Origin of the sequence: Rhodococcus sp. SBT000017, assembly GCF_003688915.1 — a bacterium.
Classification (GTDB): domain Bacteria; phylum Actinomycetota; class Actinomycetes; order Mycobacteriales; family Mycobacteriaceae; genus Rhodococcoides.
In genome coordinates this window covers 1,726,068-1,783,345 of sequence record NZ_REFU01000001.1, presented here as the reverse complement: position 1 = coordinate 1,783,345, position 57,278 = coordinate 1,726,068, and the positions used below count along the sequence as shown (strand labels likewise).

At 66.0% G+C, this 57,278-nt stretch carries 57 protein-coding genes and 1 pseudogene (2 of these 58 cut by a window edge); 46 read left to right on the top strand and 12 right to left on the bottom strand.

What is annotated here, in order from left to right:
* The 8 genes from rplF to map all read left to right on the top strand — a co-directional run.
* Positions 1–21: the 3' portion of a 50S ribosomal protein L6 gene (gene rplF / locus AYK61_RS08135; RefSeq protein ID WP_032397535.1), read on the top strand. The gene continues 519 nt to the left of window position 1, outside the view; only the last 21 of its 540 coding nucleotides appear in the window; its start codon lies beyond the left edge, outside the window; the stop codon is at positions 19–21.
* A 1-nt stretch (position 22) separates the two neighbouring features.
* Entirely contained in the window at positions 23–439 is a 417-nt protein-coding gene (rplR, locus tag AYK61_RS08130; protein ID WP_032365631.1) for a 50S ribosomal protein L18, read from the top strand.
* 34 nt (positions 440–473) lie between these two features.
* The gene (rpsE, locus tag AYK61_RS08125; protein ID WP_032397534.1) at positions 474–1,145 is read left to right on the top strand and encodes a 30S ribosomal protein S5; all 672 of its coding nucleotides are present in this window, start codon (positions 474–476) and stop codon (positions 1,143–1,145) included.
* Positions 1,145–1,324 (top strand): 50S ribosomal protein L30, encoded by a 180-nt coding sequence (gene rpmD / locus AYK61_RS08120; RefSeq protein ID WP_008718256.1) that lies wholly within the window; start codon positions 1,145–1,147, stop codon positions 1,322–1,324. The genes rpsE and rpmD overlap by 1 nt, the downstream gene beginning before the upstream one ends.
* Before the next feature lie 2 nt (positions 1,325–1,326).
* Entirely contained in the window at positions 1,327–1,770 is a 444-nt protein-coding gene (gene rplO / locus AYK61_RS08115) for a 50S ribosomal protein L15 (RefSeq protein ID WP_032397532.1), read from the top strand.
* A gap of 315 nt (positions 1,771–2,085) precedes the next feature.
* On the top strand, positions 2,086–3,408 hold the full coding sequence (gene secY, locus AYK61_RS08110; protein ID WP_032397531.1) for a preprotein translocase subunit SecY: 1,323 nt from the start codon (positions 2,086–2,088) through the stop codon (positions 3,406–3,408).
* Positions 3,405–3,959: an adenylate kinase gene (locus tag AYK61_RS08105; RefSeq protein ID WP_094739494.1), complete on the top strand. Its 555-nt coding sequence runs from the start codon at positions 3,405–3,407 to the stop codon at positions 3,957–3,959. The genes secY and AYK61_RS08105 overlap by 4 nt, the downstream gene beginning before the upstream one ends.
* The gene (gene map, locus AYK61_RS08100; protein ID WP_121870433.1) at positions 3,959–4,756 is read left to right on the top strand and encodes a type I methionyl aminopeptidase; all 798 of its coding nucleotides are present in this window, start codon (positions 3,959–3,961) and stop codon (positions 4,754–4,756) included. Before AYK61_RS08105 ends, map begins: the two co-directional genes overlap by 1 nt.
* A 2-nt stretch (positions 4,757–4,758) precedes the next feature.
* Here map and AYK61_RS08095 read toward each other — a convergent pair whose 3' ends face one another.
* Positions 4,759–5,652 carry a glycosyltransferase family 2 protein gene (locus tag AYK61_RS08095; protein WP_183130209.1) on the bottom strand — a complete coding sequence of 298 codons (894 nt, stop codon included), beginning with the start codon at positions 5,650–5,652 and terminating at the stop codon, positions 4,759–4,761.
* 346 nt (positions 5,653–5,998) lie between these two features.
* Here AYK61_RS08095 and infA point away from each other — a divergent pair, with 346 nt between their 5' ends.
* The 9 genes from infA to AYK61_RS08050 all read left to right on the top strand — a co-directional run bounded on the left by infA (position 5,999) and on the right by AYK61_RS08050 (position 11,315).
* Entirely contained in the window at positions 5,999–6,220 is a 222-nt protein-coding gene (infA, locus tag AYK61_RS08090; RefSeq protein ID WP_005140011.1) for a translation initiation factor IF-1, read from the top strand.
* Positions 6,221–6,309: 89 nt separating this feature from the next.
* On the top strand, positions 6,310–6,423 hold the full coding sequence (gene rpmJ, locus AYK61_RS08085; protein WP_025347279.1) for a 50S ribosomal protein L36: 114 nt from the start codon (positions 6,310–6,312) through the stop codon (positions 6,421–6,423).
* Positions 6,424–6,627: 204 nt separating this feature from the next.
* Complete coding sequence (gene rpsM, locus AYK61_RS08080) at positions 6,628–7,002, top strand: 30S ribosomal protein S13 (protein ID WP_008718227.1); 375 nt, start codon at positions 6,628–6,630, stop codon at positions 7,000–7,002.
* A complete protein-coding gene (gene rpsK, locus AYK61_RS08075; RefSeq protein WP_027496331.1) occupies positions 7,002–7,415 on the top strand; it encodes a 30S ribosomal protein S11 in 414 nt (137 codons plus the stop codon). The genes rpsM and rpsK overlap by 1 nt, the downstream gene beginning before the upstream one ends.
* Before the next feature lie 21 nt (positions 7,416–7,436).
* Complete coding sequence (gene rpsD, locus AYK61_RS08070; RefSeq protein ID WP_032397528.1) at positions 7,437–8,042, top strand: 30S ribosomal protein S4; 606 nt, start codon at positions 7,437–7,439, stop codon at positions 8,040–8,042.
* Positions 8,043–8,141: 99 nt separating this feature from the next.
* The gene (locus tag AYK61_RS08065; RefSeq protein WP_008718222.1) at positions 8,142–9,206 is read left to right on the top strand and encodes a DNA-directed RNA polymerase subunit alpha; all 1,065 of its coding nucleotides are present in this window, start codon (positions 8,142–8,144) and stop codon (positions 9,204–9,206) included.
* Positions 9,207–9,240: 34 nt separating this feature from the next.
* Positions 9,241–9,828 carry a 50S ribosomal protein L17 gene (gene rplQ / locus AYK61_RS08060; protein ID WP_032397527.1) on the top strand — a complete coding sequence of 196 codons (588 nt, stop codon included), beginning with the start codon at positions 9,241–9,243 and terminating at the stop codon, positions 9,826–9,828.
* A 5-nt stretch (positions 9,829–9,833) separates the two neighbouring features.
* On the top strand, positions 9,834–10,727 hold the full coding sequence (gene truA, locus AYK61_RS08055; protein WP_121870431.1) for a tRNA pseudouridine(38-40) synthase TruA: 894 nt from the start codon (positions 9,834–9,836) through the stop codon (positions 10,725–10,727).
* Positions 10,728–10,757: 30 nt separating this feature from the next.
* Entirely contained in the window at positions 10,758–11,315 is a 558-nt protein-coding gene (locus tag AYK61_RS08050) for an NADPH-dependent FMN reductase (RefSeq protein WP_121870430.1), read from the top strand.
* Between the two features lie 7 nt (positions 11,316–11,322).
* Here AYK61_RS08050 and eccE read toward each other — a convergent pair whose 3' ends face one another.
* Positions 11,323–13,017: a type VII secretion protein EccE gene (gene eccE, locus AYK61_RS08045; protein ID WP_183130208.1), complete on the bottom strand. Its 1,695-nt coding sequence runs from the start codon at positions 13,015–13,017 to the stop codon at positions 11,323–11,325.
* 132 nt (positions 13,018–13,149) lie between these two features.
* On the opposite strand from eccE, the gene eccB reads away from it, so the two are divergent.
* On the top strand, positions 13,150–14,604 hold the full coding sequence (gene eccB, locus AYK61_RS08040; protein WP_121872562.1) for a type VII secretion protein EccB: 1,455 nt from the start codon (positions 13,150–13,152) through the stop codon (positions 14,602–14,604).
* A 7-nt stretch (positions 14,605–14,611) separates the two neighbouring features.
* Here the strand turns inward: eccB and mycP are convergent, their stop codons facing one another.
* The 3 genes from mycP to AYK61_RS08025 all read right to left on the bottom strand — a co-directional run bounded on the left by mycP (position 14,612) and on the right by AYK61_RS08025 (position 18,677).
* Complete coding sequence (gene mycP / locus AYK61_RS08035; protein WP_397484775.1) at positions 14,612–16,033, bottom strand: type VII secretion-associated serine protease mycosin; 1,422 nt, start codon at positions 16,031–16,033, stop codon at positions 14,612–14,614.
* On the bottom strand, positions 16,000–17,562 hold the full coding sequence (gene eccD / locus AYK61_RS08030) for a type VII secretion integral membrane protein EccD (protein WP_121870429.1): 1,563 nt from the start codon (positions 17,560–17,562) through the stop codon (positions 16,000–16,002). The genes mycP and eccD overlap by 34 nt, the downstream gene beginning before the upstream one ends.
* A gap of 125 nt (positions 17,563–17,687) precedes the next feature.
* Positions 17,688–18,677: an LLM class flavin-dependent oxidoreductase gene (locus AYK61_RS08025; RefSeq protein WP_121870428.1), complete on the bottom strand. Its 990-nt coding sequence runs from the start codon at positions 18,675–18,677 to the stop codon at positions 17,688–17,690.
* A gap of 232 nt (positions 18,678–18,909) precedes the next feature.
* Here AYK61_RS08025 and eccCa point away from each other — a divergent pair, with 232 nt between their 5' ends.
* The 8 genes and pseudogenes from eccCa (at position 18,910) to glmM (ending at position 28,311) form a co-directional block, all read left to right on the top strand.
* Complete coding sequence (eccCa, locus tag AYK61_RS08020) at positions 18,910–22,908, top strand: type VII secretion protein EccCa (RefSeq protein WP_121870427.1); 3,999 nt, start codon at positions 18,910–18,912, stop codon at positions 22,906–22,908.
* The gene (locus tag AYK61_RS08015) at positions 22,905–24,359 is read left to right on the top strand and encodes a type VII secretion-associated protein (protein WP_147458298.1); all 1,455 of its coding nucleotides are present in this window, start codon (positions 22,905–22,907) and stop codon (positions 24,357–24,359) included. Before eccCa ends, AYK61_RS08015 begins: the two co-directional genes overlap by 4 nt.
* A gap of 159 nt (positions 24,360–24,518) precedes the next feature.
* Positions 24,519–24,884, top strand: coding sequence for a WXG100 family type VII secretion target (locus AYK61_RS08010; protein WP_179273621.1), 366 nt, complete (start codon positions 24,519–24,521; stop codon positions 24,882–24,884).
* A 65-nt stretch (positions 24,885–24,949) separates the two neighbouring features.
* The gene (locus AYK61_RS08005; RefSeq protein WP_128645625.1) at positions 24,950–25,231 is read left to right on the top strand and encodes a WXG100 family type VII secretion target; all 282 of its coding nucleotides are present in this window, start codon (positions 24,950–24,952) and stop codon (positions 25,229–25,231) included.
* A gap of 126 nt (positions 25,232–25,357) precedes the next feature.
* Complete coding sequence (locus tag AYK61_RS08000; RefSeq protein WP_121870424.1) at positions 25,358–25,699, top strand: TraR/DksA C4-type zinc finger protein; 342 nt, start codon at positions 25,358–25,360, stop codon at positions 25,697–25,699.
* A gap of 183 nt (positions 25,700–25,882) precedes the next feature.
* On the top strand, positions 25,883–26,326 hold the full coding sequence (gene rplM / locus AYK61_RS07995; RefSeq protein WP_037188282.1) for a 50S ribosomal protein L13: 444 nt from the start codon (positions 25,883–25,885) through the stop codon (positions 26,324–26,326).
* Entirely contained in the window at positions 26,323–26,847 is a 525-nt protein-coding gene (gene rpsI, locus AYK61_RS07990) for a 30S ribosomal protein S9 (protein ID WP_032397516.1), read from the top strand. Before rplM ends, rpsI begins: the two co-directional genes overlap by 4 nt.
* A gap of 109 nt (positions 26,848–26,956) precedes the next feature.
* Positions 26,957–28,311 (top strand): annotated as a pseudogene (gene glmM / locus AYK61_RS07985) (phosphoglucosamine mutase).
* A 4-nt stretch (positions 28,312–28,315) separates the two neighbouring features.
* On the opposite strand, the gene AYK61_RS07980 reads toward glmM, so the two are convergent.
* Positions 28,316–29,356, bottom strand: coding sequence for an LLM class F420-dependent oxidoreductase (locus AYK61_RS07980; protein WP_094611794.1), 1,041 nt, complete (start codon positions 29,354–29,356; stop codon positions 28,316–28,318).
* 152 nt (positions 29,357–29,508) lie between these two features.
* Between AYK61_RS07980 and AYK61_RS07975 the strand changes: the two genes are divergently transcribed.
* Genes AYK61_RS07975 through AYK61_RS07965 form a run of 3 tightly spaced genes read left to right on the top strand, consistent with a single transcriptional unit; the run spans position 29,509 to position 31,903 of the window.
* Complete coding sequence (locus AYK61_RS07975) at positions 29,509–29,814, top strand: type VII secretion target (RefSeq protein ID WP_121870423.1); 306 nt, start codon at positions 29,509–29,511, stop codon at positions 29,812–29,814.
* Entirely contained in the window at positions 29,811–31,637 is a 1,827-nt protein-coding gene (locus AYK61_RS07970) for a hypothetical protein (protein WP_121870422.1), read from the top strand. Before AYK61_RS07975 ends, AYK61_RS07970 begins: the two co-directional genes overlap by 4 nt.
* The gene (locus tag AYK61_RS07965) at positions 31,634–31,903 is read left to right on the top strand and encodes a hypothetical protein (RefSeq protein ID WP_121870421.1); all 270 of its coding nucleotides are present in this window, start codon (positions 31,634–31,636) and stop codon (positions 31,901–31,903) included. The genes AYK61_RS07970 and AYK61_RS07965 overlap by 4 nt, the downstream gene beginning before the upstream one ends.
* 22 nt (positions 31,904–31,925) lie before the next feature.
* Here the strand turns inward: AYK61_RS07965 and AYK61_RS07960 are convergent, their stop codons facing one another.
* Positions 31,926–32,816: a dienelactone hydrolase family protein gene (locus tag AYK61_RS07960; protein ID WP_237669595.1), complete on the bottom strand. Its 891-nt coding sequence runs from the start codon at positions 32,814–32,816 to the stop codon at positions 31,926–31,928.
* Between the two features lie 70 nt (positions 32,817–32,886).
* Between AYK61_RS07960 and glmS the strand changes: the two genes are divergently transcribed.
* From glmS to tsaD, 8 genes are all read left to right on the top strand, one after another.
* Positions 32,887–34,749 carry a glutamine--fructose-6-phosphate transaminase (isomerizing) gene (gene glmS, locus AYK61_RS07955; protein ID WP_121870420.1) on the top strand — a complete coding sequence of 621 codons (1,863 nt, stop codon included), beginning with the start codon at positions 32,887–32,889 and terminating at the stop codon, positions 34,747–34,749.
* Between the two features lie 8 nt (positions 34,750–34,757).
* A complete protein-coding gene (locus tag AYK61_RS07950) occupies positions 34,758–36,191 on the top strand; it encodes an NAD(P)H-hydrate dehydratase (RefSeq protein WP_121870419.1) in 1,434 nt (477 codons plus the stop codon).
* Positions 36,192–36,271: 80 nt separating this feature from the next.
* Positions 36,272–37,474 (top strand): alanine racemase, encoded by a 1,203-nt coding sequence (gene alr, locus AYK61_RS07945; RefSeq protein WP_183130207.1) that lies wholly within the window; start codon positions 36,272–36,274, stop codon positions 37,472–37,474.
* A gap of 3 nt (positions 37,475–37,477) precedes the next feature.
* Entirely contained in the window at positions 37,478–38,497 is a 1,020-nt protein-coding gene (locus tag AYK61_RS07940) for an alpha/beta fold hydrolase (RefSeq protein WP_121870417.1), read from the top strand.
* Complete coding sequence (gene tsaE, locus AYK61_RS07935) at positions 38,490–38,999, top strand: tRNA (adenosine(37)-N6)-threonylcarbamoyltransferase complex ATPase subunit type 1 TsaE (RefSeq protein ID WP_121870416.1); 510 nt, start codon at positions 38,490–38,492, stop codon at positions 38,997–38,999. The genes AYK61_RS07940 and tsaE overlap by 8 nt, the downstream gene beginning before the upstream one ends.
* A gap of 52 nt (positions 39,000–39,051) precedes the next feature.
* Positions 39,052–39,723, top strand: coding sequence for a tRNA (adenosine(37)-N6)-threonylcarbamoyltransferase complex dimerization subunit type 1 TsaB (gene tsaB / locus AYK61_RS07930; RefSeq protein WP_121870415.1), 672 nt, complete (start codon positions 39,052–39,054; stop codon positions 39,721–39,723).
* Positions 39,720–40,211 carry a ribosomal protein S18-alanine N-acetyltransferase gene (gene rimI, locus AYK61_RS07925; RefSeq protein ID WP_121870414.1) on the top strand — a complete coding sequence of 164 codons (492 nt, stop codon included), beginning with the start codon at positions 39,720–39,722 and terminating at the stop codon, positions 40,209–40,211. The genes tsaB and rimI overlap by 4 nt, the downstream gene beginning before the upstream one ends.
* Positions 40,208–41,245, top strand: coding sequence for a tRNA (adenosine(37)-N6)-threonylcarbamoyltransferase complex transferase subunit TsaD (gene tsaD / locus AYK61_RS07920; RefSeq protein ID WP_121870413.1), 1,038 nt, complete (start codon positions 40,208–40,210; stop codon positions 41,243–41,245). The genes rimI and tsaD overlap by 4 nt, the downstream gene beginning before the upstream one ends.
* Here the strand turns inward: tsaD and AYK61_RS07915 are convergent.
* On the bottom strand, positions 41,230–42,882 hold the full coding sequence (locus AYK61_RS07915) for an Hsp70 family protein (protein WP_183130206.1): 1,653 nt from the start codon (positions 42,880–42,882) through the stop codon (positions 41,230–41,232). The genes tsaD and AYK61_RS07915 overlap by 16 nt on opposite strands.
* Positions 42,883–43,415: 533 nt before the next feature.
* Here AYK61_RS07915 and groES point away from each other — a divergent pair.
* Together groES and groL are read left to right on the top strand one after the other, a co-directional pair.
* Positions 43,416–43,715 carry a co-chaperone GroES gene (gene groES, locus AYK61_RS07910; protein ID WP_008718149.1) on the top strand — a complete coding sequence of 100 codons (300 nt, stop codon included), beginning with the start codon at positions 43,416–43,418 and terminating at the stop codon, positions 43,713–43,715.
* A gap of 98 nt (positions 43,716–43,813) precedes the next feature.
* The gene (groL, locus tag AYK61_RS07905) at positions 43,814–45,427 is read left to right on the top strand and encodes a chaperonin GroEL (protein ID WP_121870411.1); all 1,614 of its coding nucleotides are present in this window, start codon (positions 43,814–43,816) and stop codon (positions 45,425–45,427) included.
* Positions 45,428–45,492: 65 nt separating this feature from the next.
* On the opposite strand, the gene AYK61_RS07900 is transcribed toward groL, so the two are convergent.
* On the bottom strand, positions 45,493–45,786 hold the full coding sequence (locus AYK61_RS07900) for a WhiB family transcriptional regulator (protein ID WP_027496361.1): 294 nt from the start codon (positions 45,784–45,786) through the stop codon (positions 45,493–45,495).
* A gap of 718 nt (positions 45,787–46,504) precedes the next feature.
* Between AYK61_RS07900 and AYK61_RS07890 the strand changes: the two genes are divergently transcribed.
* The 3 genes from AYK61_RS07890 (at position 46,505) to AYK61_RS07880 (ending at position 49,062) form a co-directional block, all read left to right on the top strand.
* Positions 46,505–47,332 (top strand): hypothetical protein, encoded by an 828-nt coding sequence (locus tag AYK61_RS07890; RefSeq protein WP_121870409.1) that lies wholly within the window; start codon positions 46,505–46,507, stop codon positions 47,330–47,332.
* Between the two features lie 136 nt (positions 47,333–47,468).
* Positions 47,469–48,047, top strand: a complete 579-nt coding sequence (locus AYK61_RS07885; protein ID WP_121870408.1) for a sigma-70 family RNA polymerase sigma factor — start codon at positions 47,469–47,471, stop codon at positions 48,045–48,047.
* Positions 48,040–49,062: an anti-sigma-D factor RsdA gene (locus tag AYK61_RS07880; protein WP_121870407.1), complete on the top strand. Its 1,023-nt coding sequence runs from the start codon at positions 48,040–48,042 to the stop codon at positions 49,060–49,062. The genes AYK61_RS07885 and AYK61_RS07880 overlap by 8 nt, the downstream gene beginning before the upstream one ends.
* A gap of 84 nt (positions 49,063–49,146) precedes the next feature.
* Here AYK61_RS07880 and AYK61_RS07875 read toward each other — a convergent pair whose 3' ends face one another.
* On the bottom strand, positions 49,147–49,551 hold the full coding sequence (locus tag AYK61_RS07875; RefSeq protein ID WP_032378069.1) for a DUF5319 domain-containing protein: 405 nt from the start codon (positions 49,549–49,551) through the stop codon (positions 49,147–49,149).
* Positions 49,552–49,850: 299 nt separating this feature from the next.
* On the opposite strand from AYK61_RS07875, the gene guaB reads away from it, so the two are divergent.
* The 4 genes from guaB to guaA all read left to right on the top strand — a co-directional run bounded on the left by guaB (position 49,851) and on the right by guaA (position 56,132).
* A complete protein-coding gene (gene guaB, locus AYK61_RS07870) occupies positions 49,851–51,374 on the top strand; it encodes an IMP dehydrogenase (protein ID WP_183130205.1) in 1,524 nt (507 codons plus the stop codon).
* Positions 51,375–51,431: 57 nt separating this feature from the next.
* Positions 51,432–52,571 (top strand): GuaB3 family IMP dehydrogenase-related protein, encoded by a 1,140-nt coding sequence (locus AYK61_RS07865; protein WP_121870406.1) that lies wholly within the window; start codon positions 51,432–51,434, stop codon positions 52,569–52,571.
* Positions 52,572–52,757: 186 nt separating this feature from the next.
* Entirely contained in the window at positions 52,758–54,512 is a 1,755-nt protein-coding gene (locus AYK61_RS07860) for an FAD-dependent oxidoreductase (protein ID WP_121870405.1), read from the top strand.
* Between the two features lie 30 nt (positions 54,513–54,542).
* Positions 54,543–56,132, top strand: coding sequence for a glutamine-hydrolyzing GMP synthase (gene guaA / locus AYK61_RS07855; RefSeq protein ID WP_032397497.1), 1,590 nt, complete (start codon positions 54,543–54,545; stop codon positions 56,130–56,132).
* A 5-nt stretch (positions 56,133–56,137) separates the two neighbouring features.
* Here guaA and AYK61_RS07850 read toward each other — a convergent pair whose 3' ends face one another.
* Positions 56,138–56,392 carry a hypothetical protein gene (locus tag AYK61_RS07850; RefSeq protein ID WP_121870404.1) on the bottom strand — a complete coding sequence of 85 codons (255 nt, stop codon included), beginning with the start codon at positions 56,390–56,392 and terminating at the stop codon, positions 56,138–56,140.
* On the bottom strand, positions 56,389–57,278 hold the 3' portion of the coding sequence (locus AYK61_RS07845) for a PspC domain-containing protein (protein ID WP_259467963.1). 490 nt of this gene lie beyond the right edge of the window; only the last 890 of its 1,380 coding nucleotides appear in the window; its start codon lies beyond the right edge, outside the window; its stop codon occupies positions 56,389–56,391. The genes AYK61_RS07850 and AYK61_RS07845 overlap by 4 nt, the downstream gene beginning before the upstream one ends.

Genomic DNA, 57,278 nt, shown 5'->3' with positions numbered 1-57,278 from the left:
GTCGGAAAGACGGGTAAGTGATATGAGCCAGCAAACAGCAGACAAGGCGAACGTCGTCAAGCGCACTCCGCGTGGCACCGACGTCTCGACGAAGCGTCGCCTGTCGAAGGCACGTCGTCACTTCCGCCTTCGCAAGAAGATCTCCGGTACGCCCGAGCGTCCCCGCTTGGTCGTCAACCGGTCCTCGCGTCACATCCACGTGCAGTTGATCGACGATCTCGCCGGCCACACGCTGGCCAGCGCGTCGAGCATCGAAGCCGATGTGCGCGCCCTCGAGGGCGACAAGAAGGCCGTCAGCGCGAAGGTCGGCGAGCTCATCGCCAGCCGCGCGAAGGCAGCCGGCGTCGAGGCAGTCGTGTTCGACCGCGGCGGCAACAACTACAGCGGCCGCATCGCGGCACTCGCAGACGCAGCCCGTGAAGGCGGGTTGACGTTCTGATGATGACAATGACTGACAACGGAAGGACAGCCTGATGCCGGGACGTCAACGGCGTGACGGCGGAAGCGGCCCCGCCGGACAGAACAGTGGCCCCAACGCAGGTGGCGACAACAACCAGCGCGGCGACAACCGCGGTGGCGGTCGTGACCGTCGTGACAACGGCCGTGGCGGCAACGCTGCGGACAAGTCGAACTTCATCGAGAAGGTCGTCACGATCAACCGCGTCTCCAAGGTGGTCAAGGGTGGTCGACGCTTCAGCTTCACCGCCCTCGTCATCGTCGGTGACGGCAACGGACTGGTCGGCGTCGGTTACGGCAAGGCCAAGGAAGTTCCCGCGGCCATCCAGAAGGGTGTCGAGGAGGCTCGCAAGAGCTTCTTCCGCGTCCCGATGATCGCCGGCACCATCACGCACCCCATCCAGGGCGAGGCCGCAGCAGGCGTCGTCATGTTGCGTCCGGCCAGCGCCGGTACCGGCGTCATCGCCGGTGGCGCTGTGCGTGCCGTGCTGGAGTGCGCCGGTGTCCACGACGTGCTGTCGAAGTCGCTCGGTAGCGACAACGCCATCAACGTCGTGCACGCGACCGTCGCAGCCCTCAAGGGTCTGCAGCGTCCCGAGGAAGTTGCGGCTCGCCGCGGCCTGACCCTCGAAGAGGTTGCACCCGCCGGAATGCTGCGCGCACGCGCACAGGCAGGAGCGGTGAAGTAATGGCTCAGCTGAAGGTCACCCAGATCAAGAGCACCATCGGCCAGAAGGCGAACCAGCGTGACAGCCTGCGTACTCTCGGGCTCAAGGGCATCCGCCAGACGGTCGTCCGCGAGGACAACCCGCAGAACCGCGGACTGGTCAACACGGTGCGCCACCTCGTAACTGTTGAGGAGGTCTAACCATGACCATCAAACTGCACCACCTGCGCCCCGCAGCCGGATCCAAGTCGACGAAGATTCGCGTCGGCCGTGGTGAAGGTGGCAAGCGTGGCAAGACCGCAGGTCGCGGTACCAAGGGAACCGGCGCACGCAAGAACGTGCCGGCACGCTTCGAGGGTGGCCAGATGCCCCTCCACATGCGGCTCCCGAAGCTCAAGGGCTTCACCAACCGCAACCGTGTCGTGTTCCAGGTCGTGAACCTGCGCGACATCGAGCGTTTGTTCCCCGAGGGCGGTCAGATCGGTATCCCCGAGCTCATCGCCAAGGGCGCCGTTCGCAAGAACGAGCCCGTCAAGGTTCTCGGCGACGGAAACCTGACCGTGAAGGTCGAGATCTCGGCCAACAAGTTCACGGGCTCCGCCAAGGAAAAGATCGCCGCTGCCGGCGGTTCTGCAACCGAGGTATGAGCATCGGTTCGATGTGCTGAGTAGCAGCGCATCGACCAGCAGTTCGTGACGATGGCCGCAGCCACAGCTCTCGCAGCTGAGCTGCGGCCATCGTTGCCTCGGCACCACGTGCCGTGGTCGACCGAACGGACAGGGTCCAACACTGACCGTCGGGCGGTTCGATACGCACTGTTAGAGTTCTAGAGTTCACAGAAGTTCGTTTCGATGCGGGCGATGCATGTCGCCTGCAGTCCATGCTCGTGAGGCTCACGGGAGCGCCGGTTGCGCTCCCGACGAAGCACTCGCAGCGTCAACGCAGTCGTGCCAGGAGGATCTTTGCTTTCCGCCTTCGTGTCGGCCCTCAGGACTCCTGACCTGAGACGGAAGATCCTCTTCACGCTCGGTCTGGTGGCCCTGTATCGCTTCGGTGCCACGCTGCCGTCGCCGGGTGTCGACTACGCCAATGTCCGAGCATGCATCGACCAGGTCTCCGGTGGAGACTCGGCCGGCATCTACTCGTTGATCAACCTGTTCTCCGGTGGAGCGCTCCTTCAGCTCTCGGTGTTCGCGATCGGCATCATGCCGTACATCACCGCCAGCATCATCGTGCAGCTGCTCACCGTCGTCATCCCGAAGTTCGAGGAACTCCGTAAGGAGGGACAGTCGGGACAGGCCAAGATGACGCAGTACACGCGTTATCTGTCGATCGCCTTGGCCATCCTGCAGGCGACCGGCCTGGTGGCCCTCGCCTCGCGCGGCCAACTGCTTCAGGGCTGCCAGCAGGACATCATCGCCGACCAGAGCATCTTCGGTCTCGTCATCATCGTGCTCGTCATGACCGCAGGTGCAGCCGTCGTCATGTGGTTCGGTGAGGTCATCACCGAACGCGGCGTCGGCAACGGCATGTCGCTGCTCATCTTCGCGGGAATCGCCTCGCGCATCCCGTCCGAGGGCAACTCGATCCTCGAGAGCCGCGGTGGGTTGGTGTTCGGATTCGTCTGCTTCGCAGCGTTCCTGATCATCACCGGCGTGGTCTTCGTCGAGCAGGGTCAGCGCCGAATTCCCGTCCAGTACGCCAAGCGCATGGTCGGTCGAAAGATGTACGGCGGCTCGTCCACGTACCTTCCGCTCAAGGTCAACCAGGCCGGCGTCATCCCGGTGATCTTCGCGTCCTCGCTGCTGTACCTGCCCAACCTCATCGCCCAGCTCACCTCGGCGAGCACCGCGGTCGATCCGAGTTGGTGGCAGCGCATCATCAACGAGTACCTGGTGAACCCCGCGAACCCGGTGTACATCGCGATCTTCTTCGGTCTGATCGTCTTCTTCACGTATTTCTACGTGGCGATCACGTTCAACCCCGAAGAGCGCGCCGACGAAATGAAGAAGTTCGGCGGGTTCATCCCTGGCATCCGGCCGGGCAAGCCGACCGCCGACTATCTGAACTACGTCCTCAGTCGCATCACATTGCCGGGCGCGGTCTACCTGGGCACCATTGCCGTGCTCCCGAACCTGTTCCTCGACATCGGAAGTTCGGGTGGAGGACAGAACCTCCCCTTCGGTGGCACCGCCGTGCTGATCATGGTCAGCGTGGGCCTGGATACCGTGAAGCAAATCGAAAGCCAGCTGATGCAGCGTAACTACGAAGGGTTCCTCAAGTGAGACTTGTTCTGCTCGGTCCCCCCGGTGCCGGCAAAGGCACCCAGGCCGTCCTCCTGTCCGAGAAGCTGGGCGTTCCGCACATCTCGACCGGCGACCTGTTTCGCGCGAACATCGGCGAGAAGACGGCGCTCGGACTCGAAGCGAAGAAGTACCTCGATGCAGGCGACCTGGTTCCCAGTGAGCTGACGATCGACATGGTCCGCAGTCGCCTCTCCGAGCCCGATGCCGTCAACGGCTTCCTGCTCGACGGCTTCCCACGTTCGGTGGGTCAGGCCGAGGCACTGGTCGGCATCCTGGCGGATCTGAACGCGAAGCTCGACGCCGTCCTCTCCTTCGTCGTCGACGAGGATGTCGTCGTCGAACGGATGCTCTCGCGTGGACGCGAGGACGACAAGGAAGACGTCATCCGGAACCGACTCAAGGTGTACCGGGACGAGACCGCGCCGCTGCTCGACTACTACGAGGGTCAACTCGTCACGGTCGACGCGATCGGTGAGGTGGACGAGGTCAACGCTCGCGCGCTGAAGTCCATCGAGGACCACGGCAAGTAATGGCGTTCGGCCGTAAACGCAAGGTCGTGCCGTTCCGCAGTGCCGGCGAACTCGACGCCATGGCTGCGGCCGGCGCGGTCGTCGGCGCTGCTCTGGTGGCCGTCCGCAACGCGGCGGTGCCCGGTGTCTCGACTCTCGAGCTCGACCGAGTGGCCGAGGCGGTCATTCGTGATGCCGGTGCGGTGCCGTCGTTCCTCGGATACCACGGCTTCACCGGCAGTATCTGTTCGTCGGTGAACGACCGTGTGGTGCACGGCATTCCGTCGGCAGACGAACTCCTTGTCGCAGGCGATCTGGTGTCCATCGACTGTGGGGCAGTTCTCGACGGTTGGCACGGAGACTCTGCTTGGACATTCGGCGTCGGCGACATCATCGAGGCCGATGCGATGCTGAGCGAGGCGACGAGGCTGTCGATGGAAGCCGGCATCGCCGCGATGCTTCCCGGCAACCGGCTCACCGACGTCTCGCACGCCATCGAATCCGGAACTCACGCGGCCGAGCAGGCTCACGGCCGCAAGTACGGAATCGTCGACGGGTACGGCGGTCATGGCATCGGCCGTGAGATGCACATGGACCCGTTCCTCGCGAACGAGGGCGCGCCGGGTAAGGGACCGGAACTGGTCGTCGGGTCCACTCTCGCGATCGAGCCCATGCTGACCCTCGGTACGTACGACACCGACATCCTCGACGACGGGTGGACGGTCGTGACCACCGACGGATCCCGGTCGGCGCATTGGGAACACACCGTTGCCGTCACCGAGGACGGGCCGCGGATCCTGACGCTACGACCCAGTTAGGGTCACCAGGCCAACGATCCGTAGCGCCGACCCCCGCGGACCAGTCCGAGGTGCGCAGCCACCAGACGTAGCCAGAGCCGAGTGGGCATCTTGGTCACCGCCGTGGGAAGTAGCGGGTTTCGTATGCCGAGCATCAGCAGAGCGATGGAGATCGAGCGTGCCCGGAAGGGTGGGCAGCCGTGTACTCGGTAGAGGCCGCGCACGTGAGCCGATCCGTACCCCAGAGCGCCTGCCTGCTTCCAGTTCTCTCGATGGCCGGTGCGCAGTCGGTACGAGACCAGCGGTTCGGCGATGAAGTGCAATCGATATCCCGCGTGCTGTGCGCGCCACGAGAACTCCATGTCCTCGCTGGCGTGTACGTACTCGAGCATGCCGCCGAGTTGACGGTAGGTCGATCTGCGGCACGCCATGCTGGCACCGATGGCGAACGGTAGGTATGTCGACTTGCCCTGATCCGACGGCGGCGCGAACGGTGTCGATGCTCGCGTGGCAGCGGAGTTCAGGGTCTCGGTCTCCAGGCCGGTGCCTACCAGGTCGTACTCGTCGAGGCCGGCAACGATGCGCCGGAGCCAGCTCGGGTGCACCGCGTCGTCCGCGTCGCAGAAGGCGAGCAGTTCGCTGCGGGCGGCGTCTGCACCCCTGTTACGTGCGAACGATGCGCCCGGTTGTCCCGCAGCATCGACGTACTTCAGATCCAGGGCTCCACGGAGGCAATGGTTGTCGATGTGTTCGCGAAGGCCGTCGGTCGAGCCGTTGTCGCTGACGATCACCGTGAAGGGATGCTCGTAGTCCTGTCGAGCGAGAGCTCGTAGTTGGTCGTCGAGAACATCCTTGGAGTTGTGAACCGGAATGATGACGGATACGACCGGGTTGCCGGTGCGCGTGTCTGAGCTCAAGAGGGATGCCTTGTGGTCGTCGTCGCGGACATGGCCGCCGCTGCGAGCGCAGGCGGGACGGCCTGAAGTGCGGCTGTTGATGCAGCCCAGCAGAACGTTAGCTCAGGAAATCGAACTGGGGCAACCGTTGACCTGGAGCATGGACGCGGGACGCATTTGGCCAGACGTGCATTACCCGGTAACATGGATCGACGGTGCGCCCTGCGTACCGGATGTTCGCGTGCCCTGGTGGCCTGCGAACCGTTCCGGCGACACATCGGCCCGTTGACTCGGGTCGGTCAGTGGGCATCACGGTAACGGAAACAGATGCAATCAACCAGGTGTGAGAGCCAGGATCGCGGAGGATATGGCCAAGAAAGACGGTGCTATCGAGGTAGAGGGCCGAGTTGTCGAACCGCTGCCCAATGCGATGTTTCGCATTGAGCTCGAAAACGGCCACAAGGTACTCGCTCACATCAGCGGAAAGATGCGTCAGCACTACATCCGCATCCTTCCCGAGGATCGCGTCGTGGTAGAGCTTTCGCCCTACGACCTCACGCGTGGACGCATCGTTTACCGCTACAAGTAAGAGCTTCCCCGGCCACGTCCGGTCGGGGAGAACCATGCTCGGATCCACTGCATGCAGCGGGGCCGAGCTACACACAGGAGATCAACGACGTGAAGGTTCAGCCGAGCGTCAAGAAGATCTGCGAAAAGTGCAAGGTGATTCGTCGTAACGGACGCGTCATGGTGATCTGCGACAACCTGCGGCACAAGCAGCGTCAGGGATAACCACCGAGCTTTTCGCACGTCGGCTTGGCAACAGCTAGAAGATGACCTCCCAGCACCAACCGTGACACACGCGTCACGGCATACCCCCGGCACGGAGGCCGGGGCCCCACTGAGTTTGTTGAAAGACGCTTCACACCCCAGCGGTGAGAAGGACACAGGGGACGGACTGGGAGCAGACCTCCGGACAAGAAAAGGAAATGCCACATGGCACGTCTCGCAGGTGTGGATCTGCCGCGCGAAAAGCGCATGGAGATCGCACTGACTTACATCTACGGCGTCGGCCGTACCCGCTCCAAGGAGATCCTCACAGCGACGGGCGTCAGCCCCGACCTGCGAAGCAAGGATCTCGGCGACGACGATCTGCGCAAGCTCAGCGATTACATCAACGAGTCCCTCAAGGTCGAGGGCGACCTGCGCCGCGAGGTTCAGGCCGACATCCGTCGCAAGATCGAAATCGGCTGCTACCAGGGTCTTCGCCACCGTCGTGGTCTGCCCGTCCGTGGACAGCGCACCAAGACCAATGCGCGTACCCGTAAGGGACCCAAGCGCACCATTGCCGGCAAGAAGAAGGCGAAGTAATGCCCCCCAAAGCACGCGGTACCGGTCCGAAGAAGGCGCAGAAGACGCGTCGCAGGGACAAGAAGAACGTCCCGCACGGATCTGCGCACATCAAGAGCACGTTCAACAACACGATCGTGTCGATCACCGACCCCGCCGGAAACGTCATCTCGTGGGCGTCCTCGGGACACGTGGGCTTCAAGGGCTCGCGCAAGTCGACTCCGTTCGCCGCACAGCTCGCAGCCGAGAACGCTGCGCGCAAGGCACAGGAGCACGGCGTCAAGAAGGTCGACGTCTTCGTCAAGGGTCCCGGCTCCGGCCGTGAGACCGCGATCCGCTCGCTTCAGGCCGCTGGCCTCGAGGTCGGCACCATCTCCGATGTCACCCCTCAGCCGCACAACGGCTGCCGTCCGCCCAAGCGGCGTCGGGTCTAGCGGGAAGGAAAGGTTTAGAAAATGGCACGTTATACCGGTCCTATCACCCGCAAGTCGCGTCGTCTGCGCGTCGACCTCGTCGGAGGCGACCAGGCGTTCGAGCGTCGTCCCTACCCGCCCGGCCAGCACGGCCGCGCGCGGATCAAGGAGAGCGAGTACCTGCTTCAGCTGCAGGAGAAGCAGAAGGCTCGCTTCACCTACGGCGTCATGGAGAAGCAGTTCCGTCTGTACTACAAGGAAGCCAACAGGACGGTCGGCAAGACCGGCGAGAACCTGCTGACCATCCTCGAGAGTCGTCTCGACAACGTCGTCTACCGCGCCGGATTGGCACGTACGCGTCGTCAGGCCCGTCAGCTGGTCACGCACGGTCACTTCCTGGTGAACAACAAGCGCGTCGACATCCCCAGCTACCGCGTCTCGCAGTACGACATCATCGACGTCCGTGAGAAGTCGGCACAGACGCTGCCGATCCAGATCGCCCGCGAAAGCTACGGCGACCGTCCCGTCGCCCCGTGGCTGCAGGTCGTTCCCAACCGTCTTCGCATCCTGGTTCACAGGTTGCCGGAGCGCGCACAGATCGATGTGCCGCTCCAGGAGCAGCTCATCGTCGAGTACTACTCGAAGTAAGGCGCGGCACGCATGTGAGTCTCCTCGCGAGGCTCACATGCGTCTTCGCCTCCACACGTGGGCGTCAAATAGCGGACGCCCGTACAGGAGGAACACACAATGCTCATTTCACAGCGCCCGACGCTGACCGAAGAGGTCATCGCCGACAACCGCTCGAAATTCGTCATCGAGCCGCTCGAGCCCGGCTTCGGCTACACACTCGGCAACTCGCTCCGCCGCACCCTGCTGTCGTCGATCCCCGGCGCTGCTGTCACCAGCATCCGTATCGACGGCGTCCTCCACGAATTCACCACCGTCCCCGGAGTCAAGGAAGATGTCACCGACATCATCCTGAACCTCAAGGGCCTCGTGGTGAGCTCCGAAGAAGACGAACCGGTCACCATGTACGTCCGCAAGCAGGGCCCCGGCGCTGTGACCGCAGGCGACATCGTGCCTCCGGCCGGCGTCACGGTGAACAACCCGGATCTGCACATCGCGACCCTGAACGACAAGGGCAAGTTGGAGATCGAGCTCGTCGTCGAGCGCGGTCGCGGCTACGTCCCCGCCGTTCAGAACAAGGCATCGGGTGCCGAGATCGGCCGTATTCCGGTCGACTCGATCTACTCACCCGTGCTCAAGGTCACCTACAAGGTGGAGGCCACCCGCGTCGAACAGCGCACCGACTTCGATCGGCTCGTTCTCGACGTGGAGACCAAGAATTCCATCACCGCGCGGGACGCGCTCGCTTCGGCGGGCAAGACCCTGGTTGAGCTCTTCGGCCTCGCCCGTGAGCTGAACGTCGAAGCAGAAGGCATCGAGATCGGACCCTCGCCCGCCGAGGCCGATCACATTGCTTCCTTCGGACTCCCCATCGAGGATCTGGACCTCACCGTCCGGTCCTACAACTGCCTCAAGCGCGAGGGTGTTCACACCGTCGGCGAGTTGGTTGGTCGTACCGAGTCCGATCTGCTCGACATCCGTAACTTCGGGCAGAAGTCCATCGACGAGGTGAAGGTCAAGCTGCATTCGCTCGGCCTCTCCCTCAAGGACAGCCCCGCGTCGTTCGATCCGAGCACCGTGCCTGGCTACGACGCCACCACGGGCACGTGGAGTGACACCGACGCCGGCTCCTTCAGCGACACCGAAGGTGCCGAGCAGGACTACGCCGAGACAGAACAGCTGTAATCAGCTCGCTGGAGCTCTTACTAGGAGATTCATCATGCCCAAGCCCACCAAGGGCCGCCGTCTCGGCGGGTCGGCGTCGCACCAGAAGGCCATCCTGGCCAACCTGGCGACGTCACTCTTCGAGCACGGCCGCATCACCACCACCGAGTCGAAGGCCAAGCGCCTTCGTCCCCACGCCGAGAAGCTCGTCACCCATGCCAAAAAGGGTGATCTGGCGCATCGTCGTGAGGTTCTCAAGACGATCAACAACAAAGATGTCGTGCACAAGCTGTTCGCCGAGATCGGGCCTTTCTTCGCCGATCGCGACGGTGGCTACACGCGCATCATCAAGACCGTCCCCCGCAAGGGTGACAACTCGCCGATGGCCATCATCGAGCTCGTCAACGAGCAGACGGTGTCCAACGAAGCCGATCGCGCACGCCGCGTGAAGGCTTCGCAGGCTGCTCCCGCCGCAACCGAGGCTCCGGCCGAGGACGCGACCGACGAGAACGTCGTCGAGGCTGTCGAAGCCGACGCGACCGACGCCGAGGTGGCCAACGCCGACGCAGTCATCGACGGCATCGAGGACAACGACGCACACGCGTCGGACGCCCCCGAGGCCGAGGAAGCAAAGAAGGACTAGTCCTTTTGAGCTCCGAGCACGATCGAAGCGGGCCCGCCATTCCCTCAGGGGAAGGCGGGCCCGCTTTTTCGGTACCCACCAGATATCGGCTCGACATCTCCTACGACGGCACGAACTTCTCCGGATGGGCGCGCCAACCGGGTATCCGCACCGTCTGCGGAGTGCTCGAAGAAGCTTTCTCCACGGTGCTGCGGCAACCGATAGAGCTGACCGTGGCGGGGCGAACCGACGCGGGAGTCCACGCAACGGGACAGGTGGCGCACTTCGATGCCGTCGACGTTCCGGACGATCACGACAGACTGGTCCGGCGAATGGCCCGGTTTCTGCCAACCGATGTTCGAGTGCGGGCCATCAGCACCGTTTCCCGCGATTTCGACGCCAGGTTCTCGGCGTACCGCAGGCACTACGAGTACCGATTCGGCACGGCGCTCTACGGCGTCGACCCCCTCGACGTCGCCGGTGTCGTGTCCTGGCCGAGGCCGATCGATCTTGGCGCGGTGCGCGAGGCATCCGCGGGATTGATCGGTCTGCACGATTTCGCCGCGTTCTGCAAGCGACGTGACGGTGCCACCACCGTTCGGGAACTGCAGCGGTTCGACTGGGAGCGCGACGGCGATCGCCTCACCGCGTACGTCAGCGCCGACGCATTCTGCTGGTCGATGGTGCGTAGTCTCGTCGGTGCCATGCAGGCCGTGGGGGAAGGCCGCCGAACTCCCGACTGGGCGCGGTCGCTGTTGACTCGCCGCGAGAGGGCGAGCGAGGTGGCGGTGGCTCCGGCGCACGGCTTGTCCTTGGTTCGAGTCGACTATCCACCGGCCGACGAGCTGGCCGCCCGGAACGCGGCCACCCGAGAAGTGCGGTCGGCGATCACCGACGGTTGCTGTGGGGGAGAGGGCTGACCGAGCGCCACCGGGTCTACTGTCGGAGCGATGCAGCCGATACAGCTCGCGATCGTCGTCGGTAGTGTGCGCGCCGGTCGAGTGGGTCCGACCGTCGCCGCCTGGGTTCGAGGTGTCGCCGCCGAACGCACCGCCGTCGAGGTGGTCGACGTCGATTTGGCCGACTTCGAGTTACCGAATTCCCTCGTTCCGTGTGAGGCCTCCGAACGCTTCACCCGGACCGTCGGACGCGCCGACGCCTTCGTGTTCGTCACCCCCGAGTACAACCACGGCGTGCCCGGTGCGTTGAAGACTGCCCTCGACACGGTGAAATACGAATGGCGTGGCAAGCCAGTGGGATTCGTCTCGTACGGCGGGCTCGGCGGGGGAATTCGAGCCACCGAACAGTTACGGGAGATCACCGCCGAACTGCACATGGTCTCCGTCCGAGACGCCGTGTCGCTGCATCGGGTCCGTAAGCGGTTCGACGAGTCGGGACGCATCGACGACGCAGCCGCCGTCGACGCTCTCGGGCGTCTTCTCGATCAGCTGGAGTGGTGGGCCGACGCAGTGGCCGGCGCACGTGGGCGGGCCGACTACCCCGGCTGAGAATCGGTCATGCACGTACTGCGGGGCGCAGACTCCGTGGCCGGCCGATGAATTCTGTTTCCTGCGGAATCGTGACCAGCGTCAACTCGACGTCGAGCGGACCGGACCGGACTCGAATTCGATCACCCGACGCATGGGGCTGCACGATCGTCAGATCCGGCTCCGATCGCGGCATGCTCAGCTCCTGATCGGTGCGGCCGGTCCGCGGCACATGCTCGGACAACGAGATCACCGTGACGCCCGAAAGTCCCTGTTGTGCAGGCGGTTCCGAACCGTCGGCGAAGTCGATGAGGATCACGTCGTACGACGGGCGGGATCGGGACGTAGTGCCGTCGACCAGGAGTCGATCGGGAGCGCCGATGGCGTCGAGAAGCGCGCGCCAGGCGTGGGGGCGGTCGGTGCGGACGAGGACTCTGGCACCGGTGGCAATGGCTCGGAAGAGCAGTTGCTGAGCGAGGTAGAGCTCTCCCACGACTCGAACTCGTGTCAGTCCCGGTCCGAACAACCGCACCGCGACGCCGTGTCCGTGGGCGTCGGATCCCAGCAGCTGGCCGCAGCCGCTCACCGGGAGCATCAACTCGTTCACCGTCGAGACATCGAGAATTCGGCTGGGAGACAACGACTTCGGTACGGGTACGGCGAGTGGAAGCTGTGCGAGGATGCCGTCGTGTTGACTTCCACTCATCGAGGTCAACGCGCGTACCCGAGGCTTCGTGATCGGTGTCCGGGCGGCGAATCTGCACGACCCACCGACGCGCACCGTGCCGGTGTCGCGGGTCGGCTGCAGGTGGAACGACATCGTCGTTCCGAGGGACGGTGTTGCCCACAGGGTTGCGATGTCCTCGGCAGTGATTGCGCTGCAATCGATTCCGAACACGGTGCTCGACGCACCAGGCATGGGCGCTGTCGACCATGTCTGGGTCAGATCGTCGGTACCGACCCCCCGGCAGAGGTGCAACACGGCCGACCGAAGTTCGGAACCCGTCAACAGTCGCGAGGACAGACCGTGGGCGTGCAGAGCGCGAAGGACCCTCGTGGTCGCGACAACAGCGGTGCGGGCGCCTCCGGCCCTGCCTCCGCCTCTGACCTCGATCGCCCGAGCATTCGCGCGCAGGTCGAGAGTGACTGCCACCCAGACGGTTCGCACCGCTACGGCCGGTAGCGGACCGATGAGTCCCTCGTACACCTCGGTAGCGACCGACCCTGCCGAGGTTCGGAAACCGAGTGCGACTACGTCGATCGAGCAGACCTCGATGTCGTGTTGTCGAAGACACGACGCCAACGCGTCGACAGGAAGTGCGTGCTGCGTCTCGGCGCTCGCCCTGCCGAGGACCGTGGTGGCGTGCTCGGGCGCGGCGATTTCGATGGTGCAGGTGACGGTGTTGCGCTGCCAGTGGACCCCGACCGGGCCGTCCGAGGTGTCGGTGTGTTCGGTGGTCACGCCGACATCGGGGGCACGATCGGCGAGAAACCGCCAGATGGCCCGGACCCAGTCGACGACCGGTCTGCGCCGAACGGCCACGAACGGAACGAGCGCTACTGCCGCAGCGGCGAGCAGCACCCACCCGGGCCGCACCTGCGCCGCCAACAGAGCCAGACCGGTCGCCACGGCTGCGGTCTCGGCCACGATCACCCGCCGAACCGTTGGTGCGACGAAAGGAACGGCGGCTCGCCCCCGCCCTGCCCAACCGGTACGCGTCATCGAAACCCCCCCGAAGGTCGCAGTGCCCCGTCGATGACCGCCAACGCGGTCGCCGAGGTGTGCGGACGAACTGTACTGTGTCGCGTGACCCGAATGGGGATCGGGTCGTCTGCACAATCCTGGGGAGGAATCGTGGCATCGACGCCGACAACGAAGTGGCAGGTTGGCGGTTACCGCTTTCTCGTCCGCAGAATGGAACATGCGCTGATCAGGCGCGATGTTCGGATGTTGCACGATCCGATGAAGTCGCAGTCGCGGGCACTGCTGGTGGGTGTCGTCATCGCCTGCATAGGCTTGGCGGGATGCGCTGCCCTGGCACTGTTTCGGCCACAGGACAAGATCGGCGACGCGTCGATCGTGGTCGGCAAGGACTCGGCCGCGATGTTCGTGAAAGTGGACGACGTGTTTCATCCGGTGCTCAATCTCGCGTCGGCTCGATTGATCGTCGGCAAACCCGACAACCCGTTGACGGTCAAGGAATCCGAATTGTCGTCACGACCCCGCGGCGCGCTGGTGGGTATTCCCGGTGCTCCGTCTGCGCTGCCGCACGACGGTGACGGCAGCGCGCAATCGTGGACCGTATGCGACACCGTCGACCCGTTCGCCGGAGTGACCTCGACGACGGTGGTGGTGGGCGATCCTCGCTACGGTGACAGCACCGCCGCGCTTGCCGATTCCGAGGCCTTCCTCTGGACATCCAACGGCACTGCGTATCTCGTGCACGACGGCACCAAATCACCGGTCGACCTGAACAACAGGGCGGTGGTCCGCGCACTCGGACTCGAGGACGCGACACCGTCCCCGGTCAGTGCCGGTCTACTCAACTCCGTGCCCGAATCGCCTCCCGTCGCAGCACCGTTCATTCCACGGGCAGGCGAGGTTCCTGCGTTCCCGTTCGACGGCCGGACGATCGGTTCGGTCGTCCAGGTCGCCGGTCGCGACGTCCAGTACTACGTGGTTCTCGAGGACGGAATCCAAGCGATCAACGAAACTGCGGCACTGCTCATCAAATTCACCGATTCACAGGGCAGTCCGGATATCGCAGCCGTCAATCCCGACCTGCTCGCGGATGCTCCCAAAACCTCATCCGGACTGGAGGTTTCGACGTTCCCGGCGACCACTCCCGCGATCGTCGATACCGGTGACCGCCCTGTCGGATGCTTGACGTGGGAGCCACTCGCAGTTGCCGACGGCGGACCGTCGGCTCGACTGGTCGAGTCCGCCGGTCGCGGGTTGCCGCTCGAGACCGGTGCACAACCTGTTGCGCTGGCTCAGGCCGATGGCGGCGGCGACGCCGTCGACCAGGTCTATCTGGCACCCGGTAGCGGCGGGTTCGTCCGCAGTACCGGTATCTCCACGTCGAGCACGCGTCAGGGCAGCGTCTTCTTCGTGGCCGACACCGGAGTGCGGTACGGCGTCGACGGTGCCGAGGCCGCGTCGGCGCTGGGATTCGGACCGCCTGCACCCGCACCCTGGCAGATACTCCAATTGCTCGGCAGTGGACCCACTCTGGGGCGCGGACAGGCCCTGACGATGCACGACGGTGTTGCTCCCGACCCGCAGGCCGCGGCACTTCCCACGAAGTAGGCCCGGCTCAGTCGGGTCTGCCGCGTCGGCGCAGAGGTACCGACAGCGCGAGCCCGAGTGCCAGAATCACCGCCACCAGCACCGATCCGGTGACCGCTACGGTCCGCGGGCGATGATCCGGCGCAGGCGATGGCAACGGCGCACTCATCGCAACACTGTCTGCGGGTACCGACGGGGGAGCGGGCGTCACCGAATCGGTCACCGCGGCGAGAGGATCGACGATGCCGTGGCCGACGAGGGGATTCCACCCTTCGGCCGGCGCATGCGCCGTTCGTTCGATCCGGTCCACCACCTCCAGCGCAGACAGTTCGGGCCGGTGGGCGCGCACCAGCGCCGCCACCGCAGCCACCAGCGGTGCCGCAAAACTCGTCCCGGTCATGGGAATCACGCCATCGGTGCCACGGGTGCCGTTCGCCAGTCCGTTGCCCGTCGGCGACAGCGAGGTCATATTCGAACCGGGAGCTGCGACGTCGACCCACGGACCGGCCAGACTGAACGAAGACGGTGTACCGTCCGACTCGACCGAACCGACAGTCAACACGTCGTCGAACCAGGCCGGCGTCGCGATGGTCGCGAAGGAGGCCCACGGGTCCGCGTCGGGCCGAAGCGGGTCGGTCATCGGGTTCTGTGCCTGGCAGGCAGCGCTGCCGAGATTACCGGCTGCTGCGACGACGACGACATTCTTCTCTCGGACGGCGTACTGCACGGCCGCGCCGAGCGGACCGTCGGGCACACCACCTCCCGCGGGCACGCAGGCGACCTCGGAGATGTTGATGACCGAGGCACCCGAGTCCACCGCAGTTCGGATGGCCATCGCCATGGTGCGTACGTTGCCATAGCCGGCGGCGTTCTCCGGCTCGCCCGCCTGCTCCTCTTCCGGCCTGTTGTCGACGATCTGAAAGACATTGCTGGACTGGCGAATCGACAGAATTCGTGCGTCGGGTGCGCCTCCGGCGAATCCGCTGCCCGGTGCGGTCTGCGCGGCAATCAGACCGGCGACCATCGTCCCGTGCGCGTCGCAGTCGAACAACCCGTCACCGGCGCTGACGTAGTCACCGCCGGCGATCAGTCCCGGTAGGCGTGGATGAGCGGTGACCCCGGTGTCGATGACGGCAACCGTTTGACCTGCCCCACGGGTGATGGGCCAGACCGACGTGAAGTCGAGCGCCTTCAGCGCGGTCGGCACGTCCTGAACATCGGTGGCCGCGGACGGAAGGGCGCAGGCGTTCTTCTGTTCCGTGGGTTCGAGAGGGCCGGGAGGACTCGGCGGAGGCAGCTGGAACGGGTCGATCACCGGACGTTCGGCGCGTGCCGGATGCACGCCGACGACCGCGTCGAACGACAGGGCGAGAGCAGTGAACGCCGCAATGACGATCGTTCGCTGCCTGCGCGGAGTCACAGCCCGCGGACGACGCTGTACAGACCGCACACCCACACTGCGATCGGAATGACCAGGGCGATGGTGGCATATTCGAGCAGTTCGGCCGACCGGCGCATCACCGGCGAGTACGTGCGTGTGGGCACGAATGCCCCGAAGATCGATGCCGTCACCGCGCCGGCCAGTGCCACACCGAACAAGGCGAGAGCGTTGTCGGGTAACGCAACGACCGCACCGACGAGAAGCGCCAGCAGAATTGTCGTTCCGCCTGCGACCAGCGGGACAGCGTGGGTCACCACCGCATAGGTGCGCCCACGCAGCAGCAGGACGAGCGCACACAATCCCGCGAGCGCGATCGCAGGCCACCGCACGCCACCGTCGGAATCGGCTGCCGCCGCAACGAGCACGCCCGCCACCACGGCGACGGTGAACGCCGACAACAGACCGGTCAGATAGCTACGCGCTCGGGCTGCGGCGACTTGCAGATCGGCGAACGAGATCGCATCGAGTTCGGCTTCCTCGACCGTGTCCAACGGTGCTCCTGCGGTGGGAACCGGGGGAAGCGGCAACTTGGCCTGCATCATCGACACTCGGGCAGAAAGCGCAATTCCCGCCAGGCCGGTGAGAGCAGCCGCAGTGCCAATGGTCGGCTGCGGCATGGTGGTGAACAGTGTGCACACCGAAGCAGCGAACGTCATGAGTGCGAGCACGATCGCAGCGGTGAACACAGCGAACCCGGTCCCGCCGATACGAAGGGACAGCAGAGCAACAGCGCCGGCCATGGCCGAACCCAGCATCAGCTGAGCTGCACCGAACTGCCCGGGCACCAGCACAGTGCCGCCGGTGAACGTCAGCGCGACGGCACATCCGCCGAAGAGGACAGCGACGGCGTACTGGTGATACACCCGCCCCAGAATCACCCCCGCAATCGCGAAGAGAATCGACGCAGTGACGGCAGCAAGCCCCTCGACGAGACTGCCGACGTGCTCGGATCCCGCCCGGATCGGCCCACGCAACACCACCGCGCACGCCAGCAACACCAGCAGACCGGTGACCACCGAACCCACCGTGCGCGCCGTACGCGCCGTCCAGTGCGGAACATCGTCACTACCCGACCGCGCAACGGAATACATGAGGTCGTCGAACAGCGGAACCGGCGCGGGCCGCTCGGCCACACCCAGCACGAGCAACTCCCCGTCGCGCACCGACAGCTCGGCCAACGTCGCAGTCGGCGACAACGGTGGAAACCCGATCCGCGCGAGCGTCCACGCAACGGGCAACCCGTCCGACGCGGGATCCCCGTCGCTCGGCTCACCGCGCCCCGAACCAGGCCGATGCGCCGCAATCATGTCGACGATTCCCGGAACGAGAAGCGATACCGGAACGTCCACCGGCAGAGCCATGTCCACTTGCGTGGACCTGGCCAGCACCGTCACCCGACAGACTTCCTGCGCAAAGACGGCCTGTGCACCCGATGCCCGCCGACTCGCGTCCGCCGCGGCGGGTGACTGTGTCGGATCGGCAGGTGCCGTGCGTGACGGCGCAATGCCGGCCGATGGACGGCTGTCGGCGCGTGTCATGAAGATCCCCCCGGATACGTGCGATTCGCGTGCCGATGCCCGCCCCAGTGGGCATCGGTGTCCAAACCTTACGACATCGCGGCGACAAGCAATCGCCCGTCGGGATCTGCCGATGTGCGCAGCTCTCAGGCAGGAACCAGATCACTCACCTGTGCGAGCAATTCGAACGAGCGAAGCCACGATGCGCGGTCGGACACACCGGACGCGACGATCAGCTCGTCGGCCCCGGTGCGTTCGGCGAATCGATCGAGGTAGTCCTTCACCATGTCCGGAGTGCCGACCGCCGAGTACTTGGTCATCTTCGCGATCTGTTGGCCCGCAGGCGCTTCGAGGACCATGTCGGCCTCCTCGTCGGTGAAGGTCCGACCGCGGCCCAGCAGCAGGCTCACGCGACTGCGCTTGGTGCGCAGGAACTGCGCCTGTGCCTCGGCCAGCGAATCGGCCGCGATCACGTTGACACCCACGATCAGGTGCGGCTCCGACAGTTGCGCGGACGGTCGGAAGTCCCGTCGATAGATCTCGACGGCTTGTTCGAGGGCGTCGGGTGCAAAGTGCGAGGCGAAAGCAAAGGGCAGGCCGAGTGCGGCGGCGAGCTGCGCGCCGAAGAGCGACGACCCCAGGATGTACAGCGGTACCTCGGTACCTGCGCCGGGAGTTGCGCTCACTCCGGGGATCAGGGACTCCGCCGACAGGTAGCCCTGCAGTTCCTGGACATCCTGGGGAAAGCGATCGGCCGACGCGGGATCGCGCCGCATCGCGCGCATCGTCACCTGGTCGCTGCCGGGGGCGCGGCCCAGACCCAGATCGATTCGTCCCGGGTGCAGCGTTGCCAAGGTGCCGAACTGCTCGGCGATGGTCAGCGGCGCGTGATTGGGAAGCATGATCCCGCCGGATCCGAGCCGGATTCGCTCGGTGTTGGCAGCGACGTGTGCGATGAGAACCGACGTGGCCGACGACGCGATCGTCTTCATGTTGTGGTGCTCGGCGTACCAGATGCGTCGGTATCCCCAGTTCTCGGCATGCTGAGCGAGTGTGACGCTTGCATCGAAGCTGTCGCGGACTGTTTCGCCCTCGCCCACATGAGCGAGATCGAGGATGGACAGGGGTACGGACACGGTTGGGGCCAGCCTTTCGTTCGTGGAGCACGCAGCCGGAAAGCCACATCAAGGTGCAACGGCGTCGGGCAGCGTTCTATTTCTCGTCGGACCGACCGGCAGTTCGTCCCTCCGACGGACGCGACGGCAGCTGTGGACCGCTCGGTCTTCGATGCGTTAGCCTGTCGTCCTGCGGCCTCGGGGGGAGGCTGCCGCGATGCAGTTCTGGGGGCGTAGCCGTGGGGGCGGATCGATGAGTACCGTGCGTTTCGTTCGCGGTGCCCGACGGGAAGTACCTCGATCTCCTGGCGGGGAAGTCACCCTGCAGCCGCCGCCCGAGATCCCGCGCGCGGTGCCGGGCAACCTGCTGATGAAGCTGATGCCGCTGGTGATGGTTGCTGCGATGGTCGGGATGGTCGCGCTGATGTTCACCTCCGGTGCAGCGGCCAACCCGATGATGTTGATGTTTCCGGCCATGATGCTGATGTCCATGGCGGGGATGATGGCCGGCGGCGGGAAGTCGGGCGGTGCGCGCACGGCCGAGGCGAACGAGGACCGCAAGGACTACCTCCGCTATCTGGATCAGCTCCGCCGCGACGTCGCCGAGACCGAGCGCGCTCAACGCAGAGCCCTCGAATGGAGTCACCCGGCCCCCGAGACGTTGTGGTCGATCGCCGGAACCGAGCGCATGTGGGAACGGCGACTGGCGGATCCGGATTTCGCGCACGTACGCGTCGGCCGTGGGGATCAGCGGCTTGCCACTCGACTGGTTCCGCCGGAGACCGGGCCGGTGGAAGAACTCGAACCCGTCTCGGCTGTGTCTCTGCGCCGATTCGTGCGGGCGCATTCGGTGGTGGCCGCACTGCCGACTGCGGTGTCACTGCGGGGATTCGCGGCGCTGTCCATCGCGGGAGATCGAGACGACGCCCGGGCGATGGTGCGCGCGATGTTGGCCTCGCTGTGCAGCTTTCACGGACCCGACCACGTCGCTGTCGCGATCGTCTGCGGTCCGGACACCGTGCAGCAGTGGGAGTGGGCCAAGTGGCTTCCGCACACCCAGCATGATGCTCTGCGCGACGGGGCCGGGTCCGCTCGGATGATCTTCGGCAGCTTCCTCGAACTCGAGAGTGCGCTCGGCGACGTGCTGTCGACGCGAAATCGGTTTGCGCGCGGAGCTGTGCCGGTTGCAGGTGTCGTGCAGTTGGTGATCGTGGTGGACGGCGGGCTTCTGGACAACCGATCGACCGATCTCACCGACACGGGCCTCGATTCCGTCACGATCATCGATCTGTCCGGCCTGTGCCCCAGGCTCGCTGCATCGCGTGGTCTTCAGCTGTTCGCCGAGAACGGATCGATCGGGGCGGTCAGCGGAACCACGGTCGAGGTGTTCGCCGTCGCGGATTCCATGAGCACCACCCAGGCGCACACCGTGGCTCGACGCCTGTCGCCGTATCGTGCGCCGTCGTCCTCGTCGGTGGTCGACGTCGTCGACGACGGCGGAGTACCGATCTCGGGATGGAACAGCCTGGTCGGTATCGCCGATGTCGGTGCACTCGACACGGACCGCGCGTGGACGATGCGGCGCGGACGCGAGAGGCTGCGGGTACCGATCGGGGTCGCCCCCGACGGCAGCGCCGTCGAGATCGATCTGAAGGAATCCGCCGAGAACGGTATGGGACCTCACGGATTGTGTATCGGGGCAACGGGTTCCGGAAAATCGGAGTTTCTTCGCACGCTCGTGCTGGGCTTGGTGTCGACTCACTCGCCGGAACAGCTGAACCTGGTGCTCGTCGACTTCAAGGGCGGAGCGACGTTCGCGGGCCTGGAGTCGGCACCGCACGTGGCCGCGGTCATCACCAACCTGTCCGAGGACTTGGCGTTGGTGGATCGAATGCGCGATGCGTTGGCCGGCGAAATGAACCGGCGGCAGGAGTCGCTGCGCTCGGCCGGCAACTTCGCGAACGTTTCCGACTACGAGAGGGCGCGAGCCGCGGGAGCGGATCTGGCACCGATGCCCGCCCTGTTCGTGGTGGTCGACGAGTTCTCGGAATTGCTCAGTCAGCAACCGGAATTCGCCGAGCTGTTCGTCGCGATCGGCCGACTCGGACGTTCTCTGCACATGCACCTGCTGCTCGCCAGTCAGCGCCTCGAAGAGGGAAAATTGCGCGGTCTCGACAGTCACCTGTCGTACCGAATCGGCCTGAAGACGTTCTCCGCGAACGAGTCTCGATCGGTGCTCGGAGTTCCCGACGCCTATCACCTGCCTGCGCAACCGGGTGCGGGCTACCTCAAGTGCGATTCGGCCGAGATCGTCAGGTTCGCTGCGGCGTACGTCTCCGGTCCCTACTCGCCGCCGCGTTCCGGTCCTGGCGCGCGGCCCACGCTCGGAGGCGATATCAGGCCGAAACCCTTCACCGCCTACGCGGTACCGCTCGACTCCATCGACCTCGGCCGCATCGAGGCTGCCACTGTCCCCGAAACAGAACCCGATCCGGTCGACTCCGAGAGCACCGGTGCGACGGTGCTCGACGTGGTCGTCGGACGAATCCGGGGTCGCGGAATGCCGGCCCACGAGGTGTGGCTGCCACCGTTGGACACCGCACCCACGTTGAACCGGTTGCTGCCCGCATCGGTTCTGACCGAACGCATCGGTCCGCTCGCCGCCCTGCGGGCCCCGATCGGCATCATCGACCGGCCTTTCGATCAGCGCCGCGATCTGCTGACCGTCGATCTGTCCGGTGCTGCGGGCCACGTCGCCATCGTCGGCGCCCCGCAATCGGGTAAGTCGACGGCGCTTCGGTCGCTGATCCTGGCTCTCGCGATGACGCACTCGCCCGCGCAGGTCCAGTTCTACTGCTTGGATTTCGGCGGCGGAACGCTGGCCGGGCTGGCCGATCTGCCGCACGTCGGATCGGTGGCCAACCGGCTCGATGTCGATCGGGTTCGGCGGACCGTGGCCGAGGTCGCCGGCATCGTTCGGCAGCGAGAGAAGACATTCCGTGATCGCGGGATCGACTCCATGGCGGAATTCCGACGTCGACGTGCAACGCAACCCGTCGACCCCGAGGATCGGTTCGGCGACGTCTTTCTCGTCATCGACGGTTGGCCGTCCATCAGGTCCGATTTCGAGAGCCTCGAACAGCAGATCGCCACCTTGACGACGCAGGGCCTCGCCTTCGGTCTGCATCTGATCCTCACCGCGTCTCGGTGGGCGGAAGTTCGGCCTGCGACCAAGGACCTGATCGGCACCAGATTGGAACTGCGGCTGGGAGATCCGTCGGATTCGGACATGGGCCGAGCCAAGGCGGCGAGCGTTCCCGAGGGGCGGCCGGGCCGGGGCATGACCAGGGACGGACTGCATCTGCTGATCGCACTTCCACGGGTGGACGACGTCTGCTCCGTCGACGACCTCTCTCGCGCAGTCGGTGAGTCGGTCGCCGCGATCGCGGATGCATCTACGGGAAGCCCGGCACCGCCGGTGCGTATGCTGCCGGAGCTGCTCGAACGATCCGCGGTTCTCGATCAGCTCGGTGATGCGTGGCCACGAACCCGTGGCGGCATCCCTGAGCTCGGAGTTCCCATCGGCATCGACGAGGCCGAGTTGGCGCCGGTGGTGGTCGATTTCGCGGAGAATCCACATTTCGTCGTGTTCGGCGACAGCGAGTGCGGCAAGACCTCGCTGTTGCGCGGAATCTGTCGATCGCTCGTCGAGGCGAACTCGTCCGACACCGTCAAACTCATCGTCGCGGACTATCGCCGAACTCTGCTCGGCACCGTCGATTCCGAACATCTGGCCGGGTATGCGGCCTCGCAGGCGACGCTGACGGCCATGCTCGTCGACCTCGCCGGCCGGATGGCCGATCGCATGCCGGGTGCAGACGTGACCCAGCAGCAGCTTCGCGAGCGGTCGTGGTGGAGCGGCCCCGAGGTGTTCGTCGTCGTCGACGATTACGACCTGGTCGCCACATCGTCGGGAAATCCGTTGGCCCCGTTGGTGGAACACCTTCCCCACGCGCGAGACATCGGGCTGCACGTCATCGTGGCGCGTCGTTCCGGCGGAGCAGGCCGGGCGCTGTTCGACCCGGTGATCGGACGGTTGCGCGATCTGGTGACGCCGGGGCTGGTCATGAGCGGAAGCCGCGACGAGGGGAACCTGCTCGGGACGGTCCGTCCCAGTGCCATGCCGCCCGGACGTGGGGTATTCGTCGACCGCTCGGGCCAGGCACTCGTTCAGCTCGGACATTCGAGTTGACGAACCCCTCGTGGCGTTATGCCGCAGTGCATCTGGGCTACACGGAGATCTCCGTCGTCGCCACGGGCGGAGCCTTCGAGGGCCCGAGAGAAAGCGTCGGATCGGCGTTCGCCACGGTGGAGGGTGGCCGTCTGGTGTTCGGCCTGAGCACGGCGGGGGACGAGATTCCGCCTCTGCTCTGCATCGACGATGCGTCGATACCGGTGGGGAGCACGGTGTGGGACCGGGAGGCGGTACTCCACGGAATCGTGTGGTCGGCCCTGCAGGGTGCGGGGGTGCACGACCGACTCGACGTGCTCGAGATCGCGTATCCGTCGACCTGGGGTGAGCAGCGCTCGGGCATCGTTCGCGCGATGTTTGCGACCTCGGCGAACGAGGTGGTGCTCGTGGAGACGGCCGAGGCCGCCCTGTCGTGGTCGGGTGAACGCGCGCCGTCCGCCGCAGTGGTCGTCGAAGTCGGGGCTCTCGATACGTCCGTCGTCGTCCTCGACGAATCGGGGGCGCACGGCGGAGACACCGGCGCGATCCTGCCGTTCGGTACGGGCGACGACGACGGTTGGCGACGAGCGGTCGGGGAGTACGTTCGGTCGTCGGTCACGCACTGCCCCGACGAGGTGTACGTGGTGGGGGCACCCCGCGCCGGAGCGGATCTCGTCGTCGATCACCCCACGCAATGGCTGACCGGACTCGATGTCGCCAGGTCGCTGTACCGGCGAGCAGGGGCGGATATCGTCCCGGCACCGTCGGTCCGTGCGGCGACGACGCGATCGGCGGCATGGCTCGACGAGGTCACCGCACCGCCGCGGTCCCGGAAGAAGCGGCGTCCACCACTGCTCGCGGCAGTGGGCGCCGCGGCAGCGGTCATCGCAATAGTCTGCGCAGCTGTGTATTTCACCGGACAGCCTCCGAGCAGTTCCGATATTGCTGCGGCGCAACCCTTGTCGTCTGTCGAATCCCCGGGTGCTACGCCGTCCCTCGTCGAACCGCCACTTACAACGACGCCCGATGTGCCGACGCCGGTCGAGACGATGACGTTCGTGTCCGGGCGGGTCTCGATGCGGTTGCCGGGTACCTGGACGAAGGTGGACGACCCGGACCGCATGGTGCTGATTCCGCCGACCCCGCCCGAGCGTCGGATCGTCGTCACCGTGGCCGACCTGTTGCCGGGTTCGACACAGGAGCAGGTTGCCGACGAGCTTCGGTCGGCCATCGATGCACGCGGGCCGGATTCCACCATCGGATCTCTCGAACCCACCCGCGATTTCGGCGGCCGCGTCGGGATCGCCTACACCGAGAGACCGATCGACGACTCGACGGTGCTCTGGCGCGTGTTCGTCGAGTCGGACCTACAGGTCAGTATCGGTTGCCAGTTCGAGGGAGAGGACGCGACGGTGATCGACGCCGAATGCGGGCAGGCAACGCAGACGTTGGAGATCGTCCCGGCGTCGTGAGAGCCGCCCACAGTTTTTCGCGTACGGCCGGAACCGAATCGAGGTGTCGTTGCGTCAAAGGAGATGTAGGGGAGTGAGCGGGCCGACAGTGGCCTCTCGGTCGAGCAGCACGTGTACCGCGGGTGCATGTGAATCGAGTATCGAAGACAAGGAGTCGAAGTGGGATATCCAGGGGGACCGGAAGCTACGGGTTCGTCGAACGGCGTCACGGTCACACCGCAGGAGCTCGTCGCTGCAGGAGCCACGATCGAAGGTCTGAGCGTGTCGATCAACGCGTCCAATTCGGCCGTTCGCTCGATCGTCGAGCAGACCGCCGAGGCGTGGGTCGGCAAGGCAGGCAAGTCCTTCCAGGACGTCATGGCCCAGTGGGACACCAGTGCGCAGAAGATGCGGAGTGCGCTCGAGCAGATCTCCGCGGACATCAAGACCAACGGCCACGGTTACTCGGACGCCGACGACGACAACGTGTCGGCCGTGAACCAGGTGGCCGGATCCCTGAACTCGGGACTGTCCTCGTTCAAGTGAACGTCGCTCCCGGTGACCGCACGACAATCCACACGACCACGCTCGACCAAGGAGACCGATCCGACATGAAATACGACTTCGCGCAGATCGCGGCGCTGACCGAGGCGATGAACAAGCAGGCGAACGTGACCAAGGACCTGCTCGGGGACGTGGACAGCACCGCGAAGCGGCTCTACCAGTCCTGGGAGGGTGACGCGATGACGTCCTACTACGAGCTGCAGCGTCAGTGGACCTCTGCATCCGACGAGCTCAACCTCATTCTGTCGAGCCTCGTCGCGGCCGCCCGAACCGGTGGCGAGACGATGCACGGCGTCGAGATGGCGAACAAGGCGCGGATGGCTCGCTGACCTGTCGTCCCGAAGAGTGGATGCCCCGACCGAGACATCGGTCGGGGCCTTTCGTCTTCTGGTGAGCTCGGTTCTCGAGAGCCTGGTGTCCTGGTCACGACGCCGGCCGGGGTGTCTACTGGTGCGGTGACGGACTTCGGAGCAGTACTGGGGGCCGAGCGGTCTCGTGCCGAGCATCGACTGGCGTCTCTTCGGGCCGAACTGACGTCGGTGATCGAAGGATCGCGGTTCACCACGGACGACGACGAGCACGATCCCGAGGGGTCGACGATCGCGTTCGAGCGAGCGAAGATCGCGGCGCTCATCACCGACACCGAATCCGAGATTCGTGAGATCGACGCGGCGGTCTCGCGGCTCACGGCCGGGACGTACGGTTCCTGTGAGCGGTGCGGAAGCGAGATCCCGGCGATCAGACTCGAGGCGCTGCCCGCTGCCCGTCGATGCATGCAGTGTGTGCGCCTGCGCTGACGACGTCGGCGAGCGGAGGCGTTTTGACCTGGGCGTCCGCTCCCGGTATCGTTCCCCGTTGGCGTGTATGGGCTCGCCGCGTACTGATGTGCGCATCGAGCTCTTGTCCTCGGGTCTCAACTGGCCGCCGAGGGCATCCACTCGTCTTGGCCAGCAGCGACATCATGAAGACAGGAATTTTCTGTGTCTACTTACGCCCCGAAGGCCGGGGACACCACCCGGACGTGGCATGTGATCGACGCCACGGACGTCGTGCTCGGACGCCTCGCCGTCCAGGCCGCGACTCTGCTCCGCGGTAAGCACAAGCCCACCTACGCACCCAACGTCGACGGTGGCGACTTCGTCGTCATCATCAACGCCGAGAAGGTTGCCATCAGCGGCAACAAGCTCGACGGCAAGTTCCACCACCACCACTCCGGCCATCCGGGCGGTCTGAAGTCGCGCTCGACCCGTCAGGTCCTCGAGAGCAACCCCGATCGTCTCGTGGAGAAGGCCGTCGTCGGCATGATCCCCAAGAACAAGCTCGGTAGTGCCATCGCGAGCAAGCTGAAGGTCTACGCGGGACCGAACCACCCGCATGCCGCTCAGCAGCCCGTTCCGTTCGAGATCAAGCAGGTGTCCCAGTGACGGCGCCGGAGGGAAATGACGTGACGTCGCAGGAGAACATCGAAGAGATCGCCGCCGACGAGTTCGTGGCAGTCGAAGATCCCGAGGTGGTCTCGGACATCGAAGCTGCGGCCGCTCCGGCCCCGATCGTGTTCGATCGCCCGATCCAGACCGTCGGTCGCCGTAAGGAAGCCGTCGCTCGCGTTCGGTTGTCCTCGGGCACCGGCGGATTCAAGCTCAACGGCCGCACCCTGGAGGATTACTTCCCCAACAAGGTGCACCAGCAGCTGATCAAGGCTCCGCTCGTTCTGGTGGACCGCGCAGAGTCCTTCGACATCGTCGCGCTGCTGCACGGTGGCGGACCGTCGGGACAGGCAGGCGCACTGCGTCTGGCCATCTCGCGCGCACTGATCGAACTCGCACCCGACGATCGCCCGCCGCTCAAGGCCGCGGGCTACCTCACGCGTGACGCGCGTGCAGTCGAGCGCAAGAAGTACGGCCTGAAGAAGGCCCGTAAGGCGTCGCAGTACTCCAAGCGCTGACGCGTCTTACCCGTTTCATCCTCGAGGGCAGGCATCCAGCAGTATCGGACGCCTGCCCTCGAGGCATTTCCCCCCACCACATTCTCTCCCTCGAAGGGGTTCTTGGTTCATGGCGCGATTGTTCGGCACCGACGGAGTTCGGGGACTGGCGGGCGGGTTCTGACCGCTGAGCTGGCGTTGAGGATCGCGCGCGCCGCAGCCGCCGTGTTGGCACCGAACGTCGACGGCGTCAGGGCTGTGGCAGTGGTCGGTCGTGATCCGCGAGTGAGCGGGGCGATGCTGAGCGCAGCCGTTTCCGCCGGACTCACCGCATCGGGGGTCGACGTGATCGACGTCGGAGTACTGCCCACACCCGCAGTCGCCTACCTCACCGCCGAATATGACGCGGCGCTCGGTGTGATGATCTCTGCATCCCACAATGCGATGCCCGACAATGGAATCAAGATCTTCGCCGCGGGCGGGCACAAGCTGGACGACGACGTCGAAGACCGGATAGAAGCTGCCCTCGATCCCGAGGGGCGCTCCCGGAACGACGCACAGCCCTTCGACGCCACCGGTGCCGCGATCGGCCGTATCGAGCTCGCGCACGACGCCGCGGCGCGCTACACAGAGCATCTCGCCGGATCGGTGTCGCATCGACTCGACGGCGTGACCGTCGTGGTGGATTGCTCGCACGGTGCCGCCTCGGTCGTCGGGCCCGAGATCTACCGGCGGGCCGGTGCGACGGTCGTGGCGATCAACGCAGAACCCGACGGTCTCAACATCAACGACGGGTGCGGATCGACGCACCTCGAGGGCTTGCAGAAGGCCGTCGTGGAGCATGGTGCCGACCTCGGTATCGCGCACGACGGAGACGCGGACCGATGCCTTGCCGTCGATGCGTCGGGTTCCGTGGTGGACGGCGACGCGATCATGACGGTACTGGCCATCGCGATGCACGACGCGGGGCACTTGACCGACGACACGTTGGTCGCGACGGTGATGAGCAACCTCGGTCTGCACATTGCGATGCGCGAGGCCGGAATCACGTTGCGTACCACAGCAGTCGGAGATCGGTACGTGCTCGAGGAGCTGCGCCGCGGCGGCTTCGCGCTCGGCGGCGAGCAGAGTGGACACGTCGTGCTGCCCGCGGTCGGAACGACCGGAGACGGGATCGCCACTGCCCTGCGACTGATGGAGCGGATGGCTCAGACCGGGCGTTCGCTCGCGGATCTGGCGTCGGCCATGCGGACGCTGCCGCAGGTGCTGATCAACGTGCGCGTGTCCGACAAAGCAGCGGTGGCGTCTGCACCGTCGGTATCGGACGCCGTGGCGTCGGCCGAGCGCGAACTCGGGGAATCGGGTCGAGTTCTGTTGCGCCCCAGTGGTACCGAACAGTTGGTGCGGGTGATGGTCGAAGCGTCCGAACTCGACGTCGCGACCCGGCTCGCCGAAGAGTTGGCGGGCCGGGTCGCGTCGGTCTGACGTCTCAGGCGGTCAGTTCGCGTAGTGCGGTCAGCTGCGCGACGCGTCCTGCGGTGTTCTCGGCGAGCGGCGCGACATTGAGGGTGGTGACACCTGCTTCGGCGAAGGCTGCCACTCGCTCCTTGACGAAGCTTTCCGGTCCGATGAGGTTGACCGCGCGAGCGAGCTCGTCGGGAACTGCCGCAGCGGCCTCCTCCTTCTTGCCGGCCAGGTACAGGTCCTGGATCTTTTCGGCCTCGGCCTCGTACCCGTATCGCTGAGCCAGGGAGTTGTAGAAGTTCTTGCCCTTGGCTCCCATGCCGCCGATGTACAGCGCCAGGTGTGGCTTGACCCAGGGGAGGTACTTCTCCGCATCCTCGCCGATGGCGAGGGTGGGACTGGCGAAGACCTGGAGATCGCCGAGTGACGGGTCACGCTTGGCCTTGCCTGCGGCGAGCGAATCGCCCCACACATCGGCGGCCTTCTCCGGGAAGTAGAAGATGGGCTGCCAGCCTTCGGCGATCTCGGCGGTGAGTTCGACGTTCTTGGGTCCGAGTGCGGCAATGACGACCGGAATGCGATCGCGCACAGGATGATTGATCAGCTTCAGTGGCTTGCCCAGGCCGGTTCCCTTGTCGGCGGGCAGCGGGATCTGGTAGTACTTGCCCTGGTGCTGCACCTTCTCGCGGCGCCAGACCTGGCGGCAGATCTCGATGACCTCGCGGGTCCTGGCGATCGGTGCGTCGTACTTGACGCCGTGGAAGCCCTCGACGACCTGAGGTCCCGATGCACCCAGTCCGAGTACGAACCGGCCATCGGAGACGTAGTCGAGACCGGCGGCGGTCATGGCGGTCAATGACGGTGTCCTGGTGTAGATCTGGAAGATGCCGGACGCGATCTTGATCGTGCTCGTCTTGGCCGCGAGGAATCCGAGTTGGCTGACGGCGTCGAACGAGTAGGCCTCGGGCACGAAAATGATGTCGAGACCTGCCTTCTCGAGCTCGGCGACCTCGGCAACGGTCTCGTTGAAACCACCGCTGTAGTTCAGCATCGTTCCGATGTGCATGGGACTCCTAGTTCGGTGAGCAGCTGGTGCAGCCACTTCAGGTACCTGTTACGGACATTTCACATCGGGACGTTACCGCTCCCTGGGGAACCGATGTGAGTCGGCGCACGTCATAGTGAGATAGGGGCACTTCGAGGGGGGAACGGGAACGTATGAGCGACGGAGTTCGGGTGGACGCGGACCGAGTTCGCGGCGTGGCAGATGCATTGGCGGTGTCTGCGGAGGCGCTCGGCGACGCCGCCGATTTCGTTGCCGACGCAGGCTTCGGTACAGCCGGGGCCGGACGGAACTACGGTGACCTCGGCGCTGCCTATTCGCAGGCGCACCTCGGGCTCGGGCGTGCCGTCCGGGCATGGAGGTCCTCGGTCGACGACATTTCCGATGCCCTCACCACCGCGATGAACGAGTACGAGCAACAGGACGACGCCACCTCGTACGCGATCGAGTCACACCGGTGACACCCCCTCCGGCCTCGTCCGGCGACGGGGCGTCGATCGACGAGATTCTCGATGCGAATGCAGAAGGACTGCTGTACTTCGAGCGCTTCCTGCCGCTGGCCGGCCGTGTTCCAGGCGTCGACGTCCCGCAGTATCAGGACGTGTGCGCCAGGTACGACGAGCAGCGCGGACTCAACCTGGGTGCGCTCGGAGACGACGCCGACGCCGTCGGGGCGGTGTCCGCAGTACTCGCCGATCAGCTCGAGGAGCAGATTCAACTTCGCCGGGTCCTGCAGTTGCGCTGGCACGGTGATGCGGGGGAGGCGGTGCAGACCTATCTGTCGGCCGAACAGGAAAAGGCTTCGCAGTTCCTCGCGTCGATCGAAGATTCTCATCAGACGATGTGTGCGGCCGTCGACGTGCTCCGTGACGCGGTGACCGACAAGGCCGAGCTCGTCGGCGGCATCGACATCGACCTGGTGGACGGCAAGGATGTCGACCAGATCGATGCGATTCTGGTTGCGTCGGGGGTCGAGTGCCTCCCGGTCGATCGAGAATCGGTGTTCCCACGATTGGCGTCTGCCTTCGAGGACCTGAAGGACAGGGCGCGCGGCGGCGATGTCTCCGACGAGTTCGCTGCCGAGGTGGCCGAACGCTGCAGGCGCTGGATCGACACCGAGTTCGTTCCGCGGGTGCAAGGTACGTGCGAGGCGGTCCTCGGAGCATGTGGAGCCACGGACACCGCTGTCCGAAGCTGTCTGGCATTGGTGGTGGACGTTCTGGGCAGTGTCCACGAGCCATCGTTCGACGAACTCGACGACGGCGGTTGGACGATAAAACCCGGAGTATCAGTGCCGTGGCCGGGGCCGGACGGCTCGTCCGCAAACCCGGCTCCCGCCGAGATCGGTTCGGCACCCACCGGTTCCGGAGCCGCACCGGCCGCTCTCGGTTCGGCAGCGGTCGGACCTGCAGCGGTCGGAAACGCAGCGGTCGGACCGGCGGCGTCACTCCCCGGCAGCCCCGCACCCGTCGGAGCAGACGGCGTGGATCCGGCCGAATCTGTCAGCGAAGACGGTCCCGTCGGTGACGAGCTGGAGGATTCTCTGGACGGGCTCGTGGATCGAGTGGTCGCCGGCATCATCGACCGCGTCGACGATGCGCTGACCGAGACGATCGACGGTCGAGATCTCGAAAGCTCCGGCGACACCGCAGACGACAACCGGGCCGGTGACGACAACACGAAGGAGGCTGCTCCGGACGGGAGCGGCGACCAGAGACCCGAGTCGGCACCGCTGCCGCAGCCCGGGCAGCCGTGGCCTGCGGCCACCGACGAGCGTGGTCATCTCGAGGCCGAGCTCGATGGGCATCGTGCCCGCATCGCGCTGACGCACGACGGTGCGGTGACCCTCGAACTCGAGACTCCTGGACTCGAAACACGCTCGTTCGAGCTCGGAATCGGACCGTTCGGCCTACCCGAGATCGTCGAGGTTCCCGGTGGCACCGACGAGGTGGACGCACCGGCTTCTGCTGCAGCGTTGCCGTCCGAATCGGTGCCGTCCGAATCGTTGCCTGCGGCCGAATCCGTCGCGGCGGAGGAACCCGTGCCGCCTGCCGAACCGGTTCCTGCGACCGAGCCGGTGCCTGCGACCGAGCCTGTGCCTGGGGCGGAACCTGCGCCGCCGTCCGAAGCCGATTCGAATGCACAGGAGCACTGCCCGCCCGAGTCACCCGACATCGAGCCGCCAGCGGTGCAGCATCCGGTAGTTGCGGATCGACCGGTCACCGATGCGCAACCCGCCGACACGGGTAGCGGTGCCGGCCTGAGTGAAGCGGGGGAGCTGTGAGCACCGACAGCGGGTGGCGTCGGGATCTGCATCGAATACGCGACGAGCATCGAATCGCGATGTCGCGGGCGGCCGAGGCGTTGAGTCGGGCCCAGGCTCCTGCAGTCGACCGAGCCGGACGGAATTCACTCGATGTGAGCAGAGCGGACTCCGACGTCGAGCCGGTGTCGGGATCGGTGCTGCAGCCGGCTCACCTGGACCGGCGAGAACCCACTCCGCATGTCGAGACCGATCCCGACGAACGGCCGAGGACCTGGCTGGTGTGACACCGTTCGGTGACGATCGGGACTAGCCCCGTCCGAGCAGCGCCTTGATCGACGCTGTGGCTTTGGGCTTGGGCTGCTCCCCGAGCGGAGCGTGCGGATCGACCGCCCTGGTGCCGTCGATCTCTCCTGCTGTTCCGGCCAGCTCCTCGTAGTCGGAGTCACCGGTCAGGTGGAACAGCAGGAAGGCGGTCAGGACCGCGCGGGTGCGTTGCTGAGTCTTGCGGTCGGGCTTGTTGATACCGAGTGCGCCGAGGATCCGGCGGCCCTCGACGAATCCGTCCGCCGTCGAGCCGTCGATTCGTCGCAGGATGGACGGTCCGTTCCAGGCCTGGGCGAGCGCGAGTGAGTTATCGGTGAGCGAATCCGCGTTCGAGTTGTCTCCGACGACGAGTCCCGGCACGGTGAGGCCCGCGGCGGCGTCCTCGGACGAGGGTGCCGTCGGTGCGGGGAACAGCGCGGCGACGGCCTTGATGTCGGATCGCCGGGACGCGGCGAGAACTGCGGTGCCTGCACCCATCGCGTGGCCTGCTGTGGCGAGTTTGTCCGGATGCACGCTGATGTTGCCGGGGCCGAGACGCACGCCGGTCATGATGTCGAGCACAGTGCCCAGATCGGTGGCGAGGCCGCGATGGGACGGTACGAGACCGCGCTCGGTGTCCGGTGCCGCAACCACGATGCCCCAGGACGCAAGATGCTTCAGGGTGTCGGTGTAATGGCTGGGACGCAGCATCCAGCCGTGTGCGAAGGCCACGCCGGGCAGTCCGAAGCCCTCGGCGGGGGTGTAGACGACACCGGGTTGCCCGGCGAGGGCCAGGTCGCCTCGGAGCACCTTGTGCGGGCCGCGCTTGGAGAGAGCAGATGCCAGCTTCTTCGGTTTCGCCACGAGAGATGACGCTACCGAATCGATGCGCATCAGGGGGACACCGGACACGTCGACCCGAGCGAATGGGTCGTGCGCGCCCTGCCGAGTACCCTGGTTGTCCATGTGCGGAATCGTGGGTTACGTCGGCCACCGCCCAGCTCTGGGTGTGGTGGTCGAGGCGCTTCGGCGTATGGAATATCGGGGTTACGACTCGGCAGGCATCGCCATTCTGGACGGCGCGGGAGCGACGGCAGTCGAGCGCAAGGCCGGTCGCCTGGCGAATCTCGAGGCCGAACTGGACGACATCGGCACCGACACGTTCGTCGGCACCACCGGAATGGGTCACACCCGGTGGGCGACGCACGGCCGTCCCACCGACCGCAACGCTCACCCGCATCGGGACGCGTCAGGAACCGTTGCGGTGGTGCACAACGGAATCATCGAGAACTTCGGTCCGCTGCGTGCCGAACTGGAAGCAGTCGGCATCGAGTTCCTGTCCGACACCGATACCGAGGTGGCCGTCCATCTCGTCTCGCGTGCCTACGCCGAAGGCCCGACTGCGGGCGACTTCGTGGCCAGCGCGAAAGCAGTTCTGCGTCGTCTCGAGGGTGCGTTCACCCTGGTGTTCACCCATTCCGATCACGCGGACACGATCGTCGCGGCTCGTCGCTCCACGCCCCTGGTACTCGGTGTCGGCGAGGGCGAGATGTTCCTCGGGTCCGACGTCGCTGCGTTCATCGAGCACACCCGCGACGCCGTGGAACTCGGCCAGGACCAGGTCGTCGTGATCACCGCCGACGGCTACGGCATCAGCGATTTCGAGGGCAACGAGGCGCAGGGGCGTCCGTTCCGAATCGACTGGGATCTGGCAGCCGCCGAGAAGGGCGGCCACGACTACTTCATGCTCAAGGAGATCCAGGAGCAGCCCGCAGCGGTGGCGGACACATTGCTCGGTCACTTCGACAACGGTCGAATCGTGCTCGACGAGCAGCGACTGTCCGATCAGGAATTGCGCGACGTCGACAAGGTGTTCGTCGTGGCCTGCGGTAGCGCATACCACTCCGGCCTGCTCGCCAAGTACGCGATCGAGCACTGGACCCGGCTGCCGGTCGAGGTGGAATTGGCCAGCGAATTCCGCTACCGCGACCCGGTTCTCGATCGTTCGACCCTCGTCGTGGCCATCTCGCAGTCCGGCGAGACTGCGGACACACTCGAAGCCGTTCGGCACGCCAAGGACCAGAAGGCGCGAGTTCTCGCGGTGTGCAACACCAACGGCTCGCAGATTCCGCGCGAGGCGGACGCTGTGCTCTACACGCGGGCCGGTCCGGAGATCGGCGTCGCGTCGACCAAGGCCTTTCTCGCCCAGGTGACCGCGAACTACCTGGTCGGGCTGGCGTTGGCGCAGGCTCGCGGCACCAAGTATCCCGACGAGGTTGCGCGTGAATTCGCCGAACTCGAAGCGATGCCCGAGTTGGTGCAGCGGGTTCTCGAGACGGTCGAACCGGTTCGGGCGCTCGCGCGCGAGCTCTCGACGGCCACGACCATTCTGTTCCTCGGCCGACACGTCGGATACCCCGTTGCTCTCGAAGGCGCGCTCAAGCTCAAGGAGCTGGCGTACATGCACGCGGAGGGCTTCGCGGCCGGCGAGCTCAAGCACGGTCCGATCGCGCTGATCGAGGACGGCGTTCCGGTGATCATCGTGATGCCGTCGCCGAAGGGTCGGGCGGTGTTGCACTCGAAGATGCTGAGCAACATTCGCGAGATCCAGGCGCGCGGTGCGCGAACGGTCGTCATCGCCGAAGAGGGCGACGAGGCAGTGCGCCCCTTCGCGGACAACTTGATCGAGATCCCGGCGGCCTCGACGCTGTTGCAACCGCTGCTGTCGACGATTCCTCTGCAGGTGTTCGCGGCCGAGGTCGCCCAGGCGCGCGGCTACGACGTGGACAAGCCGCGCAACCTGGCCAAGTCCGTCACCGTCGAATAGCGCTCGGCATGCGCGGCTACTACACACCCGAGCAGATTAGGAATGCGGAAGCGCCGCTGCTGAATTCCCTGCCGAACGGCGTTCTGATGCGCCGCGCCGCGTACGGACTGGCCACGGTCGTGGCGGGCGAGCTGGCCGTGCGTACAGGAGGCGTCGCGGGGCGTCGCGTGACGATTCTGGTGGGCACGGGCGACAACGGCGGTGACGGTCTGTGGGCCGGGGCGTATCTGCGTCGACGCGGCGTCTCGGTGTCGGCTCTCCTGCTCGACCCGACGCGGGTGCATGCCGAAGGTCTCGAGGCCCTGCGCTCGTCGGGCGGACGCGTGGTGACTCGGTGCGGACCTGCCGACATCGTGGTCGACGCCATCGTGGGGATTTCCGGCAAGGGTCCGCTGCGGCCCGATGCTGCTGCCGTGGTCGAGCAGATCACCGCACCGATCGTGGCAGTGGACGTGCCCAGTGGAGTCGACGTGGAGACCGGTGCCGTCTCGGGGCCGGCCGTGACGGCCGACGTGACGGTGACGTTCGGTGCCCGCAAGCCCGTTCACGTGCTGGCCGTACCTCGTTGTGGCCGAATCGAACTCGTGGACATCGGCCTGGAGCTGCCGGCTCCGGCGATGACGTCGTTCGAGCCGGCCGACGTGGGACGGGTGTGGCCGATCCCGACAGCCGCGGCCGACAAGTACTCGCAGGGTGTGGTGGGTGTCCTGGCCGGCAGCTCCACGTTCCCCGGTGCGGCACTGCTCTGTGTGGGCGCAGCGGTCGCGGCCACCTCCGGAATGGTCCGCTATGTGGGAAGCGCAGGCGCAGAGGTCGTGTCGCACTATCCGGAGGTCGTGGCCGCCCCGGACCTCGACGCGGCGGGACAGGTGCAGGCGTGGGTGGTCGGTCCCGGTTTCGGCACCGACGAGGAGTCGGCGGACATCGTGCGCCGAGTTCTCGAAACGGACCTGCCGGTCGTCGTCGACGCGGATGCGCTCACGGTTCTCGCGCACAACGAACGCTGGGTTGCCGGACGCGCCGCACATACGCTGCTGACCCCGCATGCCGGAGAATTCGCCCGCCTGACGGGAGCCGACCCTGCACCCGACCGGATGGGATCGGTTCGAGATCTTGCTGCGCGCTGGGGCGTCACCGTTCTCCTCAAGGGACGAGCGACGATCGTCGCCGACGCAGACGGCACCACGTACGTCAGCGACGCCGGGGGATCGGCCGCATCGACCGCAGGCTCGGGCGACGTACTCTCCGGCATCCTCGGGGCCCTGCTCGCGTCAGGAATGACGCCGTCCACCGCGGCTGCCTGCGGAGCGAAGGTCCACGCACTGGCCGCAGCCCGTGCGGCTCACGGGTCGGACGGAGAGTTCGCGGCACCCATTTCTGCGAGTCCGCTGTGCGAGTCCATCCCCGACGCCATCCGAACCGTGCGCTCTCTCACAGTCTGACCGTGGTCGTGCGTGGCCCACTTCCGGTTCGTGATGTGTCACGAGATGTGCCACCCTGATCCGTCGTATCGGCGGCTCGGATGGCACTATCGAATGTTGTGACCATCGGCTGCGGCGACGAGAGGACCGATCCTCGGACGGGTTCGGGCGCGGTGGCGTCCGTCGACCTCGACGCCGTGGCCCACAACGTTCGCGTGCTGCAGCAGTTCGCCGGGGACGCCGCCGTGATGGCGGTGGTCAAGGCCGACGGCTACAGCCACGGTGCCGTCGAAGTCGCACACGCCGCAGTCGCAGCGGGGGCGCACGAGCTCGGCGTCACCACCATCGGTGAGGCCCTCGAACTCCGCGCTGCCGGTGTGACGGTCCCGGTGTTGGCGTGGTTGCACCGAACGGACTCCGATTTCGCGGCGGCGATCGCCGAGCAGGTGGGGATCGGGGTCTCCACGGCTGCCCAGCTGGACGCCGTGGTCGAAGCAGCACGCCGAGTCGGTTCCACCGCTGATCTCTCGCTCAAGATCGATACCGGGCTCAATCGCAACGGGGTCGCGGAATCGGATCTCGACGTCGTACTCGACGCCACTGCGGCCGCCGTCGCGGAGGGCGCAGTGAGATTGACCGGAATGTTCTCGCATTTGGCCTGCTCGGACGAACCGGCGCACCCCGCCAATGACGCCCAGGCCGAGCGGCTTCGCGACGCGGTGCGGCGCGCCACCCGACGCGGAACGCCTCCCGCCGTCGTGCACCTGTCCAACTCGGCAGCCACGCTGACCAGACCCGATCTCGGTTTCGACCTGGTCCGCCCGGGTATTGCCCTGTACGGCTTGTCGCCGGTCCCCGAGCTGGGAACGTTCGGGTTGCGCCCGGTCATGACGCTATCGGCGCAGGTTGCGAACATCAAGAAGGTGAGCGAGGGTGAGTCTGTGTCCTACGGCTACACCTGGACCGCTTCCGCCGACACCGTGGTTGCACTCGTCGCACTCGGATACGCCGACGGGGTCGTTCGCCGCCTCAGCGGGCGGTTCGAGGTGACCATCGCAGGTCGTCGCTATCCCTCGGTGGGACGAGTGTGCATGGATCAATTCGTTGTCGACCTCGGTGGTGACCGCTCGGGTGTCGCGGTCGGCGACGAGGCGCTACTGTTCGGATCAGGGGACAGGGGAGAGGCGCACGCTCAGGATTGGGCGGATGCGCTCGAGACAATCAGCTACGAAGTCGTCACCGGCGTTCGTGGACGCGTCCGACGACGGTTCGTCGGCGCTCGCGCAGGGGAGGCGACGATCTAGATCATGCTCGGATTGCTGGAGAGTATTGCGATTGTGGTGCGCGAGACGGCGTTCCGGTCCAACAAGGACCCGCTGGCCACCGAGAACCTCGACCTGATGGACGCCGATCGCGGCAGTATCGTGACCGCGGACGACGGTGTGCCGCTCGCGGTACGCGAAGTGGGTCCGTCGGACGCCGAGACCACCGTGATCTTCGTCCACGGCTACTGCCTGCGCACGTCGTCGTGGCATTTTCAGCGCCGCGCCCTCGAACAGCAGTGGGGCTCTGCGGTTCGCATGGTCTTCTACGACCAGCGCGGTCATGGACGTTCGGGAGTCCCGAGCCCGGAGAGTTGCACCATCGGCCAGCTCGGCCTCGATCTCGATGCGGTGATTCGCTCGGTGGTACCCAAGGGGCGCATCGTTCTGGTCGGGCACTCGATGGGCGGAATGTCGATCCTGTCCATGGCGCGGCAACGATCGGACGTGCTCCGTCAGCGAGTCATCGGCGCAGTCCTGATCTCGACGACAGCTGCCGGTCTCGCGCAGTCCGGGGTGGGTCGTAGTCTGCAGAATCCGGCGGTCGACGCGTTCCGGCTCGCGGTGCGGACGTCGCCCGGCTTCGTGCAGTTCGGTCGCGGTGCTGTGCGTGCGCTCATCTCACCGGTACTGCGCGCGGCGTCCTACGGGACCAGGGTGTCTCCGCGCCTGGTGGCGTTCTCGCAGTCGATGATCGACGACACCTCCGTCGTCACGATCGTCAATTTCCTCGAGACGCTCGAGTTGCACGACGAGTCCGAGGCCCTGCTGGAATTCGAGAACATTCCGGTGTCGGTGGTGTGTGGCGACGAGGATTGGATCATTCCGTTCGCCAGCTCGGAGGCTCTGGCTCAGGCTCTGCCGCGTTCGGAGATGGTGCGTGTGCGCCAGGGTGGGCATCTGGTCCAGCTCGAATTCCCCGAACAGGTCAACGGCGCGATACAGCGTCTCGTGGCACGGGCAACGGAGGCCGCGGGCAAGAAGCGACGGTGGGGCGTTGTCTGACGATCCGCTGACTCTACCGGTGGACGTCGAATTGGTCACTGCCGCAGACACTGCCGAGTTCGGTACCCGGCTTGCGGACGTGCTGGTCGCCGGTGATCTGGTGATTCTCGACGGCCCGCTCGGGGCCGGAAAGACCGCCATGACCAAGGGGATTGCGGCCGGACTCGGTGTGCAGGGCCGCGTCACCTCGCCGACGTTCGTCATCGCCCGCGAGCATCGGCCCGGCTCACGGCCCCATGGATTGCCGCCGGTTGCGCTGGTCCACGTCGATGCATATCGGCTCGGGATGACGGGGCAGTCGGCGGTCGACGAACTCGATGCCCTCGACCTCGATACCGACCTCACCGATGCCGTCGTCGTGGTCGAGTGGGGCGAGGGATTGGTCGAGAAGCTGACGGACGGCCATGTGTCGGTTCGTCTGACTCGTGATCCGGACTCCGACGTTCGGCGCGTGACGGTGAGTCGGGTGCACAGCGGGGTGGATCCGCGCGAGCGGCCCTGACCGGGTACCGGGTGCGCGGCCGTATCCCCGGTGACGGGTAATCTGAAATATCGTGCTTGTACTTGCCGTCGACACCTCGACCCCCGCCGTCACCGCAGGTGTGGTGAGCCTGACAGAGCCCGCCGACGGTGCAGTGACCACCACGCTCGCCACCCGGGTTCGGGTGGACGCTCGATCGCATGCAGAAATTCTGACGCCCAACATTCTCGAGTGCTTGGCAGAGGCCGGCATCACCGCGGCCGAGTTGGAGGCCGTCGTCGTCGGCGTCGGCCCCGGGCCCTACACCGGCCTACGGGTGGGAATGGCGACGGCCGCGGCGTTCGGTGACGCACTCGGTCTTGCGGTGTACGGCGTCTGCAGTCTCGACGCCATCGCCGCAGATGTCTCCGAGCCCGGATCGCTGTTGGTGGTGACCGATGCGCGCCGACGCGAAATCTATTGGGCGCGTTACGAAGCCGGAGTGCGGGTGGCTGGGCCCGACGTTCTCGCCCCGGCCGAACTGGATCCCTTCGGCGTCGACGCGGTGGCCGGATCGGCACCGCATGCTGCGGCTTTCGAGCTTCCGATCCGTGATGTGCAGGCACCGTCTCCGGCCGGGTTGGTCGCGGCTGCTGCCGCCGATATCGGCAGCGGTATCGTCCCGGGCCCTCTCGTCCCGTTGTACCTGCGCCGCCCCGACGCCAAGACGCTCGACGAGCGCGCCGCAGCGAAGGCTTCGAAGTGACGGTGTCGATCGAGTCGATGACGGCGGCGGACGCTGCTCGGTGCGCGTATCTCGAGACCGTGCTGTTCCCGGGTGACGACCCGTGGGCCGAGGATGCATTCATCGCGGAACTGGCGGCGCCACACAATCACTACGTCACCGCGCGGGAAGACGGTGAGGTCGTCGGCTACGCAGGCATCTCGCTGTTGGGGCAGCCGAGCCGCGGAGCATTCGTCGTCGGAGAGTCCGAGGTGCACACCATCGGTGTCGACCCGTCGCATCACCGCAGAGGTATCGGCGGGAAACTGCTGGGCGAATTGCTGCGCGTGGCCGACGAGCACGGTGGGCCGGTCTTTCTGGAGGTCCGCACCGACAACGAGCCCGCCATCGAGTTGTACCGACGCGAAGGGTTCGAGATCGTGGGCACCAGGGCGAAGTACTACCAACCGAGCGGGGCGGATGCCTTCACCATGCGTCGGTCCGAGAAGACAGAAGGATCAACTCGATGATCGTTATGGGTATCGAAAGTTCCTGCGACGAAACAGGAGTCGGGATCGTCCGCTGGGGCGGAGCGGGGACCTGCGAGCTGATGGCCGATGAGGTGGCCTCCAGTGTCGACGAACATGCGCGGTACGGCGGAGTGGTGCCCGAGGTGGCGTCGCGCGCGCATCTCGAGGCCATCGTGCCGACCATGCGGCGGGCTCTGGAGGCCGCAGACATCGAGCGTCCCGACGCCGTCGCGGTGACGATCGGGCCGGGGCTGGCCGGGGCGTTGCTGGTCGGGGTTGCCGCTGCCAAGGCGTACGCCGCGGCCTGGGGTGTGCCCTTCTACGCGGTCAACCATCTCGGCGGACATGTCGCGGTCGACACACTCGAGCACGGGCCGATGCCGTCGTGCGTGGCACTGTTGGTATCCGGTGGGCATACTCATCTGCTGCACGTCGACGATCTGTCCCGGCCGATCGCCGAGCTCGGGACTACGGTCGACGATGCAGCCGGGGAGGCCTTCGACAAGGTTGCGCGGCTGTTGGGATTGGGCTACCCGGGTGGTCCGGCCCTCGATGATGCTGCGCGCGAGGGTGATCCGACCGCGATCGCGTTTCCCCGAGGAATGACCGGCCCACGCGACGCCCGCTACGATTTCTCGTTTTCCGGGGTCAAGACGGCTGTTGCTCGGTTCGTCGAGGCCAGGCACCGTGCAGGAGATCCGATTCCGGTCGCGGACATCGCCGCGTCCTTCCAGGAATCCGTCGCCGATGTCCTGACGATGAAGGCCGTTCGCGCGGCAACCGACGTCGACGTCGACACGATCGTGCTGGGTGGGGGTGCCACCGCCAACTCTCGCATTCGTTCGCTGATCGAAAGTCGTTGTGCCGAGCAGGGTTTGACGCTGAGAATTCCGAAACCGCGACTGTGCACCGACAACGGCGTGATGATCGCCGCCCTGGGTGCCCACCTCGTCGCAGGCGGAGCCGAGCCTTCGGCATTGACCGCAGTGACCGATCCCGGCCTGTCGGTGGCGACCAGTCAGGTGCCCGGCTGAGCGTCCTGTGTGGACGCGGCGGTGGTCTCGGACGAACGGGTTGTCGACGGCACGGCCGCGGACAGAGGCTCACTCGAGGGGGCCGGTGCAGGCGGCGACCATACCGTCGGCGGTGCCGTCAGTTCCGGCGTGGGCTCCGAACCGCTGACATCGGTGGTCGGCACACTGATCGACTCGGTCGGCACCGGAGTGAACTCGGGAGTGACCTCGGCCGTGGGCTCAGGCGTCGGACTCGGAACGATCTCGGTCGTATCGCTGGGGTCCGAAGGCTCGATCGGTTCGGAGGGCCGAACCGGAATCGTGGTCACCGACGTCGGCGGTTCGATCGGGATTGCGGTGGTGACATCGGGGGACGAAGGATTCGACGTGGGGTCGATCGGCCACTCGATCGGTGGGAGGTCGGGTGCCGGACGCAGCGTCGGGGTACTGGTCGGCGGAGCGGTCGTGGTCGACCGCGACGACGATCCGGTGGCGTCGACCGAGGTTGCCGTCGGGTCGGATCGATCCCCGGGGGTGCTTCCCGTCGTCGGCGGGTTCTCGTCGGGGGACCAGCCCTCGGTGACCGGCATACCGGCGTCGTTCGATTCGGTCGCGGATCGGGCGGCACTTCCGGCCGGTGAGACGTTGGGATCGTCGGCCGGCGTCATCGTCTGCACACCGTAGGCGAGCACCAGTCCACCGGCGACGACCGCGGCCGCGATCGCACCGGAGTATCGGCTCATCCGGCCTGCGCTGTTGCGCGTGGCCGAGACGAGTTGGTAGCCGCCGCCGACGGTCGACGCGGCGACGGCAGCAGCGCCGACGGCCAGAACGGCGTCGGGTTCCGGCAGTCGAACGACCGGGGCGTGGAACTGATCGGTGAGCGTGGCGGCGAACCGGGGAATGTGCGCTCCTCCGCCGATCAGCACGATGGCCTCGGGTTCGTGAGTGCTCTCGGCGAACACCCCGCGGACGAACTGAGCGGCGGTGTAGAAGATCGGGGTCACGGCGGTGTCGAACGCGTCACGGGTGACCGTCAGAGGGATTCCGCTGTACCGCTCGATGCGAACTTCGTCCTCGTGGGAGAGCTGTTCCTTGATCGATCGGTACCGCGCAGACCCGATTCCGCGGTCGTCGCGGATGTCGTCCCGAAGGTTGTCACGGGTCATGTCCTGCACGAGGTTCTTGACGAGCACGTCGAGCGCGTCGCCGCCGACGGCGTCCGACCGGCCGTGCGCCAGCACCGTTTCGGCGGTCCGATCGGTGACGGTGACCGACATCCCCGAGGCTCCGAGATCGACCAGCGCGATCGTGTCGTACCGATCGATGAGGCCGGTGGGTGCCAGGTACGCGGACGCGGCCGCCGATTCCGGCACCAGTCGAACATCGCGCGTGGTGTGGGCGAGCGCCGCGCGAATGCCCGCAGCGTGCTCCTCCGTGCGATAGGTGACGGCGATCGCGTCGGGGCAGCGGTGGCCGGGGATCAGAGAGGCCATGAGTTCGATGGCCGAGGTGACCAGATCACCGATGTCGGTGTTGGCTTGGCGATCGGTGGAGACGGTGCGGTACTCGACCGTGCGACTACCGTCGGTGTCGACGGTGACGAGGGCTGCGCACACGACCTCGGATCCGGTGGATATGCCCACTCCTACCCGCATGCTGCACCTCCCACCCCTGTGTACCTGTCCGGAATCGACTGCTCTTTGTGCCATGTCGCGGCACAGCTGTCGATCGTTATCGTTCGGACAGCTCCGTTATCGTAACGTTACTTCGCGCTCCGGCGCGAGCGTGATATACGGCTCGGCCGGTTGCTCGGTGCGTGTCGATCGCCTCCTACCTGGCCTTTCGATGGCTCGACGAAGGCTGGGAAAAAGGCGAGAAACGACTGCGATGCTCGGCGTTTCGGACCCGAATTCGGCCGCTTTCGAATCTCCGCGGTCGTGCGGAACGGTGCGTGACCACTCTCGTGCGCACGCGTGCGACCACGGCGTCGCGAACCTGGCGAACCCAGCCCTTGAGTGCTGGCACTCTCGTGTATAGAGTGCTAGTTGGCACCGAGCGAAGTCCCGGCACCCGCGACGACGGGAACGAGCTCAGGCCGTGATTGTCAGAACCGCACGAGAAGTACTTACACACAGCTGTCCGGGGATCCGACCCCGGACGCGTACCCCATAACTTTGGAGGGCTCAACGTGGCGAGCGTGAAAATCAAGCCGCTCGAGGACAAGATCCTCGTCCAGGCCAACGAGGCCGAGACGACGACCGCCTCCGGTCTGGTCATCCCCGACACAGCCAAGGAGAAGCCCCAGGAGGGCACCGTCGTCGCCGTGGGCGAAGGCCGTGTCACCGAGAAGGGCAACCGCATCCCGGTCGACGTCAAAGAAGGTGACACCGTCATCTACAGCAAGTACGGCGGCACCGAGATCAAGTACGCCGGCGAGGAGTACCTGATTCTGTCGGCACGCGACGTGCTGGCTGTCATCGCCAAGTAGGCCACAACGCATCCCGCCCCGGTATCCGATTTTCGTGTCGGTCCCGGGGCGGTGTGCGTTCGATCGAGTTTCTTTACTCGAAGGAGTAACACCGAAACATGGCAAAGCAAATCCAATTCAACGAGGAAGCGCGCCGCGCACTCGAACGCGGCGTCGACAAGCTGGCCGACGCAGTCAAGGTGACGCTCGGACCGCGGGGACGCCACGTCGTCCTGTCCAAGGCATTCGGCGGTCCGACCGTCACGAACGACGGCGTCTCGATCGCTCGTGAGATCGACCTGGAAGATCCGTTCGAGAACCTCGGCGCGCAGCTGGTCAAGAGCGTCGCCACCAAGACTAACGACGTTGCAGGCGACGGAACCACCACCGCGACGGTCCTCGCGCAGGCGCTGGTACGCGGCGGTCTGAAGAACATCGCCGCGGGTGCCAACCCGATCGCGCTCGGCACCGGCATCTCCAAGGCGGCCGACAAGGTCGCCGAGGCTCTGCTCGCCGCCGCAACCCCGGTCGAGGGCAAGCAGGCGATCGCTCAGGTCGCCACCGTGTCCTCGCGTGACCCCGAGATCGGCGAACTCGTCGGCGAGGCGCTCACCCGCGTCGGCGCAGACGGCGTCGTCACCGTCGAGGAGTCCTCGACGCTGCTCACCGAGCTCTCGGTCACCGAAGGCGTGCAGTTCGACAAGGGCTACCTCTCGCCGTACTTCGTCACCGACGTCGACGCGCAGGAAGCAGTTCTCGAGGACGCCTACGTCCTGCTGTACCGCGAGAAGATCACCTCGCTTCCGGACTTTCTGCCCCTGCTGGAGAAGGTTGCCGAGAGCGGCAAGCCGTTGCTCATCATCGCCGAGGACACCGAAGGTGAAGTTCTCTCGACGCTGGTCGTCAACTCCATCCGCAAGACGATCAAGGCCGTGGCAGTCAAGGCACCGTTCTTCGGTGATCGCCGCAAGGCATTCCTCGACGATCTCGCCGTCGTGACGGCCGGGCAGGTCATCACCGCCGATGTGGGTCTGAGTCTGAAGGAAGCCGGCCTCGAGCTGCTCGGTCGCGCTCGTCGCGTCGTCGTCAGCAAGGACGACACGACCATCGTCGACGGTGCGGGCACGCAGGACGACATCGATGCGCGCGTCGGTCAGCTCCGCCGCGAGATAGAGAACACCGACTCCGAGTGGGATCGCGAGAAGCTCGAAGAGCGTCTGGCGAAGCTCTCGGGCGGCATTGCGGTCATCAAGGTCGGCGCTGCCACCGAGACCGAGCTCAAGGAACGCAAGTTCCGCGTCGACGACGCTGTGGCTGCGGCCAAGGCTGCCGTCGAAGAGGGAATCGTCCCCGGCGGCGGCTCGGCTCTGACTCAGGCAGCGTTGGCTCTGGCCGACGACCTGGGCCTGACCGGCGACGAAGCCACCGGTGTGGCCGTGGTGCGCACCGCGCTCAACGCACCGCTGTTCTGGATCGCCTCCAACGCGGGCATCGACGGTTCCGTCGTCGTCAGCAAGGTGGCAGAACTGCCGAAGGGTCACGGATTCAACGCCGCGACCCTGACGTACGGCGACCTGCTGGCCGACGGCGTCGTCGATCCGGTCAAGGTGACTCGCTCCGCTGTGGTCAACGCCGCGTCGGTTGCTCGCATGATCCTGACGACCGAGAGCGCGATCGTGGAGAAGCCGGAAGAGGCCTCCGAGCCTGCTTCCGGGCACGGACACGCTCACTGACGTTCGGTGACACGAGAAAGCCCCCGACCCGAACGGGTTGGGGGCTTTCTTGCGTGTTCGAGTGCTTACACCGCGATGCGGCGGCGGTTGTGACGAGCGTGCAGTTCCCGCTCGGTCTCCGACATCCCTCCCCAGATCCCGTATGGCTCGCTGACGTTGAGAGCGTGTGTACGGCATTGGGCGAGTACGGGGCAGCTGCGGCACATTTCCTTGGCCCGCATCTCGCGCTGTGCTCGTGCCCGGCCCCGCTCGCCGTCCGGGTGGAAGAACATGGACGAATCGACGCCACGGCACAGGCCGTGCATCTGCCAATCCCAAATGTCGGCGTTCGGCCCAGGGAGGTGATTCGGCTGCGGCATGGAAACTCCTAGGGTGGTGTGGCTTCTCGGATTCGTGATCCGAATGCCGACAACGTTATGTGGGTCGACGAAATCGAGTCAATAGTTCTCTGTCGTGGGCAAATGCATAGTTATGGGGCAAAGAATTAACACGGGCGATATTTACTTCGACTCACCTGCGTGCGTGTCCTTCCTGTTGAAGAATCCGCCGCCACGCGAGACGATGGGAAGCGCACCGGCTTTCCGGCTGCTGGTGCGGTGCTGCGGAACGCAGGCGGCCCGAGTCGGGCGACAGGGCCGAGGCTGGATCCAGCAGTCCGTCGTTGTCGATGTTTCCGCTGATCACAGCCTTGCCGATAGCATCGAGGGCGCTTCGGCTCCATGCGTCGGGTTCGACGTCGGTTCGCTCGCTCTAGCCCACGCGAGGTGTCCGGCACGATCGCGCGGATCGCTGGGTAAAGGCGGAGTGGGCGAGCATTCGGCAGGCGACTCGTCGGGGGTCGATTGTGTGACCGAGTGCGCCGATTAACCTATTCGCCACACAGCGTTCAGATTCTCGTCTTCGAGTCGGCCCGTGTTCACATTGTTAATTCCTTGAAAACTGCATTCCGTGTGCGCGAAACGATGCAGTGATACTTCTTTCGGACCGTTGCCGAATTCGCCCGTGCAATTTGCGTCGCGTCGAATCGGTGGGACTCGGGCGTAGTTCGCCGCGCGCGAAGGCCCTACCCTCGATTGCGTGCCAACAGAGCAGAGCTCGCTGTTCACCGCGACGCAGTCCGAACTCTTCGACGCTGCCTTCGGCAGCAACCCCGGCCGATTCCCTCTCCCCGCCGCCACCGATTCGCGAGAGAGCTGGTTTCGCAGTGTCGCGTTGGCAGGCCAGGGGCGGTACAGCGCCGCCGAAGTCGAGCTTCGGCGGCATCGACCCCACAGCCAGGAACTTCGGTCGCTGCACGCCTCGACCAGAGCATCGTGGTTGCGTCAGGTGGGCGAACACGAGCGAGCCCGCCGCTTCGACGGCATCGCGGTCTTTCTCGTCGGACTCGTGGGACCGCCGACATCGACGGACGCGACAGAGGCCCGTAGCGATGCGCTGACCGGCCTGGCCGCAGATGCATTGGGAAGCGGACGTTTTCATCTCGCGGACGCCCTGCTGGCCCGCAGTACGGAGCAATGGCAGGGCCGCGTCGGTCGGGGGCTGTGGCGTCCCGCACTGCGAGCGGCGTGGGTGGCGGCCGAGCTGGCGATGATGCGCGGCGACGGACCCGAGGCGGTCCGACACGCCGAGGCCGCTCGCGCTCTCGCCAACGATGCCGATTCGTTACGCCACGTCGTCAAGACCGACCTGGTGGCTGCGGCGGCACTGAGCTGTGTCGGTGAGACCTCCCGGGCCCGTGAGTCGGCCGTCCAGGTGGCCTGCGCTGCGGAGATGGCCGGTCTGCTGCCCCTGCGCTGGGCCGCCACGATGTTGTGCGAGGGAACGGGCGGGCTCGACGCGGGGATGACCTCGTCCGTCGACCTGGCCGCCGCCATCGATCGTCCGGGTGGTTCGACGGTCGGTTGACCAGGACCTGGGTCGGAGGCGGACCGAGTGGTTCGGTTGTGACCGGGTGGTGTCGCTATCCTTGGTCTCGTTCCACCACCACGTGGAAGCGCTCCCAGGCGGGTGCGTACCTGTAACGCGGGGAAATTTGTCGACGATGAACAGTGCGGGTGAGGAGTTGGACTCTTTCGTCGTTGCCGCAGCGCAAGGCGATCGACTGGCTCTGTCCCGGGTCTTGGAATTCATCCGACCACTCGTCGTTCGGTACTGCCGGGCACGGGTCGGTTCGGCTGAGCGCGGTCAGCTTTCGGCCGACGACGTGGCGCAGGAGGTCCTTTTGGCAGTCATGACCGCCTTGCCGCGATACCAGGACCAAGGTCGTCCGTTCATGGCATTCGTGTACGGCATCGCGGCTCACAAGGTCGCCGACGCCCATCGCAGCGCCTCGCGTAACAAATCGGACCCGGCCGCCGAAGTACCAGATGTCGTGTCGATGGAGCACGGACCGGAGCAACGCGCTCTCGAATCCGAGTCGAGTCGACAGATGACTGCACTGCTGGACACCTTGCCCGCCAAGCACCGCGAGATTCTGGTGCTCCGACTCGTAGTCGGATTGTCGGCCGAGGAAACAGCAGCCGCCGTCGGCAGCACTGCAGGCGCTATCCGCGTGGCTCAGCACCGAGCTATCGCAAAACTGAAGAACGAAGTTGTGAGAGCAGGTGAAATGTATGGCTAGGGACAATGGTCACGGTGGCCCCGGTGAGACGCCGCGTCGCGGAATCTCGCGTATCGGTGAGCACGTGAGCTCCACTGGACCGAAGCAGAACGATCCCTATGCCGACATCGGCGCAGACGGTGGTCCTGTGGACCTCGTCGCCGTACGTCGTGACGATGCGTTCATCGACGCGATCAGTGGTGACGGACCGATTGCCACCGATGACGCAGACGAGTACCAACTCGCCCTTCTGTTGGCCAATTGGCGAGCAGACGTGGTCACGCCGGCGATGCCGGCCGGACCCTCCCTCGATGTGGTCGTCGCCTCGGTCGAACGCGAGAAGCTCGCCGCCGACATGGCGCGCTCGAGCTCGGCCAACCGCGGTGGACGGATGCGTTTGCTGCGTCCCATCGCCGGTGCCGCAGCCGCGATCGCCGTCGTGATGGGTGGCCTGGTGGTCATCTCGTACAACTCGACACCGGACGATCCGCTGTGGAGCGTCAAGTCGGTCGTCTTCTCCGAGCAGGCCGATTCGACTGTGGCGCAGATCGATACGACGTCCAAGCTGCAAGAGGCGGAGACTCTCCTGTCCTCCGGGGACACCACTGCCGCTCGCGCACTGCTCGACGGCGCGTCGAACAGCAGTTCCGCTGTGCTCGACGACGGTCAGCGCGCCGAGCTCGATCAGTGGCTGGCGCGTCTGCTGCAGGAACTGCAGGCACTCACGCTGCCCGCGCCTGTGCCGCCCCAGGCTCCGGCTCCGGTTCCGCCGGCTCCGGTCCCCAGTCCCGAGGTCTTCGTGCCACCGGCACCGGTGGAGCAGGTCACGCCCGACACCACGGGTGTGCCGACCACTCCGGCTCCGACAACGACGACGCCCGTGGCTCCACCCACGACGACGACTCCGAGTCCGACAACGACCACGAACGTCACACCGACGGTGCTCGACGCGCCCGATCAGCCGACGGCGACTGCCGGTGGTAGTAGCTCGTCGGAGAACCGCGACCGCATGTCGGTTCCCTCCGGCGGCAGCTGACCGGTTTTCGCGTCCCTCCCGAACAACGAAGAAGCCCGACACGATGATCGTGTCGGGCTTCTTCGTGCGGAGGTGTCGAAAAAGTCAGCTGTCGAATCCGTCGCCGTGCAAGGCGTCGTTCATCGAGGCGTCCGCGAAACCGCGGCAGTAATCCCAGGTCACGTAGGCGTCGGGCACGGGGTCGTAGGCAGGCTCGTGAGGCCGGACGGTGCCGTCGACCAGGAGCTGCAGAAGGTTGGCCCGCAACATGTCCCAGTCGTGGTAGTGGTCCTGCTGGCAATCCTCGCAGCACACGACCAGTCCGCGAATGCCGCGGTGGCCGAGCAGTGCCTCGTAGACGGCCAGGTCCGCCAGGTCCTCTTCGACGGCCAGGCGCTCCTGAGGATCTAGGGGTTGGCCGGGCTCGATAGCGTCGAGGGCGGCCGACGGGTCGGCTGGGTCTCCGGCGAAGGGATCCGGGGGTAGACCGGGAGGCAGTTGATCGCGCACGCCTCCACGGTACGCAGGACTGGTGGGTCTGCGCCAGCCGTTCGAATGCGACATGCCGGACGCGTCCGCCGCCGACAATGCTGCGGACCGCGATTTCGGTGCTCGAAGGCCACTCACAGCGGGAGGCATTCGCACTGGTTGTGCCCTAGCCGATACCATGGTTCACGGCGCTGAACAGATGAGTGCAAGTGCCGAAACTCCATCCGTTCTCCAATCCCGCACTGCGGTGCGCCTGCGAGCTCTCACCGGCCGCACGCCGCGCCGAAGTGCAACCAGGCTCTAGGGAGGGCCAGATTCGCATGAGTAGTCCCGGAGCCCACGTCCGCACAGGCGGCGACGATCCCAACAAGGTCGCGATGCTCGGCCTCACGTTCGACGACGTCCTGCTGCTGCCGGCCGCTTCGGATCTGATTCCCAGCTCGGTCGACACCTCCAGCCAGATCACCCGCGAGATTCGCCTGCGGGTGCCGCTGGTCAGCTCCGCCATGGATACCGTCACCGAGGCCCGGATGGCCATCGCCATGGCCCGCGCGGGCGGTATGGGCGTGCTGCACCGCAACCTGTCGCTGCAGGATCAGGCGTCCCAGGTCGAGACGGTCAAGCGCTCGGAGGCCGGGATGGTCACCGACCCCGTCACGTGCAAGCCCACCGACTCGTTGGCCGAGGTCGACGCCATGTGTGCGCGCTTCCGTATCTCCGGACTTCCCGTCACCGACGAGACCGGCGCGTTGGTCGGCATCATCACCAACCGCGACATGCGGTTCGAGGTCGATCAGAACCGGCGCGTCGCCGACGTGATGACCAAGGCACCGTTGATCACCGCGCAGGAGGGCGTCACCGCGGAAGCGGCGCTCGGCCTGCTGCGTCGCCACAAGATCGAGAAGTTGCCGATCGTGGATGGCAAGGGCGCACTCACCGGCCTGATCACCGTGAAGGACTTCGTCAAGACCGAGCAGCACCCCGATGCCACCAAGGACCGTGACGGTCGCCTGCTGGTCGGTGCCGCTGTGGGCGTCGGGCAGGATGCCTGGGCTCGGTCGATGGCACTGACCGACGCCGGGGTGGACGTCATCATCGTCGACACCGCGCACGGCCACAATTCGCAGGTACTCGAGATGGTCAGCAAGCTCAAAGCCGAGGTGGGCGACCGCGTACAGGTCGTCGGCGGCAACGTGGCCACCCGCGCGGGCGCACTCGCCCTCGTCGAGGCAGGTGCGGACGCGGTCAAGGTGGGCGTCGGACCGGGATCGATCTGCACCACCCGTGTGGTCGCAGGCGTCGGCGCTCCGCAGATCACCGCAATCCTCGAAGCCGTCGCCGCGTGCAAGCCGCACGGTGTGCCGGTCATCGCCGACGGCGGTCTGCAGTTCTCCGGTGACATCGCCAAGGCACTCGCTGCCGGGGCGTCGACCGCCATGCTCGGATCGTTGCTGGCCGGCACCGCGGAGTCCCCGGGTGAGCTGATTCTGGTGGGCGGCAAGCAGTTCAAGAGCTACCGCGGCATGGGTTCGCTCGGCGCGATGCAGGGACGAGGGGGAGCGAAGTCGTTCTCCAAGGACCGCTACTTCCAGGACGATGTGCTGGCCGAGGACAAGTTGGTGCCCGAGGGCATCGAAGGTCGCGTCCCGTACCGCGGACCGTTGAACCAGGTCATCCACCAGCTCACCGGTGGTCTGCGCGCTGCGATGGGGTACACCGGGTCCACCTCGATCGAGGACCTGCAGAACGCCCAGTTCGTGCAGATCACTGCGGCCGGGCTCAAGGAGAGCCACCCGCACGACATCACGATGACCGCAGAGGCCCCGAACTACACCACCCGATAGTCGCTTCGGCCTATCCTCGGCCGACTCGATTCGCTCTCGAAGTAGAAAGGTGCGCGCGTGCGCGACCTCGTTGAAATCGGCATGGGCAGAGAAGCCCGCCGCACCTACCAGTTGGACGACATCGACATCGTGCCGTCCCGTCGTACCCGGTCGTCGAAGGAGGTGTCGACGGCATGGCAGCTCGACGCGTACCGCTTCGACATTCCCGTTCTGGCGCATCCGACCGATGCTCTGGTCTCGCCCGAGTTCGCCATCGAGCTGGGTCGCCAGGGTGGGCTGGGGGTCATCAACGGTGAGGGACTGTGGGCGCGCCACTCGGACGTGCAGGCCAAGCTCGATCAGCTGATCCACATCGCCGAGACCGATCTCGATCCCGACGCCCCGATCGCCTTTCTGCAGGAACTGCACTCCGCGCCGATTCGGCCGGATCTGCTGGCAGCAGCGGTCGGTCAGGTCCGTGACTCCGGGGTGACCGTCGCCGTTCGGGTGAGCCCGCAGAACGCTCGCTCGCTCACGCCTGCCCTCGTGGCATCGGGCCTGGATCTGCTGGTCATCCAGGGCACGATCATCTCCGCCGAGCACGTTGCTCACGGTGAGGACGAGCCGCTGAACCTCAAGACCTTCATCGCGGAGCTCGATGTTCCCGTCATCGCCGGCGGCGTGAGCGATCACCGCACCGCACTGCACCTGATGCGCACCGGCGCGGCAGGCGTCATCGTCGGGTACGGCTCGGTCGAAGGTGGCACGACCACCGGTGAGGTGCTCGGTATCGGCGTTCCGATGGCCACCGCCATCGCCGATGCGGCCGCAGCACGTCGGGACTACCTGGACGAAACCGGCGGGCGCTACGTGCACGTCATCGCCGACGGCGACATCACCACCTCCGGTGCCCTCGCCAAGGCCATCGCCTGCGGGGCCGATGCTGCGGTTCTCGGTGCGCCGCTCGCCGTCGCCGCGGAGGCTCCCGGTGGAGGTTGGTACTGGCCGTCCGCCGCGGCGCACCCGTCCATGCCTCGCGGCGCGCTGCTGCCGATGTCGGCGGGGGAGCGTCCGAGCCTGGACCAGGTGCTCAACGGACCGTCGCGTGAGTCGTACGGCTCGATCAACCTCGTCGGCGGACTGCGTCGGTCGATGGCGAAGTCCGGGTACTCCGATCTCAAGGAATTCCAGAAGGTGGGCCTGAACGTCAGGGCTTGATCGAGACTGCTCCAGCAGGGCGCGCACTCCTTTCACACAGGGGTGCGCGCCCTTTCTGCTGCATGTCGTCCACGTAAGTCGACCCTGTGTTGGTGATACCTCTCGTAACAGCTAGAATCGTTTGTGGCGGTAGTCACATGGGGGTGTGCATACTGTTCGACAGCATCGGATGTAGCGGAGGTCACCATGGGTTCAGCTGTTCGCGCAACGGATTACGACGTCTTGATCGTCGGTTCGGGCTTCGGCGGGAGCGTCACCGCGCTTCGGTTGGTGGAGAAGGGATACCGCGTCGGCATCCTGGAAGCCGGACAACGCTTCGAGGACAAGGACTTCGCGAAGAACAGTTGGGATCTCAAGCGCTTCCTGTGGGCACCGAAGCTCGGCCTCTACGGCATCCAGCGCGTGCACCTGCTGCGCGACTGCCTCATCCTCGCCGGTGCCGGAGTCGGCGGCGGCTCGCTGAACTACGCGAACACCCTCTACAAGCCCCAGGCTCCGTTCTTCGAGGACAAGCAGTGGTCGCACATCACCGACTGGAGCAGTGAGCTCTCGCCGTTCTACGACCAGGCCACCCGCATGCTCGGCGTCGTCCGCAACCCGCACATGACCCCCGCCGACGAGGTGATGAAGTCGGTTGCCGAGGACATGGGCGTCGCCGATACCTTCATCCAGACGCCGGTGGGAGTGTTCTTCGGGGAAGAACCCGGCAAGACCGTCCCGGATCCGTACTTCGGCGGTGCAGGCCCCGAGCGCACCGGATGTATCGAATGCGGCGAGTGCATGACCGGTTGCCGCCACGGAGCCAAGAACACCCTGCTGAAGAACTACCTCGGCCTGGCCGAGCGCGCAGGAGCCGAGATCGTGCCGATGACGACCGTCACCGGTCTCGTTCCCCGATCCGACGGCACCTGGGACGTCGACACCGAACGAACCGGCGCTCGGCTGCGCAAGGGGCGCAAGACCTACAGTGCGGCCAACGTGGTTCTCGCCGCAGGCACCTGGGGTACGCAGAACCTGCTGCACAAGATGAAGGACACGGGCGCGCTGCCCCGTCTGTCCGACACACTCGGGGAACTGACGCGCACCAACTCCGAGTCGATCGTCGGGGCCGCGAAGTTGGCGGTCGATCCGAACATGGACCTCACTCGCGGAGTCGCGATCACGTCCTCGTTCCACCCCAGCCCCAACACCCACATCGAACCGTGCCGATACGGCAAGGGCTCGAACGCGATGGGCATGCTGCAGACACTGATGACCGACGGCGGCGGAAAGATTCCCCGGTGGCTCAAGTTCGTGTTCGCGCTGATCGCGCACCCGATTCAGTTCCTGCGCGTGGTCAACGTTCGGCACTGGAGCGAGCGCACCATCATCGCGCTGGTGATGCAGAACCTCGACAACTCGATCACCACGTTCACCAAGCGTGGTCCCTTCGGCCGCAAGATCTCGAGCAAGCAGGGGCACGGTGAGCCCAACCCGACGTGGATCCCCGAGGGCAACGACGCCACCCGACGCATCGCGAAGAAGATCGGTGGTGTTGCAGGCGGTACGTGGGGAGAGTTGTTCAACATTCCGCTCACGGCCCACTTCCTCGGTGGATGTGCGATCGCCTCGGATTCCGAGCACGGCGTCATCGATCCGTACCACCGCGTCCACGGCTACCCGACGCTCAGCGTGGTCGACGGGGCTGCCGTGTCGGCCAACCTCGGAGTGAACCCGTCGCTGACGATCAGCGCGCAGGCCGAGCGTTCCGCCGCGCTGTGGCCGAACAAGGGCGAGCTGGATCTCCGTCCGGCACAGGGGCTGCCGTACCAGCGTCTCGACCCGATCGCCCCGAACTCTCCGGTCGTCCCGGTGGATGCTCCGGGTGGTCTGCGACTGCCGATCGTCGAGATCCGGTCCGGCTCCTCGGCGATGCCCGTCGAGCGTTCGGGTGTTGCGTGAGCGCTACACCTGGCCCACTAGACTGACCCGGTGACCGACTCCTCTGCACACGATCCCGCACACGCACGCCCGGTTCTCGTCGTCGATTTCGGCGCCCAGTACGCGCAGTTGATCGCCCGCCGTGTGCGCGAGGCCAATGTGTACTCCGAGGTGATCTCGCATACCGCGACCGCCGAGGAGATCGCGGCGAAGGACCCTGTCGCGCTTGTGCTTTCCGGCGGACCCTCCAGCGTCTACGCCGAGGGTGCGCCGGAGCTCGATTCCGCGCTCCTCGACCTCGGCATCCCCGTGTTCGGCATCTGCTACGGATTCCAGGCCATGGCCCAGGCCCTCGGCGGAACCGTCGAACACACCGGAACGCGGGAGTACGGGCGCACCCAACTCAGCGTGGACGGCGGTCGTCTGCACGACGGTCTGCCCGCCACGCAGCCGGTCTGGATGAGTCACGGTGACGCCGTCACCGCGGCCCCGGAGGGCTTCACCGTCACCGCAACCAGCGCGGGCGCGCCGGTCGCTGCCTTCGAGAACGAGGGCAAGCGCATGGCGGGCGTGCAGTATCACCCTGAGGTTCTGCACTCCCCGCACGGGCAGCAGGTGCTCAGCCGGTTCCTGCACGAGACGGCGGGTATCGCCCCGGACTGGACTGCAGCCAACATCGCCGACGCACTGGTCGACGCAGTGCAGGAGCAGGTGGGCCCAACGGGCAAGGCCATCTGTGGCCTCTCGGGCGGCGTCGACTCCGCGGTTGCGGCGGCACTGGTGCAGCGGGCGATCGGTGACCGGCTGACCTGTGTCTTCGTCGACCACGGACTGCTGCGCGCCGGCGAGCGTGAGCAGGTGCAGCAGGATTTCGTCGCCGCGACGGGTGCAAAGTTGGTCACCGTCGATGCGGTCGATACCTTCCTCGGCGCGCTCGAGGGCGTCTCCGACCCGGAGGAGAAGCGCAAGATCATCGGCCGCGAGTTCATCCGGAGCTTCGAAGGCGCTGTGGCCGAGGTGCTGGGCGAGAACGCCGAGCACGGCGATGCGGTCGAGTTCCTGGTGCAGGGCACGTTGTACCCGGACGTCGTCGAGTCCGGTGGCGGGTCCGGTACCGCGAACATCAAGAGTCACCACAACGTCGGCGGGCTGCCGGACGATTTGCAGTTCGCCCTGGTCGAGCCGCTTCGTGCACTGTTCAAGGACGAGGTGCGTGCGGTCGGGCGAGAATTGGGATTGCCCGAGGACATCGTCGGCAGGCAGCCGTTCCCTGGACCCGGTCTGGCGATTCGCATCGTCGGTGAGATCACCCGCGACCGTCTGAACACGCTCCGTCATGCCGATTCGATTGTCCGCGAAGAACTTACGGTAGCGGGCTTGGATCAGCAGATCTGGCAGTGCCCGGTGGTGCTCTTGGCCGACGTGCGCAGTGTCGGAGTGCAGGGCGACGGCCGTACCTACGGCCATCCGATCGTGCTGCGTCCGGTCTCGAGCGAGGACGCGATGACTGCGGACTGGACTCGTTTGCCGTACGACGTGCTGGAAACGATTTCGACTCGGGTGACCAACGAGGTTCCGGAGGTCAACCGAGTCGTTCTCGACGTCACGAGCAAGCCGCCGGGCACCATCGAGTGGGAGTAGCGGACTCAGCTCTTTCTGCTGGGGCCCAGTAGTAGCGCGAAGCCGACTACCACCGCGGCGACGACGAACACCCAGCGGAACTGAACGTCGCCGAGTGCCGCGATTGCTCCCTGGCCGATGAGGGCTGCGACCGAGACGACCATGGCGGCCAGCCCGGCGAGGAGCAGCAGCGCCGAGGGGCCGCGTCGGCTCGACGTGCGATCCTCGGTGGCGGAGTCGTCGTAGTCGCGGCCGACACGGTCGGTCTTGTTCTTCTTCACTGGTTCCCCACTTTCAGTTCGCCGAGTGCCAGATCCCCCACGATCGTCAGTACCGGATCGTCGCTGCTCGTTCCCGGACCGAACCTCGAGTCGGTAGGGCACGAACCCAACGCCGCCTCGCACTGCACGATCACGTTCATCGAATCGGGCACGGTCACCGATGCACTGCCCAGCGCCACATCGATCTCTACGGTCCGGTCCTCGGTGAGGTCGAGGCCCGTGAGGTCGAGGTCCAGCTCACCCATACCGACGTCGTAGGTGGCGTCGAGATCGGCAACGGTGATCGGTGCGATGCGCTGCGTTCCCGACGCACTGTTGCCCACGTCCATCGGACCGACCGCTGACGCCAGGACGACGAAGCCGGCCAGGGGTGCCGCGACCACCAGCAATCCGTAGCCCTTGCGCAGGAATGCGCCGAGCAGGAGTCCCACCGAGATGACCGCGAGCGCGACGGCTCCGACGCGGCCCGCCGAGGCCCAGTCTCCGCCGGTTGCGGCACCTACCGCCGCGGTGATGCCGGCAGCGAGCAGAGCCAGGCCGAGAAAGCTTGCCGTCCAACGTGATCGACGCTTGCGTTCGATCGCCGCAGGCGGGAATATGCCTGCCGGTTCGGGAAGATCCCAGGCGAACGGTGCCACACCGAGTGGGTCCCACGACGGGGGAGTCACGGTGGGCATATCGGTCGGCGTGTCGTTCGGCTTCTCGGCGAATGCGGTCGTCTTGCTCAGGTTCACGGTGTGCGCGTCGGCGTCGGCTTCGGTGTGCTCGAGCGGCTTCGGTGTCGGAACGTAGCTCTTGGGCAGAGTCGTGTACGGGGTGTAGCTCTGGTGTTGGAACTGCGGCGGACGATACTGCGCGGCCGTCCACTGCTCGGCCGACGTGCTGG

Excerpts from the sequence above, each read along its gene's own strand:
- rplR (WP_032365631.1), top strand. The coding sequence starts at position 23 with ATGAGCCAGCAAACAGCAGACAAGGCGAACGTCGTCAAGCGCACTCCG.
- rpsE (WP_032397534.1), top strand. The coding sequence starts at position 474 with ATGCCGGGACGTCAACGGCGTGACGGCGGAAGCGGCCCCGCCGGACAG.
- rpmD (WP_008718256.1), top strand. The coding sequence starts at position 1,145 with ATGGCTCAGCTGAAGGTCACCCAGATCAAGAGCACCATCGGCCAGAAG.
- rplO (WP_032397532.1), top strand. The coding sequence starts at position 1,327 with ATGACCATCAAACTGCACCACCTGCGCCCCGCAGCCGGATCCAAGTCG.
- map (WP_121870433.1), top strand. The coding sequence starts at position 3,959 with ATGGCGTTCGGCCGTAAACGCAAGGTCGTGCCGTTCCGCAGTGCCGGC.
- infA (WP_005140011.1), top strand. The coding sequence starts at position 5,999 with ATGGCCAAGAAAGACGGTGCTATCGAGGTAGAGGGCCGAGTTGTCGAA.
- rpsM (WP_008718227.1), top strand. The coding sequence starts at position 6,628 with ATGGCACGTCTCGCAGGTGTGGATCTGCCGCGCGAAAAGCGCATGGAG.
- rpsK (WP_027496331.1), top strand. The coding sequence starts at position 7,002 with ATGCCCCCCAAAGCACGCGGTACCGGTCCGAAGAAGGCGCAGAAGACG.
- rpsD (WP_032397528.1), top strand. The coding sequence starts at position 7,437 with ATGGCACGTTATACCGGTCCTATCACCCGCAAGTCGCGTCGTCTGCGC.
- AYK61_RS08065 (WP_008718222.1), top strand. The coding sequence starts at position 8,142 with ATGCTCATTTCACAGCGCCCGACGCTGACCGAAGAGGTCATCGCCGAC.
- rplQ (WP_032397527.1), top strand. The coding sequence starts at position 9,241 with ATGCCCAAGCCCACCAAGGGCCGCCGTCTCGGCGGGTCGGCGTCGCAC.
- AYK61_RS08050 (WP_121870430.1), top strand. The coding sequence starts at position 10,758 with ATGCAGCCGATACAGCTCGCGATCGTCGTCGGTAGTGTGCGCGCCGGT.
- eccE (WP_183130208.1), bottom strand. The coding sequence starts at position 13,017 with ATGACGCGTACCGGTTGGGCAGGGCGGGGGCGAGCCGCCGTTCCTTTC.
- eccD (WP_121870429.1), bottom strand. The coding sequence starts at position 17,562 with ATGACACGCGCCGACAGCCGTCCATCGGCCGGCATTGCGCCGTCACGC.
- eccCa (WP_121870427.1), top strand. The coding sequence starts at position 18,910 with ATGAGTACCGTGCGTTTCGTTCGCGGTGCCCGACGGGAAGTACCTCGA.
- AYK61_RS08005 (WP_128645625.1), top strand. The coding sequence starts at position 24,950 with ATGAAATACGACTTCGCGCAGATCGCGGCGCTGACCGAGGCGATGAAC.
- AYK61_RS07980 (WP_094611794.1), bottom strand. The coding sequence starts at position 29,356 with ATGCACATCGGAACGATGCTGAACTACAGCGGTGGTTTCAACGAGACC.
- AYK61_RS07975 (WP_121870423.1), top strand. The coding sequence starts at position 29,509 with ATGAGCGACGGAGTTCGGGTGGACGCGGACCGAGTTCGCGGCGTGGCA.
- AYK61_RS07960 (WP_237669595.1), bottom strand. The coding sequence starts at position 32,816 with ATGCGCATCGATTCGGTAGCGTCATCTCTCGTGGCGAAACCGAAGAAG.
- glmS (WP_121870420.1), top strand. The coding sequence starts at position 32,887 with ATGTGCGGAATCGTGGGTTACGTCGGCCACCGCCCAGCTCTGGGTGTG.
- AYK61_RS07950 (WP_121870419.1), top strand. The coding sequence starts at position 34,758 with ATGCGCGGCTACTACACACCCGAGCAGATTAGGAATGCGGAAGCGCCG.
- alr (WP_183130207.1), top strand. The coding sequence starts at position 36,272 with ATGGCACTATCGAATGTTGTGACCATCGGCTGCGGCGACGAGAGGACC.
- AYK61_RS07940 (WP_121870417.1), top strand. The coding sequence starts at position 37,478 with ATGCTCGGATTGCTGGAGAGTATTGCGATTGTGGTGCGCGAGACGGCG.
- tsaD (WP_121870413.1), top strand. The coding sequence starts at position 40,208 with ATGATCGTTATGGGTATCGAAAGTTCCTGCGACGAAACAGGAGTCGGG.
- AYK61_RS07915 (WP_183130206.1), bottom strand. The coding sequence starts at position 42,882 with ATGCGGGTAGGAGTGGGCATATCCACCGGATCCGAGGTCGTGTGCGCA.
- groL (WP_121870411.1), top strand. The coding sequence starts at position 43,814 with ATGGCAAAGCAAATCCAATTCAACGAGGAAGCGCGCCGCGCACTCGAA.
- AYK61_RS07900 (WP_027496361.1), bottom strand. The coding sequence starts at position 45,786 with ATGCCGCAGCCGAATCACCTCCCTGGGCCGAACGCCGACATTTGGGAT.
- AYK61_RS07885 (WP_121870408.1), top strand. The coding sequence starts at position 47,469 with ATGAACAGTGCGGGTGAGGAGTTGGACTCTTTCGTCGTTGCCGCAGCG.
- AYK61_RS07880 (WP_121870407.1), top strand. The coding sequence starts at position 48,040 with ATGGCTAGGGACAATGGTCACGGTGGCCCCGGTGAGACGCCGCGTCGC.
- guaB (WP_183130205.1), top strand. The coding sequence starts at position 49,851 with ATGAGTAGTCCCGGAGCCCACGTCCGCACAGGCGGCGACGATCCCAAC.
- AYK61_RS07860 (WP_121870405.1), top strand. The coding sequence starts at position 52,758 with ATGGGTTCAGCTGTTCGCGCAACGGATTACGACGTCTTGATCGTCGGT.